At 72.6% G+C, this 54,893-nt stretch carries 54 protein-coding genes and 4 pseudogenes; 33 read left to right on the plus strand and 25 right to left on the minus strand.

What is annotated here, in order from left to right; translation table 11 throughout:
• Positions 1 to 80 precede the first annotated feature (80 nt).
• Positions 81 to 1,274: a serine/threonine protein kinase gene (locus ACFY3L_RS03900; protein WP_389318433.1), complete on the minus strand. Its 1,194-nt coding sequence runs from the start codon at positions 1,272 to 1,274 to the stop codon at positions 81 to 83.
• A gap of 330 nt (positions 1,275 to 1,604) precedes the next feature.
• Here ACFY3L_RS03900 and ACFY3L_RS03905 point away from each other — a divergent pair, with 330 nt between their 5' ends.
• From ACFY3L_RS03905 to ACFY3L_RS03915, 3 genes and pseudogenes are all read left to right on the plus strand, one after another.
• Complete coding sequence (locus ACFY3L_RS03905) at positions 1,605 to 2,132, plus strand: hypothetical protein (protein ID WP_389318435.1); 528 nt, start codon at positions 1,605 to 1,607, stop codon at positions 2,130 to 2,132.
• A gap of 299 nt (positions 2,133 to 2,431) precedes the next feature.
• A pseudogene (abc-f, locus tag ACFY3L_RS03910) lies at positions 2,432 to 4,018 on the plus strand (ribosomal protection-like ABC-F family protein); the annotation flags it as partial.
• A 533-nt stretch (positions 4,019 to 4,551) separates the two neighbouring features.
• On the plus strand, positions 4,552 to 5,289 hold the full coding sequence (locus tag ACFY3L_RS03915; RefSeq protein ID WP_389318437.1) for a VOC family protein: 738 nt from the start codon (positions 4,552 to 4,554) through the stop codon (positions 5,287 to 5,289).
• Between the two features lie 3 nt (positions 5,290 to 5,292).
• On the opposite strand, the gene ACFY3L_RS03920 is transcribed toward ACFY3L_RS03915, so the two are convergent.
• From ACFY3L_RS03920 to ACFY3L_RS03930, 3 genes are read right to left on the minus strand one after another with little or no spacing between them, the layout of a single operon-like run.
• The gene (locus ACFY3L_RS03920) at positions 5,293 to 5,619 is read right to left on the minus strand and encodes a hypothetical protein (RefSeq protein ID WP_389318439.1); all 327 of its coding nucleotides are present in this window, start codon (positions 5,617 to 5,619) and stop codon (positions 5,293 to 5,295) included.
• Entirely contained in the window at positions 5,616 to 6,026 is a 411-nt protein-coding gene (locus tag ACFY3L_RS03925; protein ID WP_389318441.1) for a hypothetical protein, read from the minus strand. The genes ACFY3L_RS03920 and ACFY3L_RS03925 overlap by 4 nt, the downstream gene beginning before the upstream one ends.
• Positions 6,004 to 6,201, minus strand: a complete 198-nt coding sequence (locus ACFY3L_RS03930) for a hypothetical protein (protein ID WP_389318443.1) — start codon at positions 6,199 to 6,201, stop codon at positions 6,004 to 6,006. Before ACFY3L_RS03930 ends, ACFY3L_RS03925 begins: the two co-directional genes overlap by 23 nt.
• A 90-nt stretch (positions 6,202 to 6,291) precedes the next feature.
• Here ACFY3L_RS03930 and ACFY3L_RS03935 point away from each other — a divergent pair, with 90 nt between their 5' ends.
• Positions 6,292 to 6,657 (plus strand): integrase, encoded by a 366-nt coding sequence (locus tag ACFY3L_RS03935; protein WP_389318445.1) that lies wholly within the window; start codon positions 6,292 to 6,294, stop codon positions 6,655 to 6,657.
• A 76-nt stretch (positions 6,658 to 6,733) separates the two neighbouring features.
• Entirely contained in the window at positions 6,734 to 7,123 is a 390-nt protein-coding gene (locus ACFY3L_RS03940) for a 4-oxalocrotonate tautomerase family protein (RefSeq protein ID WP_389318447.1), read from the plus strand.
• A gap of 49 nt (positions 7,124 to 7,172) precedes the next feature.
• Here ACFY3L_RS03940 and ACFY3L_RS03945 read toward each other — a convergent pair whose 3' ends face one another.
• Positions 7,173 to 7,568, minus strand: a complete 396-nt coding sequence (locus tag ACFY3L_RS03945; protein ID WP_389319146.1) for a RidA family protein — start codon at positions 7,566 to 7,568, stop codon at positions 7,173 to 7,175.
• 51 nt (positions 7,569 to 7,619) lie between these two features.
• Here ACFY3L_RS03945 and ACFY3L_RS03950 point away from each other — a divergent pair.
• Positions 7,620 to 8,000 (plus strand): annotated as a pseudogene (locus tag ACFY3L_RS03950) (Tn3 family transposase); the annotation flags it as partial.
• On the opposite strand, the gene ACFY3L_RS03955 reads toward ACFY3L_RS03950, so the two are convergent.
• Together ACFY3L_RS03955 and ACFY3L_RS03960 are read right to left on the minus strand one after the other, a co-directional pair.
• On the minus strand, positions 7,994 to 8,914 hold the full coding sequence (locus ACFY3L_RS03955) for an alpha/beta fold hydrolase (protein WP_389318449.1): 921 nt from the start codon (positions 8,912 to 8,914) through the stop codon (positions 7,994 to 7,996). The pseudogene ACFY3L_RS03950 and the gene ACFY3L_RS03955 sit on opposite strands and share 7 nt — an antisense overlap.
• Positions 8,915 to 9,067: 153 nt before the next feature.
• Positions 9,068 to 9,376 carry an ArsR family transcriptional regulator gene (locus ACFY3L_RS03960; protein WP_389318451.1) on the minus strand — a complete coding sequence of 103 codons (309 nt, stop codon included), beginning with the start codon at positions 9,374 to 9,376 and terminating at the stop codon, positions 9,068 to 9,070.
• On the opposite strand from ACFY3L_RS03960, the gene ACFY3L_RS03965 reads away from it, so the two are divergent.
• Both ACFY3L_RS03965 and rox read left to right on the plus strand, forming a co-directional pair.
• Positions 9,329 to 9,628, plus strand: a complete 300-nt coding sequence (locus tag ACFY3L_RS03965; RefSeq protein WP_389318453.1) for a nucleotide pyrophosphohydrolase — start codon at positions 9,329 to 9,331, stop codon at positions 9,626 to 9,628. The two genes, ACFY3L_RS03960 and ACFY3L_RS03965, sit on opposite strands and share 48 nt — an antisense overlap.
• A 174-nt stretch (positions 9,629 to 9,802) precedes the next feature.
• Positions 9,803 to 11,242 carry a rifampin monooxygenase gene (rox, locus tag ACFY3L_RS03970; RefSeq protein WP_389318455.1) on the plus strand — a complete coding sequence of 480 codons (1,440 nt, stop codon included), beginning with the start codon at positions 9,803 to 9,805 and terminating at the stop codon, positions 11,240 to 11,242.
• Here rox and ACFY3L_RS03975 read toward each other — a convergent pair.
• Positions 11,199 to 12,416: pseudogene (locus ACFY3L_RS03975) on the minus strand (RNA-guided endonuclease InsQ/TnpB family protein); the annotation flags it as partial. The gene rox and the pseudogene ACFY3L_RS03975 overlap by 44 nt on opposite strands.
• A 216-nt stretch (positions 12,417 to 12,632) precedes the next feature.
• Here ACFY3L_RS03975 and ACFY3L_RS03980 point away from each other — a divergent pair.
• Complete coding sequence (locus tag ACFY3L_RS03980) at positions 12,633 to 13,493, plus strand: sugar nucleotide-binding protein (protein ID WP_389318457.1); 861 nt, start codon at positions 12,633 to 12,635, stop codon at positions 13,491 to 13,493.
• A gap of 25 nt (positions 13,494 to 13,518) precedes the next feature.
• Here ACFY3L_RS03980 and ACFY3L_RS03985 read toward each other — a convergent pair whose 3' ends face one another.
• Together ACFY3L_RS03985 and ACFY3L_RS03990 are read right to left on the minus strand one after the other, a co-directional pair.
• Complete coding sequence (locus ACFY3L_RS03985; RefSeq protein ID WP_389318459.1) at positions 13,519 to 14,106, minus strand: GNAT family N-acetyltransferase; 588 nt, start codon at positions 14,104 to 14,106, stop codon at positions 13,519 to 13,521.
• Between the two features lie 59 nt (positions 14,107 to 14,165).
• Positions 14,166 to 14,540 carry a MerR family transcriptional regulator gene (locus tag ACFY3L_RS03990; protein WP_389318460.1) on the minus strand — a complete coding sequence of 125 codons (375 nt, stop codon included), beginning with the start codon at positions 14,538 to 14,540 and terminating at the stop codon, positions 14,166 to 14,168.
• A gap of 66 nt (positions 14,541 to 14,606) precedes the next feature.
• On the opposite strand from ACFY3L_RS03990, the gene ACFY3L_RS03995 reads away from it, so the two are divergent.
• On the plus strand, positions 14,607 to 15,275 hold the full coding sequence (locus ACFY3L_RS03995) for an SDR family oxidoreductase (protein ID WP_389318462.1): 669 nt from the start codon (positions 14,607 to 14,609) through the stop codon (positions 15,273 to 15,275).
• 111 nt (positions 15,276 to 15,386) lie between these two features.
• Here the strand turns inward: ACFY3L_RS03995 and ACFY3L_RS04000 are convergent, their stop codons facing one another.
• Together ACFY3L_RS04000 and ACFY3L_RS04005 are read right to left on the minus strand one after the other, a co-directional pair.
• The gene (locus ACFY3L_RS04000) at positions 15,387 to 16,562 is read right to left on the minus strand and encodes a tetratricopeptide repeat protein (RefSeq protein WP_389318464.1); all 1,176 of its coding nucleotides are present in this window, start codon (positions 16,560 to 16,562) and stop codon (positions 15,387 to 15,389) included.
• Between the two features lie 74 nt (positions 16,563 to 16,636).
• Positions 16,637 to 17,239, minus strand: coding sequence for a LysE/ArgO family amino acid transporter (locus ACFY3L_RS04005; protein ID WP_389318466.1), 603 nt, complete (start codon positions 17,237 to 17,239; stop codon positions 16,637 to 16,639).
• A 91-nt stretch (positions 17,240 to 17,330) separates the two neighbouring features.
• On the opposite strand from ACFY3L_RS04005, the gene ACFY3L_RS04010 reads away from it, so the two are divergent.
• Positions 17,331 to 17,753: a PPOX class F420-dependent oxidoreductase gene (locus tag ACFY3L_RS04010; protein ID WP_389318467.1), complete on the plus strand. Its 423-nt coding sequence runs from the start codon at positions 17,331 to 17,333 to the stop codon at positions 17,751 to 17,753.
• Positions 17,754 to 17,785: 32 nt separating this feature from the next.
• Here ACFY3L_RS04010 and ACFY3L_RS04015 read toward each other — a convergent pair whose 3' ends face one another.
• The gene (locus ACFY3L_RS04015) at positions 17,786 to 18,136 is read right to left on the minus strand and encodes a ketopantoate reductase family protein (protein ID WP_389318469.1); all 351 of its coding nucleotides are present in this window, start codon (positions 18,134 to 18,136) and stop codon (positions 17,786 to 17,788) included.
• A gap of 131 nt (positions 18,137 to 18,267) precedes the next feature.
• Positions 18,268 to 18,720, minus strand: a pseudogene (locus ACFY3L_RS04020) (ketopantoate reductase family protein); the annotation flags it as partial.
• A gap of 95 nt (positions 18,721 to 18,815) precedes the next feature.
• Between ACFY3L_RS04020 and ACFY3L_RS04025 the strand changes: the two are divergent.
• Entirely contained in the window at positions 18,816 to 19,337 is a 522-nt protein-coding gene (locus ACFY3L_RS04025; protein ID WP_389318471.1) for a Clp protease N-terminal domain-containing protein, read from the plus strand.
• A gap of 18 nt (positions 19,338 to 19,355) precedes the next feature.
• On the opposite strand, the gene ACFY3L_RS04030 is transcribed toward ACFY3L_RS04025, so the two are convergent.
• Positions 19,356 to 20,879 (minus strand): cation:proton antiporter, encoded by a 1,524-nt coding sequence (locus ACFY3L_RS04030; protein ID WP_389318473.1) that lies wholly within the window; start codon positions 20,877 to 20,879, stop codon positions 19,356 to 19,358.
• A gap of 58 nt (positions 20,880 to 20,937) precedes the next feature.
• On the opposite strand from ACFY3L_RS04030, the gene ACFY3L_RS04035 reads away from it, so the two are divergent.
• Positions 20,938 to 21,516: a TetR/AcrR family transcriptional regulator gene (locus tag ACFY3L_RS04035; RefSeq protein ID WP_389318475.1), complete on the plus strand. Its 579-nt coding sequence runs from the start codon at positions 20,938 to 20,940 to the stop codon at positions 21,514 to 21,516.
• Here ACFY3L_RS04035 and ACFY3L_RS04040 read toward each other — a convergent pair.
• Positions 21,499 to 22,446: a hypothetical protein gene (locus tag ACFY3L_RS04040; RefSeq protein WP_389318477.1), complete on the minus strand. Its 948-nt coding sequence runs from the start codon at positions 22,444 to 22,446 to the stop codon at positions 21,499 to 21,501. The genes ACFY3L_RS04035 and ACFY3L_RS04040 overlap by 18 nt on opposite strands.
• 78 nt (positions 22,447 to 22,524) lie before the next feature.
• Here ACFY3L_RS04040 and ACFY3L_RS04045 point away from each other — a divergent pair, with 78 nt between their 5' ends.
• The gene (locus tag ACFY3L_RS04045; RefSeq protein ID WP_389318478.1) at positions 22,525 to 23,415 is read left to right on the plus strand and encodes an aminoglycoside phosphotransferase family protein; all 891 of its coding nucleotides are present in this window, start codon (positions 22,525 to 22,527) and stop codon (positions 23,413 to 23,415) included.
• Positions 23,412 to 24,542 (plus strand): HEAT repeat domain-containing protein, encoded by a 1,131-nt coding sequence (locus tag ACFY3L_RS04050; protein WP_389318480.1) that lies wholly within the window; start codon positions 23,412 to 23,414, stop codon positions 24,540 to 24,542. Before ACFY3L_RS04045 ends, ACFY3L_RS04050 begins: the two co-directional genes overlap by 4 nt.
• A gap of 11 nt (positions 24,543 to 24,553) precedes the next feature.
• On the opposite strand, the gene ACFY3L_RS04055 is transcribed toward ACFY3L_RS04050, so the two are convergent.
• Positions 24,554 to 25,717, minus strand: coding sequence for a serine hydrolase domain-containing protein (locus tag ACFY3L_RS04055; protein ID WP_389318482.1), 1,164 nt, complete (start codon positions 25,715 to 25,717; stop codon positions 24,554 to 24,556).
• Between the two features lie 55 nt (positions 25,718 to 25,772).
• On the opposite strand from ACFY3L_RS04055, the gene ACFY3L_RS04060 reads away from it, so the two are divergent.
• Complete coding sequence (locus ACFY3L_RS04060; protein WP_389318484.1) at positions 25,773 to 26,873, plus strand: CaiB/BaiF CoA transferase family protein; 1,101 nt, start codon at positions 25,773 to 25,775, stop codon at positions 26,871 to 26,873.
• On the opposite strand, the gene ACFY3L_RS04065 is transcribed toward ACFY3L_RS04060, so the two are convergent.
• On the minus strand, positions 26,861 to 27,478 hold the full coding sequence (locus tag ACFY3L_RS04065; RefSeq protein ID WP_389318486.1) for a hypothetical protein: 618 nt from the start codon (positions 27,476 to 27,478) through the stop codon (positions 26,861 to 26,863). The genes ACFY3L_RS04060 and ACFY3L_RS04065 overlap by 13 nt on opposite strands.
• A gap of 72 nt (positions 27,479 to 27,550) precedes the next feature.
• Here ACFY3L_RS04065 and ACFY3L_RS04070 point away from each other — a divergent pair, with 72 nt between their 5' ends.
• The 5 genes from ACFY3L_RS04070 to ACFY3L_RS04090 all read left to right on the plus strand — a co-directional run bounded on the left by ACFY3L_RS04070 (position 27,551) and on the right by ACFY3L_RS04090 (position 35,942).
• Positions 27,551 to 28,762 carry an acetyl-CoA C-acetyltransferase gene (locus tag ACFY3L_RS04070; RefSeq protein ID WP_389318488.1) on the plus strand — a complete coding sequence of 404 codons (1,212 nt, stop codon included), beginning with the start codon at positions 27,551 to 27,553 and terminating at the stop codon, positions 28,760 to 28,762.
• Between the two features lie 14 nt (positions 28,763 to 28,776).
• Positions 28,777 to 30,879: a 3-hydroxyacyl-CoA dehydrogenase NAD-binding domain-containing protein gene (locus ACFY3L_RS04075; RefSeq protein WP_389318490.1), complete on the plus strand. Its 2,103-nt coding sequence runs from the start codon at positions 28,777 to 28,779 to the stop codon at positions 30,877 to 30,879.
• A gap of 115 nt (positions 30,880 to 30,994) precedes the next feature.
• Positions 30,995 to 33,853 carry a hypothetical protein gene (locus ACFY3L_RS04080; protein ID WP_389318492.1) on the plus strand — a complete coding sequence of 953 codons (2,859 nt, stop codon included), beginning with the start codon at positions 30,995 to 30,997 and terminating at the stop codon, positions 33,851 to 33,853.
• A 101-nt stretch (positions 33,854 to 33,954) separates the two neighbouring features.
• Positions 33,955 to 34,425 carry a MarR family winged helix-turn-helix transcriptional regulator gene (locus ACFY3L_RS04085; protein ID WP_389318494.1) on the plus strand — a complete coding sequence of 157 codons (471 nt, stop codon included), beginning with the start codon at positions 33,955 to 33,957 and terminating at the stop codon, positions 34,423 to 34,425.
• A gap of 47 nt (positions 34,426 to 34,472) precedes the next feature.
• Positions 34,473 to 35,942, plus strand: a complete 1,470-nt coding sequence (locus ACFY3L_RS04090; RefSeq protein ID WP_389318496.1) for an MFS transporter — start codon at positions 34,473 to 34,475, stop codon at positions 35,940 to 35,942.
• Between the two features lie 70 nt (positions 35,943 to 36,012).
• Here ACFY3L_RS04090 and ACFY3L_RS04095 read toward each other — a convergent pair whose 3' ends face one another.
• Positions 36,013 to 36,870 carry a phosphotransferase gene (locus tag ACFY3L_RS04095; protein WP_389318498.1) on the minus strand — a complete coding sequence of 286 codons (858 nt, stop codon included), beginning with the start codon at positions 36,868 to 36,870 and terminating at the stop codon, positions 36,013 to 36,015.
• Between the two features lie 21 nt (positions 36,871 to 36,891).
• Here ACFY3L_RS04095 and ACFY3L_RS04100 point away from each other — a divergent pair, with 21 nt between their 5' ends.
• The 3 genes from ACFY3L_RS04100 to ACFY3L_RS04110 all read left to right on the plus strand — a co-directional run bounded on the left by ACFY3L_RS04100 (position 36,892) and on the right by ACFY3L_RS04110 (position 41,255).
• Positions 36,892 to 37,782 (plus strand): ATP-binding cassette domain-containing protein, encoded by an 891-nt coding sequence (locus ACFY3L_RS04100; protein ID WP_389319148.1) that lies wholly within the window; start codon positions 36,892 to 36,894, stop codon positions 37,780 to 37,782.
• Entirely contained in the window at positions 37,779 to 38,537 is a 759-nt protein-coding gene (locus ACFY3L_RS04105; RefSeq protein WP_389318500.1) for an ABC transporter permease, read from the plus strand. The genes ACFY3L_RS04100 and ACFY3L_RS04105 overlap by 4 nt, the downstream gene beginning before the upstream one ends.
• Positions 38,538 to 38,918: 381 nt before the next feature.
• Entirely contained in the window at positions 38,919 to 41,255 is a 2,337-nt protein-coding gene (locus ACFY3L_RS04110) for a HelD family protein (RefSeq protein ID WP_389318502.1), read from the plus strand.
• 118 nt (positions 41,256 to 41,373) lie between these two features.
• Here ACFY3L_RS04110 and ACFY3L_RS04115 read toward each other — a convergent pair whose 3' ends face one another.
• Both ACFY3L_RS04115 and ACFY3L_RS04120 read right to left on the minus strand, forming a co-directional pair.
• Positions 41,374 to 42,045, minus strand: coding sequence for a class I SAM-dependent methyltransferase (locus ACFY3L_RS04115; RefSeq protein ID WP_389318504.1), 672 nt, complete (start codon positions 42,043 to 42,045; stop codon positions 41,374 to 41,376).
• Positions 42,046 to 42,087: 42 nt separating this feature from the next.
• Positions 42,088 to 42,786 (minus strand): TioE family transcriptional regulator, encoded by a 699-nt coding sequence (locus ACFY3L_RS04120; RefSeq protein WP_389319150.1) that lies wholly within the window; start codon positions 42,784 to 42,786, stop codon positions 42,088 to 42,090.
• Between the two features lie 59 nt (positions 42,787 to 42,845).
• Between ACFY3L_RS04120 and ACFY3L_RS04125 the strand changes: the two genes are divergently transcribed.
• Entirely contained in the window at positions 42,846 to 44,042 is a 1,197-nt protein-coding gene (locus ACFY3L_RS04125) for an erythromycin esterase family protein (RefSeq protein WP_389318506.1), read from the plus strand.
• 348 nt (positions 44,043 to 44,390) lie between these two features.
• Here the strand turns inward: ACFY3L_RS04125 and ACFY3L_RS04130 are convergent, their stop codons facing one another.
• From ACFY3L_RS04130 to coaD, 3 genes are all read right to left on the minus strand, one after another.
• Positions 44,391 to 45,206 (minus strand): transglutaminase domain-containing protein, encoded by an 816-nt coding sequence (locus tag ACFY3L_RS04130; protein WP_389318508.1) that lies wholly within the window; start codon positions 45,204 to 45,206, stop codon positions 44,391 to 44,393.
• A gap of 619 nt (positions 45,207 to 45,825) precedes the next feature.
• Positions 45,826 to 46,221 (minus strand): hypothetical protein, encoded by a 396-nt coding sequence (locus ACFY3L_RS04135; protein ID WP_389318510.1) that lies wholly within the window; start codon positions 46,219 to 46,221, stop codon positions 45,826 to 45,828.
• A 274-nt stretch (positions 46,222 to 46,495) separates the two neighbouring features.
• Positions 46,496 to 46,933: a pantetheine-phosphate adenylyltransferase gene (gene coaD, locus ACFY3L_RS04140; protein ID WP_389318512.1), complete on the minus strand. Its 438-nt coding sequence runs from the start codon at positions 46,931 to 46,933 to the stop codon at positions 46,496 to 46,498.
• 80 nt (positions 46,934 to 47,013) lie between these two features.
• Here coaD and ACFY3L_RS04145 point away from each other — a divergent pair, with 80 nt between their 5' ends.
• The 7 genes from ACFY3L_RS04145 to ACFY3L_RS04175 all read left to right on the plus strand — a co-directional run bounded on the left by ACFY3L_RS04145 (position 47,014) and on the right by ACFY3L_RS04175 (position 52,332).
• A complete protein-coding gene (locus tag ACFY3L_RS04145) occupies positions 47,014 to 47,268 on the plus strand; it encodes a DUF6000 family protein (protein WP_389318514.1) in 255 nt (84 codons plus the stop codon).
• The gene (locus ACFY3L_RS04150; RefSeq protein ID WP_389318516.1) at positions 47,255 to 47,446 is read left to right on the plus strand and encodes a DUF6000 family protein; all 192 of its coding nucleotides are present in this window, start codon (positions 47,255 to 47,257) and stop codon (positions 47,444 to 47,446) included. Before ACFY3L_RS04145 ends, ACFY3L_RS04150 begins: the two co-directional genes overlap by 14 nt.
• A 107-nt stretch (positions 47,447 to 47,553) precedes the next feature.
• On the plus strand, positions 47,554 to 47,814 hold the full coding sequence (locus ACFY3L_RS04155) for a hypothetical protein (protein WP_389318517.1): 261 nt from the start codon (positions 47,554 to 47,556) through the stop codon (positions 47,812 to 47,814).
• Positions 47,815 to 47,819: 5 nt separating this feature from the next.
• Positions 47,820 to 48,212: a hypothetical protein gene (locus ACFY3L_RS04160; RefSeq protein WP_389318519.1), complete on the plus strand. Its 393-nt coding sequence runs from the start codon at positions 47,820 to 47,822 to the stop codon at positions 48,210 to 48,212.
• A gap of 95 nt (positions 48,213 to 48,307) precedes the next feature.
• Entirely contained in the window at positions 48,308 to 49,150 is an 843-nt protein-coding gene (locus ACFY3L_RS04165; protein WP_389318521.1) for a hypothetical protein, read from the plus strand.
• A 575-nt stretch (positions 49,151 to 49,725) separates the two neighbouring features.
• Positions 49,726 to 51,276: a murein biosynthesis integral membrane protein MurJ gene (murJ, locus tag ACFY3L_RS04170; RefSeq protein ID WP_389319152.1), complete on the plus strand. Its 1,551-nt coding sequence runs from the start codon at positions 49,726 to 49,728 to the stop codon at positions 51,274 to 51,276.
• Positions 51,277 to 51,561: 285 nt separating this feature from the next.
• Positions 51,562 to 52,332: a lysophospholipid acyltransferase family protein gene (locus tag ACFY3L_RS04175; RefSeq protein ID WP_389319154.1), complete on the plus strand. Its 771-nt coding sequence runs from the start codon at positions 51,562 to 51,564 to the stop codon at positions 52,330 to 52,332.
• Here the strand turns inward: ACFY3L_RS04175 and ACFY3L_RS04180 are convergent.
• Positions 52,289 to 52,783 (minus strand): GNAT family N-acetyltransferase, encoded by a 495-nt coding sequence (locus ACFY3L_RS04180; RefSeq protein WP_389318523.1) that lies wholly within the window; start codon positions 52,781 to 52,783, stop codon positions 52,289 to 52,291. The genes ACFY3L_RS04175 and ACFY3L_RS04180 overlap by 44 nt on opposite strands.
• Before the next feature lie 116 nt (positions 52,784 to 52,899).
• Here ACFY3L_RS04180 and ACFY3L_RS04185 point away from each other — a divergent pair, with 116 nt between their 5' ends.
• Positions 52,900 to 54,846 carry a putative bifunctional diguanylate cyclase/phosphodiesterase gene (locus ACFY3L_RS04185; protein WP_389318525.1) on the plus strand — a complete coding sequence of 649 codons (1,947 nt, stop codon included), beginning with the start codon at positions 52,900 to 52,902 and terminating at the stop codon, positions 54,844 to 54,846.
• The last annotated feature ends 47 nt before the right edge of the window (positions 54,847 to 54,893 follow it).

The following is a 54,893-nucleotide window of genomic DNA, read 5'->3' on the forward strand; positions in this document are numbered from 1 at the left end:
ACGATTCCCACTGCGGGCGGGCAGATTACACGACCTTCCGGGTATGGCGGTAGTCCAGTCGCCGGGTCGGTACGGTTATTTTACGTTGGGTTTGCATGATCGACCAGTTTGGCGTCGCCGTGGCGCGTCTCACCACCCGGAATTTCGGCAGGTGACGCCTCTGGTTGACGGGAACCGGTCAGTTGCGCCAGCGCACCGGTGAGCGTCGCCAGCTGCGCCTGCACCTGCCGCTGGGCCTCGACCTCGCGTTCCACGGCCCGGGTGAGCTGCCCGCGGAGGTCTTCGGCGCGGTCCCTCGCCCGGTCCAGCTCACCCTCGAGCCGGCGGATTTCACCCTGCAGCCCGGCGGTCTCCTCCTGCAGCCGCTCCGCGCGTTCGTGCGCCGAGTCGAGGCGCCGCCGCAGCCGGGTCATCTCCTCCGCGCGGCTGTCCAGGGTCCGTTCGAGGGCCTCACGGTCCCGGGTGGCGGTCGCCGCGGCGGCGCGGGCCGTGTCACGTTCCCGGTACGCCTCCGCCCGCAACGCCGCCTCGGTCGCCGCCTCCCGGCGGGCGGCGTCACGTTCGACGGCCGCGACCCCGGCCGCGGCGTCGGCGTCCCGCGCGACCCGCTCCGCCGCCTCGACCTGCCGCTGCGCCGCCGCGGTGGCCTCCGCGACCTGCACCCTGGCCTCCTCGACCGCGGCCCGGGCCGCGGCGGCGGTATCTTCGGCGTCCTTCCTGGCGGCGGCGGCTTCCCGTCTGGCGTTGTCGGCGTCGGTACGGGCGGCGTCACGCTCGGCGTGTGCGGCGCTGACCGCGGCGTCGGCCTGCTCCTGGACGGTCTTCGCATGCTGTTCGGCGGTCGTCGCGGCCGCCTGGGCGTGCTGCGCGGCGGCGCGGGCGTCGTCGCGTTCGGCGTGCGCGGTCAGGACCGTCGCGGCGGCGTCGGCTCTGGCCTGCGCGATCTGCCGCTCCACACCGGCCGGGGACAGTTCGGCGTGCAGCGCCTCCACGAGCGTCTCCACGACCTGGTCGAGCCGTTCGGCGACCTCGAACGCCCGTGCGACCTGCCCGCTCAGGCCGGGTGAGGCGCGGTGCCGCAGCCGGGCGTTGCGGGCCGCCTTCTGGCACGCGTTGTCGTTGTCGCGGCAGTACCGGAACGGCCGCCCCACCGAGTTGCGCTGCGGCACCGGCCGCTGGCAGTGCGCGCAGGGCCGTTCTTCGGCGTCGGACGCCCACTCGTCCAGCGTGACGTTCACCGTGCCGCTGACCGTGCCGCTGACTGTTTCGGTCACCGGTTCCTGCACCGCTCTGCTCACGCGACCCTCCCCGGACTCACCGCGCTGCGCCCTCACACCGATGAGCGTAGGGGTTGCCCAGAACTCCGCGCCCCGCAACACGCCGAATTACCGTATTGCAGTTACCGATAATTCGATAATTACCCGCCACGGCCATACACCATAATCACCGTTATGTGCGCGACGGCGGGTCGGAGCGCGAGCGGCGGCCGTGGTCGCCGCGGTGCCCTGGGTGACGGCCGCGAGGAGTGTCTGAGGCGACGCGCGGCCGCAACCGCCCGGCCTCCCCGCCGCACGCATCGATGCCTTGACGGCTAGCATCCCGCCGTGGCCATCACCGACGCCGCCCTTGCGGCGGACCTCGCCCGAGCCGGACTCGAGTTCATGGAACGGGTGAACGGAGAGGTCAACCTGCCGCTGCCGTCCCCACCGCCGTACTACTCACCGGCCAGTTGCCGGGAGGAGCACGGAAGGTTCGACGCCAACCCCGACGAGATCGTCGGCGTCGACGACCCCGACCTGCCCGCCAAGGTCAACGCCGGATGGTGGCGCATGGCCACCGAGTACGACCTCATCGACGCCCAGCGCGAGTTCCTGCTCGCCGTCGACTACCGCGACCCGGAGTCCGTCGAACCGGAGACCGCCTGGGTCCGCGTCCGGCTGGCCGACGAGTGGGACCTCGCCGGCAGCGAAGTCACCGCCCTGGGCAGCTCCTTCGCGGGCCTGTACACCGAACGCTTCGTGCCCGAGTTCACCATGCTGTCCCTGGACCACCAGGCTCTGCTCAACACCACCGTGTGGGGCGACGGCACCGTCAGCACCATCGTCATCCGACCCGACCGGCTTCCTGCCTGACCCCGGGGACGCAGAAACAGCGACGCCCGTACAGCGGGTCGCTGGTACGCTCGTCGTCGTGGGTAGGCTGAGGCTCTAGTACGGGACACCGTCGAGGTTTCTCCGCGGTGGGTCCTATGCGCGCTCGCCAGCCACATCGCTGTCCGCGCGAGGTTCCCCGTACATCCATGTGCTCGAAGAGGCACGTGTCCCGCGACGGCAGGTCTGGTCACCTGCGCGTGTCGCGGGGAGGAGCTCCCGTGACCCACTCTCCTGATTCCCTGTCCCAGCCGCAGGCGCCGGCAGCGCGGCCGCACCGGGTGTGCGCCATCCGCGGCGGGACCGTCCGGTTCGCCGACCGGGTCGTCCTCGCCGAGATCGATCTCGTGGTCGGCCCGGCCGAGCGGATCGCGGTGATCGGCGACAACGGCGCCGGCAAGTCGACACTGCTGCGCGTCCTCGCCGGCACCGTGCGGCTGACCGCCGGTGAACAGGCAGTCGAACTGCCCGGCGGTGTCGCGTACGCCGAACAACAGCCCCGGTTCCGGCCTGCTGCGACCGTCGCGGACGCGCTCGACCTGCTCGCCGACGTCCGTGAGCTCGAGGCCGAGACACAGCGGGCCGCCGAACGGCTGGCACTCGCGGGCCCCGACGAGCGGGAAGCACTGCTCGCGCGGCTCAGCGCCGCCATCGACCGCTTCGAGGCCCGCGACGGGTACCAGCTCGACCAGAGGGTGGACGCGGGCCTCGACCGGCTCGGGCTCGGCGGCCTCGACCGGTCCCGGCCCGTGCACACGCTCTCCGGCGGCGAGCGGGCACGGCTCGCGCTCGCCGCCGCACTGGCGTCCGAAGCGGAGCTGCTGCTGCTCGACGAACCGACCAACGATCTCGACGACGCCGGCATCACGTGGCTGGAGGACCGCCTGGCCGCGCACCGCGGCGCACTGGTCGTCGTCACCCACGACCGCGCGCTGCTGGACCGTCTCGCGACCGGCATCGTGCACGTCGAGGACGGCGCGCTGCGCCGATACGGCGACGGCTACGCCGGATACCTCACCGCGCGGGCGAGCGAACGGCGCCGGCTGCTGGAGGAGTACGAGCAGTGGCGGCAGGACCTCACGCGCCAGCAGGCAATCGTCGCCGCCAACGCCTCCCGGCTCGACGCGATCCCACGAAAGCTGGAACGTAGGTCCTTCGGCCACGGCGCCTTCCGGGCACGCGCCCGGGACCACGGCGCGATGGGACGTGTCCGGATGGCGAAGGAACGGGTCACCCGGCTGCACGCCGACCCCGCCCCGCGCCCCGCCGACCCGCTCCGGTTCACACCCGCCTTCACCGAGCCGGCGGCCCCGTCCGCCGACGAGAACGCCGTCCTGATCCGGGCGGAAGGCGTCCGCCTCGGCGGCGACGGGCCGAGGCTGCGGCTGGACGCGCTCGACGTGTCGCCCGGGGACCGGCTGCTGATCTCCGGACCCAACGGCGCCGGGAAGACGACGCTGCTCAACGTCCTGGCGGGCGAGCTCACACCACAGCGGGGGACCGTCTGGCAACGACCCGGCATCCGCGTCGCCCGGCTACGGCAGGACATCACGACCGGCTCCCGGGCAACGCTCCTCGACGCCTTCGCCGCCGCCACCGGTACCTACCGGGACGACGCCGCCGACGACCTGCTGCGGCTCGGCCTGTTCCGCCCAGACGACCTGCACCGGCAGGTCGCGCAGCTGTCGGTCGGGCAGCGCCGCCGCCTCGAAGTCGCGCTCGCCGTCACCCGCCCCAGCGACGTGCTCCTGCTCGACGAGCCCACCAACCACCTGGCCCCCGAACTCCTCGAACAGCTGGAGGACGCACTGCGCGACTACACCGGCGCCGTGCTCACCGTCACCCACGACCGGCGGTGGCGCGAACGAGCAGGAGCGATTGCCACGACCCGGCAGGTCCACGTCGCAGCGGGCGGCCTCGTCGATCTGACCGGTCTGGCCGATTCCGCCGGAAACAATGAGATCGCGGACGCAGAGCCAGGCCACGTAGATCAGCGGTAGATCACCCGGCTGATAGCCGGGAGGGCGCGGGTTCGAGTCCCGCTTCCAAGTCCGTCAGCTGTCGGGGCAGGTCGTGTGCCGAACGAGGGCCGGTTCACGGCTTCCCCGGCATACGCGTTCGGGCGGTTGCGGCGCGCCGTCGACACCGCGGTCCACTCGGCCGACCCCCAGGTGCAGGCCCGCGCCCGGGTGAAGGCCGCCCAGTGGGAGGACGTGATCGCGGGGATCGCCTCCGGCCAACTGCGCATCGGGGCTGGCGCACGTCGTCGCCGGCGGCCGGTTCACCAGTCATGGCACCGTCGGTGGCCACAACGCCCGCCGATTCCTCGGCTGGACCGTCGGCCCCCCACTGGTCCATGCCCAGCCAGTAGTCCCCCGGGACTTGCAATAGGGTGGGCGACGTGGCGCTGCGACTCGTCCAGGTGAACCTGAAGGCGCGCGACGACGCGGCGCTCGGCCGGTTCTGGGCGGCGGCGCTCGGCTGGGTCGCCCGCGGCGGGAACGGCGCGACCAGCGCAGCACCCGAAGACTTCGACTGGACCGACCCCGACGCGCCCGTCAGCGTCGACGCCATCGCCGTCCCGGACCCCTCGACCGTGCGCTACCGCGCGCATCTCGAACTCGCCACCACCTCCGACGCCCATTACCTGCAACTGGTCGCACACCTGCAGGAAATCGGTGCGACGCCCGCCGGCGTGGGGCAGGAGGACGGGCGGCGGACGGTGCTGGCGGACCCGGAAGGCAACGTGTTCTGCGTCCTGCAGCCCCGGCAGCTGTACCAGGGCACCGGGCCGATCGGCGTGATCGTCGTCGACTGCGCCGACCCGCACGTCATGGCCCGCTTCTGGGGCGCGGCGATGGGCTGGACCGTGCACGAGGCGACCAGCGACCGTGCGCTGCTGCGCTCGGCGAAGGGCAGCGGGCCGTACCTGGAGTTCGCCCGCACACCCCACCTGCCAGGCGTCCGGCACCGGGCGCACCTCGACGTCGTGCCGTACCTCGGCGACACCCAGCAGGCAGAGGTGGCCCGCCTGCAGGCGCTGGGCGCTGCTCCCGCCGACGTCGGGCAGGGCGACGTCTCATGGACCGTCCTCACCGACCCGGAAGGCAACGAGTTCTGCGTCCTCGCCCCCGGGTGACGATCAGCGCCGGACGTAGTGGGTGAGGTACGCGAGCTGCTCCGGGTCGAGGTCACCGGCGCGGCGCTGCTCGTCGATCGCGGTGACGAGCCGCGCCTCGACGAGGAACCGGTAGGCGAACAGCTCCACGGTCGGCGCGCACCAGTACACGTCGTCGCGGCGCGGCACCACGGGGGTGCCGTCGGGCGGCCCGGTCACGTCGGTCCGGCAGGCGTGGAGCCCTTCGCGGTCCAGGAAGCGGTGCAGGTTCGCGCGGGTGATGGGCGCGACGAAGTCCGCCGGCAGCGACAGACCGTCCAAGGCCAGGGCCGCCGCGATCGGGTGGGTCACCGCGGTGCGGTAGTCGAGGGGATCGCCGGGTCGCCGAACCAGGAGAAGTTGCCGGTGAACGACGCCTCGTTCAGCAGCGGCAGCGTGTGCAGCGGGTACGCCTGAAAATGGGCGAAGGTCCGCTGCCGCCTGTCGTACGGCCGGTACGTGCCGAGGCCGAGCCCGGGCCAGAACGCCTCCAGGCGCACCGCGGCCGGCCCGGCACCGACCTGACGGAACCCGTCGTGCAGGTCACCAGCGGCATCGGCGGTGCGGGGGAGGACCCGCCCGGTCCGCTGCGGCGGCTCCGGTAACCGCAGGTCCGGGAGGCCGAGCTCGTCGGGCCGGCTGACGTGGCCCGGCACGTCCCGGGGGAGCGGCAGGGGAGTGATGTCGACGATGAAGTCACCGGCGTCGCGTCGGTCCACCGGCCACGGCGTCACGGTCGAACGCGCGGAACTGCCGGACGAACAGCCCCAGCGACTGCGCCTGGACGGTCATGTGCGCGACCGCTTGCCCGAGCGCCGGGTCGAACGCCGTCGGGCTCCACCGGGCGGCGAGCAGCGGATGCAACCCGGACGCGGTCAGGTCGTCGTCCTGCACCCGGACAGCCTGCCACAGCCCGTACCGGCGAAACCGCCGCCAACGCGATAACCGGCGGCGGCCTGCAGAGCCGGATGGGATCATGCGCGGATGAGGTCGAGGCTGCGGAAACTGCACATCGACGACCTGGAGTACACGTGGACGGCGCAGATCCGTGCCGCGCCCGGCCCGGACGGCCGCCAGCACCGGTGCATCCGCATCCGCGTGTGGGGCGCCGGCCGGACCAGCTGCGCGCTGCAGGCGGACCTGATCGTGCGCCGCCAACGTGCCACGGCCGAGGACGAGTACCCGTACCCGGGTGCGGCCGACGTCCGCGCGCTCATCGAGCACGGATTACGAGCAGGCTGGATCCCGCAATCCCGCGGCGGCACGTTCCAGGTCACGTCGGCGGCCGGCCTGGCACTGCCGGCGTTCGTCGTCACCGACCTGCTGTGGGCCGGCGAGCAGCGCCCATGACCCGGCCCGGCACTGGGCACACCTATGCTCTCCGGTCGTGCTGTCCGGCATCTGTCCCGACATCAAGGAGCCGCCGATGCCCCACGTGACGCTCTACGCCCTCGAAACCGACCTCGCCGGCCGGGAACCCGGCCTCATCACGGCACTCACCGACGCCGTCGTGTCCGTGTACGGCGAGTGGGCCCGGCGTTCGGTGGACGTCAGGCTCATCGGCATCCCCGCCGGACGCTGGGCCCGCGGCGGGGTGTCGATCGCCACCGCCGCGCCCTCGGTCACCTTCGGCATGCGTGAGGAGGTGTTCGCCCGGCCGGACGCGGACGGCGTCGTCGCGCGGCTGGTGTCGGCGTTCACCGACGCAGTCACCGCCGTGTTCGGCGACGACTGCCGGGACGAGGTGCTGGTCGAACTCGTCGGCCAGCCGACATCCCGGTCCGGACTCGGCGGGAACGTCATCAGCGGCGGTTAGCGCCCGTCCCAGCTACTCCTGCGCGGGCAGCCGGAACGGATCAGCCGCGTCAGGCGACGGCGGTGCCCTCCAGCTCGACGAGCTGGCCGGGGATCGCCAGCCGGGTCACGCCGAGCATCGTCGTGGCAGGCGCCACCTTCGCCGCCCCCAGCCGCGACGCGAGGACGCCGTAGTGCGGGAACAGCAGGTCGACGTCGGTGGTGTACACGTTGAGCCGGACCAGGTTCGCCAGGGACATGCCGGCCTCGGCCAGCACGGCCTCCAGGTTGCCGAGGCTCAACGCCAGCTGCGCGGCCATGTCACCGTCGTGCTGGGGCCGGCCGTCGGCGCTCATCGCGGTCTGCCCGGAGCAGTACAGGGTCCTGGTCTCGCCGGAGACGAGCTCACCCTGGTTGAATCCCAGGTCCAGCGACCACGCGACCGGGTTGACTGCCGTGCGTTGCAATGCCACATCTGCTCCATTCGGATCGGGTGGACGGGTGCGCCGTCCGTGGTGATGAGCCTGCCAACGAATCACGACATCCTGGTCGTGTCCCACGGCCAGTCCGAGGTCGGTTTCGGCATCACCCGGCTGCTCGGCTTCGACCTGCTCCCCAGGATCAAGCGGATCAACATGGTCCGGCTCTACCGGCCGGCCGCCGGCGAACCCGACGCCTATCCATGGCTTACGCCGGCGCTGTCGCGGCCGATCCGGTGGGACGTCATCGCCGAGCAGTACGACCAGATGATCAAATACGCGACCGCGATCCGGGCCGGCACCGCTTCCACGGAGGCGATCCTGCGCCGCTTCACCCGGACCAACGCGATCCACCCCACCTACCAGGCGATGATCGAGGTCGGCCGCGCCCAGCGCACCATCTTCGCCGCCCGCTACCTGCGTAAGTAGGTCGTGTGGCGGATGATCGAGCCGGCGATCCGCTCGGTGAGGTCCGGTGAGAAGAACGGGTGGTGGCCCATTCCCGGCACGACCTCCAGGCGGGCCGCCGGGATCTGCGCCGCGAGGGCTTCACCGTGGGCTTGAGGGAACAGCGGGTCATCGCTGCCATGCAAGACCAACGCGGGGGCGGTGATACGGGACAAGGAGGCTCGCCGGTCGTCGTCCCAGCGCCGACCGGCCAGATCGTGGTTCGAGGCGGCAGCGAGATTGTTGGCCCTGGCGTAGCAGTCTTCGACGAACCGCCGCGCGGCGGGCTCATCGAAGGGTAGGACATCGCCGTTGAGCGCTCGCCAGGTCTGTACGTCGGCGTCAATGCGCTGCTGTGCCGTCGTGCGAGGTGCTTTCGCGAAGGCCATGAGGTGGCTGAGGAATCGCGCCGTCGGGGGCGGAAGTTCGTCGGCCGCAGCCGGTTGGCCTGCCATCGCCTTGGCCCACGCCGGGCCCGGATTGTTCCCCATCGGAGAGGATGCCATTGCCGTCAGCGTGCGGACGCGGGCCGGCTGATGTACGGCGAGCCACTGCCCGATCGCCGCGCCCAACGACGTCCCGACGATATGCGCGGCCGTGACGCCGTAACCGTCCAGAACGGCGGCCGTGTCGCCTGCCATGTCGGCGAGCGCGTACGGATGCGTTGTGAAATCGACGGAGTCGGAACGGCCGGTGTCACGGTGATCGAACCGGATCACCTGCCGGCCGCTGTTCACGAGAGCTTCCACAAGCTCATCGGGCCAGCCGATGCCCTGCGTAGAGGTGCCCATGACCAACAGGACGGTGGGGTCATCAGGGCGACCGAATCGCTCGGTCCACAACCGAACGTGTCCGGAACGAACGAACTTCTCCTCGCCAGTAAGCATGCCGCGCACCATAGCGGTCACCGGATAGGCCGAAAGCCGCTACCCATTGTAGCTGAACAAGGTGCTCATGAGATAATGAAGAGGCAGCTGAGAGCGTGTCGAGCCTCCGCGCACCCGCAGCGGGTTCATCGGCGTATGCCCAGCACAAGCCCACTATGGCCGCCCGGAAGTGCTCGACAACTTCGCCAGGTGCCGGTAGATCGTGGGCCGCGTGACACCGAACTCTGCGGCAATCTGCTCGACGGTGTTTAGCCGGCGACCGTCAGAGCGTTCTACGAGGCGACCGGTTGGCGGTACGTCGCCACGACGGACGCGGACCGGGTCGCCGCCGACGGTGGACCCGTCATGCTGCGCCACTACGTCCTGGAACCGGAACCGCGGTCGTGAATGTAGTTTCCGGCAATGGACCTTTCGGTGTTGCAGGCACGTGCCGCTGAGATCGCCGCGATGTACGACGAGCACAACACCGCCGCCGGGCGGGGTGCGTGGACGACCGGGGACCTGGCGCTGGGGTTCGTCGGTGACGTCGGGGACCTCGCCAAGCTCGTCATGGCGGTCGACGGGCGGCGGGAGATCCCGGACGCCCGGGACCGGCTCGGGCATGAGCTGGCGGACTGCCTGTGGTCGGTGCTCGTGCTCGCCGAACGGTACGACGTCGACCTAGTCGCGGAGTTCGGGCGGATGACCGACGGGATCGAGCGGCACCTGACCTGACCATCGTCGGCGGGCCCGAACGATCCCCGGCGCGAAACCACAGAAGGCCGGTAAACGAAGAAAGGCAAGGAGAACACGCTCCCTGCCACTTCTAACGTATATCGCACCCCGGGTCTTGCGGCAAGACCCGGGGTGTGCAGCAGAATGCTCCATTCGTGGGGAATGGGGGATTTCATGCGTGACGTGATCATCGCCGGGGGCGGGCCGACGGGGCTGATGCTCGCCGCCGAGCTGCGGCTGCACGACGTCGACGTGGTGGTGCTGGAGAAGGAGCCGCAGCCGGCCGCGTACGTGAAAGCGCTCGGGCTGCACGTGCGCAGCATCGAACTGATGGACCAGCGGGGATTGCTGGAACGGTTTCTCGACAACGGGCGGCAGGTTCCGGTCGGCGGGTTCTTCGCCGGGATCACGAAGCCGGCGCCGGCGCTGGACACCGCCCACGGGTACGTCCTCGGCATCCCGCAGCCGGTCACCGAACGGCTCCTCGCCGAGCACGCCACAGCGCTCGGCGCCGACATCAGGCGCGGCTGTGAGGTCGCCGGGCTGGCGCAGGACGCGGACGGGGTCACCGCCGACCTCGCGGACGGCGCCCGGCTCAGGGCGCGGTACCTCGTCGGGTGCGACGGCGGGCGCAGCACCGTCCGCCGGGCGCTGGGGGTCGCGTTCCCGGGCGAGCCGAGCCGCGCCGACACGCTGCTGGGCGAGATGGAGGTGACCGCGCCGCCGGAGACGGTGCACAGGATCGTCGCGGAGGTCCGCAGGACGCAGCTGCGGTTCGGGCTCGGACGGTCCGGTGACAGTGGCCCGTACCGGGTCGTCGTGCCCGCCGACGGGGTCGCCGAGGACCGCAGCGTGCCGCCGACATTGGCGGATTTCCGGAAACAGTTGCAGGTATTCGCCGGCACCGACTTCGGGGTGCACTCGCCGCGGTGGCTGTCGAGGTTCGGCGACGGCACCCGGCACGCCGAGCAGTACCGCGCCGGGCGGGTGTTCCTCGCCGGTGACGCCGCGCACGTCCACCCGCCGCTCGGCGGGCAGGGACTCAACCTCGGCATCCAGGACGCGGTCAACCTCGGCTGGAAGCTCGCCGCGGCCGTCGCCGGATGGGCACCGGACGGGCTGCTCGACACGTACCACGCGGAACGGCACCCGGTCGCCGAGGACGTGCTGGACAACGTCCGGGCGCAGATGGAACTGCTGCGGACGGAGCCGGGCCCGCAGGCGGTGCGCCGGCTGCTGGCAGAATTGATGCAGTTCGAGGAGGTCAACCGGCACCTCATCGAGAAGATCACCGCGATCTCCATCCGGTACGACCTGGGCGGCGGCCACGACCTCGTCGGCCGGCGGCTGCGGGACGTCCCGCTCAAACAGGGCCGCCTGTACCAGCTGACGCACGCCGGCAGGGGACTGCTGCTCGACCAGACGGGCGGGCTGTCGACCGGCGGCTGGACGGACCGCGTCGACCACGTCGCCGACGTCAGCGACGCCCTCGACGTGCCGGCGGTGCTGCTGCGCCCCGACGGGTACGTCGCGTGGGCCGGCGACGACCAGGCGGACCTCGACACCCACCTCACCAGGTGGTTCGGGGCACCCACCCCGCGCGGCCCCGCATAAGATCCATGCCCTTGACAGTCCTCCCCGCCCTAAGGGCGGGGATTTCCTGGGTCGCCCCAGGGGGTTCCTGCTTCACCGGCGACTGCCTCGTCCGAGAGGATTCTCGTTGAGGTCTTACACCGCCTCCACAGGCGATCACGGAGAGCCCCTCCGCGAGGATGTTGCGGGCCGCGTTGACGTCGCGGTCGTGGGTCTGCCCGCACCGGCAGGTCCAGGACCGTACGTGCAGCGGCATATGTTCAGCGAGCGCACCACAGGTCGAGCACAGTTTGGACGACGGGAACCAGCGGTCCACCGTGACCAGGGTGCGGCCGTGCCATTGGGCCTTGTATTCGAGCATGGTGCGGAACTGTCGCCAGGCCGCGTCGGACACGGCCCGGGCCAGGCGGTGGTCTCGGATCATGTTGCGCACCGTCAGGTCCTCGATCACGATCGTTTGGTTTTCACGAACGAGCCGAGTGCTCAGTTTGTGCAAGTGGTCACGCCTGCGGTCGGTGATGCGGGCGTGGACGCGGGCGACCTTCAGCCGTGCCTTGGCCCGGTTCGCGGAGCCCTGCTCCTTGCGGGCGAGGTTGCGTTGGGCTCGGGCGAGCGCGGCCCGGTCGCGGCGCTCATGCTTCGGGTTGGTGATCTTCTCCCCGGTGGACAGGGTGAGCAGGCTGTTGAGCCCTGCGTCGACACCGACCGCACCCGTGGCCGGGACCGGCTCGACCCGGTCGTCGCACAGCAGCGACACGAACCAGCGGCCCGCGGTGTCCTGGGACACGGTCACCGTGGACGGCGAGGCTCCCTCAGGCAGCGGCCGGGACCACACGATGTCCAGGGGCTCAGTCATCTTCGCCAGGGTGAGCCGGCCGTCGCGGTACCGGAACGCGCTGGTCGTGTACTCCGCGGAGCGGCGCGACCGCTTCCTGGACTTGAACGTCGGATACCTGGCACGCTTGGCCCAGAAGTTCGTGAACGCCACCTGCAAGTGGCGCAGCGCCTGCTGCAACGGCACGCAGGAGACCTCGTTGAGGAACGCCAGCTCGTCGGTCTTCTTCCAGCCGGTCAGCATCGCGCTGGTGGCGTGGTAGTTGACCCGTTCCCGGCGCAGTGTCCACGCCTCGCTGCGGGCCTGCAACGCCAGGTTGTAGACCAGCCGGACACACCCGAACGTCCGAGCAAGCTCGGCGGCCTGCCCGGGGGGACGGGTAGAAGCGGTACTTGAACGCCCGCTTCACCGTCCTGGACACGGCCCACACGATAACAGCCTGGATGGTGAACCTCGCGGTGACACACAGGCAAACACCCATCCGCCCTGGCGGCGGATCGGCGTTCCCTGCCCTGCTCCGCAGGAGTTCCGTTTCCTCCCCGGCCCGAAGGCCGGAGTATCCACGGAAGGAATCCCATGACGGGGAGACTCCTGGTGACGGGCGCGACCGGTTCGCTCGGGCGGCGCGTGTACGAGCAGGCGACGGCCGGCGGATGGACCGTCACCGGCACCTGGTTCGCCAACCGTGGCCACGGCGGCGACGTGCGCCTCGACATCCGCGACCGGCCGGCGATCGACGCACTGCTGCGCGACACCCGCCCCGACGTCATCATCCACACGGCCGCAGGCAGGGACCGCGGCGACTGGGCGTCGATCGCCGACGGCGCCGCCCACGTCGCGGTCGCCGCCGCCAGGGCCGGCATCCGGCTCGTGCACATGTCCAGCGACGCCGTGTTCTCCGGCCGCGAGATCCACTACGACGAAACCGCATTACCGGACCCGACATACCGGTACGGCGCGGCGAAGGCCGCCGCCGAGACCGCGGTCGCCGCGATCCACCCGGACGCGGTGCTGGTCCGGACCTCGACGATCCTCGGCGACGGCCGCGGCGCGCACGAGGTCCTCACCCACGACCTGGCGTCCGGGCGGGTCCAGGGGGCGCTGTTCACCGACGAGATCAGGATGCCGGTCCACGTCGACGACCTCGCCGCCGCGGTGCTCGAGGTCGCCGCCGGCAGCCACCGCGGCGTGCTCAACATCGCCGGTCCGCAGCCGGTCAGCCGGCACGAGCTCGGTCTCCTCGTCGCCGCGCGGGACGGCCTGGACCCCGCGACGATCCCGGCCGCCCGCAGCCGGGACCTGTTCCCGAACCGGCCGCTGGACGTGCGCCTCACCAGCGCGCTCGCCGAGTCGATGCTGCGGGTCAGGCTGCGGCCGGCCGGCGAGTTCATGACCGCCGCCGCCGTCGCCGGCGACCGACCCGACTCGTCGTCGTGACAGGGCGCCGCCCGCGGACGCCGGCTCAGTGCGGTGCTTCGCCCGGCGCCTCGGCGACCCGCGCGTGCAGGTGCATGTCGTGCCAGCCGTCGGTGTGGCGGGCCTCGCCGCGTTTCGTGCCCTCCAGGGCGTAGCCGGCGCGGCCCGCCACCCGGCACGACGGCACGTTCGCCGTCGAGTGGCAGACCTCGACCCGGTGCAGGCCGAGCGTCCCGAACGACCACCCGGTCAGCGCCGCCAGGGCCCGCACCGCGACGCCCCTGCCCCTGGCGAACGGCAGCACCCAGTACGACACCTCCGCCAGCCCCTCGGCGAGGTCGATCGTGCGGAGACTGATCTGCCCGGCGACCCGGCCGCCGTCGGTGACGGCCCACCCGGCGCCGGTCTCCGCCCGCCAGCGCCCGGGCCAGCGGGCGATCCACTCGCGGGCCTCCGCGGTGGTCATCGACCGGCAGTGCCAGCGCTGGATGTCAGGGTCGGAGTAGGCTGCGACCACGGTCTCCACGTCCGAGGGCAGCCACGGCCGCAACCGCAGATCGTCGCCGTCCAGCACCGGCTGCACGGACGCGGCGAGGGTTCCGACCGGCAACGCCGGTGTCACAAGCGACGGCATGCCGCCGACGGTAATTGACGGCAATACAGAAATGGAAAACCGGTTGAGGTGCCGGGGCGTCAGGCGGTCGCTGGGGGAACGCAGCCGTCGGTGACGCTGGCCTCGGCGGCGGCGATCACCGCGTCGAGACGGTCCCGCGTGGCGGTGAGGCCGGCCACCTGCGCATCGATCCGGTCCCGCTCCTCCGCCAGCAGCCGCAGGGTTTCCGGGGTGGCGCGACCGGTGTACACGCACGGCAGCAGGTCCAGGATGCGGCGGCTGGACAGGCCCGCCGCGTACAGCTGCTGCACCAGCCTCACCCGGTCGACGGCGCCGTCCGGATAGTGGCGCTGGCCGGACGGGCTGCGGTCCGCGCCCAGCAGGCCCTGCTCCTCGTAGTAGCGCAGCGCCCGCACGCTGACACCCGCCCTCGTCGCGAGCTCCCCGATCCGCACCTGCGACCCTCCTCACGCTCAGCACACTTGCCTCTGACGTCAACGTTAGGTTTTAGCGTAGCCGGCATGGACATCAACGGATCGGTCGCGCTCGTCACGGGCGCCAACCGCGGCCTCGGCCGGCACTTCGCCCAGGAACTGCTCAACCGCGGCGCGACCGTGTACGCCACCGCACGCGACCCGCGCACCGTCGACCTCCCCGGCGTGCGGGTACTCCCGCTGGACATCACAGACCCCGGCAGCGTCACGGAAGCCGCCAGTGTGGCGAAGGACGTGACGCTGCTGGTGAACAACGCGGGGGTCGCGACGTACACCAACCTCCTCGACAGCCCGCTCGACGCCGTCCGCCTGGAGATGGAGACGCACTACTTCGGGACGCTGCAGGTGATCCGGGCGTTCGCACCGGTCCTCGCGGCCAACGGCGGCGGCGCGATCCTCAACGTCCTGTCGCTGCTGTCGTGGGCGAATTACGACGGCGCGAATTCCTACAGCGCCGCGAAGGCCGCCGAGTGGAGCCTGACCAACGGGGTGCGGATCGAGCTGGCGAAGCAGGGCACCCACGTCACCGGCGTGCACCTGGGCGCCGCCGACACCGACATGATGGCCGGGTGGGACGTGCCGAAGCTCGACCCCGCGTTCGTCGCCGCGACCGCCCTCGACGGCGTGGCCAAGGGCTGGACCGAGGTGCTGGTGGACGACGCGAGCCGCGCGGCGAAGGCCGCACTCACCGCCTGACGGCGCGAGGCACCGCCGTCACCTCGCGCGTGCGCAGGACCGCGACCGCTCCCGGATCGCGGCCAGCAGGCGCCCGACGTGAAGGCGTGACCCGCGCGGCGAAGGCCGCGTTCACCGCCTGAGGTCGTGGTAACGGTCCAGGACGTCGAGGGCGTCCTGGACCTGCCCGCGCCGCAGCAGCAGTTCCGCGAGCAGCGTCGCCGGCACCAGCCCGGCCGGGTTCGCCAGCACGGCGATCGCCTCGTCCTCACGGCCCTGCCCGGCGAGCAGCTCACCGAGCCGCGCCCGCACCGACGGCAGGTCGTGATCGGGGCCGGTCCGCAGGGCGGTGATCGCGTCCTGCACCCGGCCGTGCTCGACGAGCAGGTCCACCCGGAGCATGAGCAGGTCCACGTCGTGCGGCTCCTCCAGCAACACCAGCGCCGTGTCCGGTGCGATCCCGCCGAGGGCATGCAGCGCGCACTCGGGGTCGTCGCCGGTGGCGAGCTCGGTCAGGATCGCGACGGCCTCCTGCACGCGGCCGATGCGGCTGTACAGCAGTGCCAGCGGCACCCCGTCCAGCGGCTTGAGCACGTCGGCTGCGCCATCGATGTCACCCTGCCGCTCCAGCACCTCGGCCAGCCACATCGTGAGGCGGTTGTCCCGGTAGCCGCGGCGGGCCACGTCGGCCGCCCAGTCCCGCAGGACATCGGCCCGGCCGTGCCGGCGCAGCAGCCGCCCCGCCTGATCCAGCACATGCGGGGCGTGCGGCTGGAGCACCGCGACCGCCTCGTCCACCGCGCCGCGCCGCTCCAGCTCCGCCGCGACCACCCCCGCCACGAACGCCGAACCGCCGGCCAGGGGCGCCAGCACCGCGAACGCCTCGTCGCCGCGACCGGCCGCGGCCGCCACCCCGAACAGGGCCGCCGCCACCCCCACCTCGTCGACGCGCGGCACCAGCAGCGCGAACACCTCGTCGACGCGGCCCTGCGCGCCGAGCAGCACCGCGACCTCCCGCGCGACCCGGTGATCGTCCACCCAAGGGGTGAGCAGCGCCAGCGCGTCGCCGGTGCGCCCCCGCTCATGGAGTGCGGCGGCACGGGCCGACAGCACCGGCAACCATCCCGCGTCGGTGAACCGGTCCAGCGCGGCGTCGTCCGGGTCGTGCGCGGCGAGCGCCTGCGCGCAGCCCTCGTCGCCGGCGGCGGCACGGACGCGGAGAGTCCCGACATGCCCGAGCCCGGCGAGCCGCCGTGCGATACCGACGGGGACCCGCCGGTCACGGATGAACCGCGCATGCACGTCCATCCACGCAACATATCGGCACCGGCCACTGCCCCGTTGCCCCGCCGATGTACGCGCAGCCGCCCGCACGTCTGCGGTCAGGCGCCCACCAGCGAGACGGCCAGCGCGGCCATGACCACGGCGATCGCGGCGTCGACGACCCGCCACGCCGCCGGCCGGGCCAGCAGCGGCGCGAGCCGTCGGGCACCGAAGCCGAGCGCCGCGAACCACAGCAGGCTCGCGGCCGCCGCGCCCGCACCGAACGCCCACCGGTCCCGGTGCTGGTGGGCGACCGTGCCGAGCAGCACCACCGTGTCGAGGTACACGTGCGGGTTGAGGAACGTGAACGCCAGGCACGCCAGCAGCGTCGCCCGCAACGCCGCAGGCGGCCGGTCCAGCGGGGTCAGCGCGGCCGGCCGCAGCGCCCGGCGGGCGGCGAGGACCGCGTAGCCGAGCAGGAACGCGGCACCCGCCCACCGCACGACCGTCACGACGGCCGGCGCGCCGGTCACGACAGCGCCGAGACCGGCGATCCCGGCGCTCATCAGGGCCGCGTCGGCGGCCGCGCAGATCGCCACGACCGGGCCGACGTGCTCGCGGCGCAGTCCCTGCCGCAGCACGAACGCGTTCTGCGCGCCGATGGCGACGATCAGCCCGAGCGAGAAGCCGAACCCGGCCAGGACGGAGCCCAGGCCGGTCAACGGACGTGCGCGCCCCGCGACCGGGACGGCTCCCCGAGCATCATCAGCCCCCGCGTGGCACTCGACCGGTGTGAACGTCGAGAATTCTGACATGACGTACGACCCGCGCGACCTGCTCGCCACCAGCCGGCTCGGTGTCCTGGCCACCATCAAGGCCGACGGCCGCCCGCAACTGTCCCCGGTCATGCCGTTCTACGACCGCGCCGCTGGGGTCATCCTCGTGTCGATGACGCAGGGCCGGGCGAAGACCGCGAACCTGCGCCGCGACCCGCGGGCGACGCTCGAGGTCACCGGCCCCGACGGCAGGTCGTGGGCGACGGCGGAGGGCATCGCCACCCTCACCGGCCCCGGCACCGACCCGCACGGCCCCGAGGTCGAGGCCCTCGTCGACTACTACCGCCGCGCCGCGGGCGAACACCCCGACTGGGACGAGTACCGCGCTGTCATGGTCTCCGACCGTCGCGTCCTGATGTCGATGACCGTCGATCACGTGTACGGCGCCGACCTCGGCTGACGCTGTTACACCCCAGCCCTTGGCGGGCGACGTCACGGCCGTGTTCCGGCCCGCAGGGCGGCGACGAGACGGGCGGTGACCGGGGTCGCGACACCATGGCGGGCGGCGGCGCGCAGCACGGCGCCGCCGATCGCGTCGAGCTCCGTCGGCCGGCCCGCCTCCGCGTCGCGGAGCATCGAGGACTTCATGCCGGGCTGGAGCCGGTCGAACATCGCCCTGATCCCGGCAGGGTCGACGGGCGCTCCGGCGGCGGCCGCGACGGCGGCGACCTCGTCGATGACGGCGTGCAGGTCCGCGCGCCGGTTGGTGAGCACGGTGCCGGCCGGCGCGGCAGCGTGCGTGGTGAGCAGCGCGAGCGGGGCGAGGAACGCGAGCTTGCCCACAGCAGCGCCGTCTCGTCGTCGCGGACGGTCACGTCGAACCCGGCGTGCCGGAGCTCGGCGGCGAGCGCGTCGAGGCGGCCGCGGGGCGTCGCGTGCCCGGCGACGTCGATGCCGGAGAACGGGCTGGTGTGCGCGATCCGCCCGGGTGCGGTCCTGGTCGACTCGACCCGGATCGCGCCGGCGAGGACCTGCCCGGCCGGGTACCGCTGCCGCAGCACCGTCAGGTGCTCGACGCCGTTGAGCAGCGGCAGGATCAGGGCGTCGCCGAGGTCGCCGGCGGGCAGCGCGTCGAGGGCGGCGGTGAGCGCGGTGGCCTTGACGGCCAGCACGCACAGGTCGACCGGCCCGGCCAGCCGGGTGGCGGCGGTGGCGGGCACGTGGAACGACCCGAACTGCGCGCTGTCGACGGTGACACCACCGGCGTTGAGCGCGTCCGCGGTGCCGGGCGTCGCGACGTACCGCACGGGGTTGCCGGCCCGGGTGAGCACGGCGCCCAGCAGGCCGCCGACGCCGCCGGGCCCGACGACCGCGACCCTCCACCGTGCGCCGCCAACCGAGTCGTCATCCGGATTCGTGTCGATCACCCGCCCATCATCCGCCCACCGGCCGGCGCCGACATCAGCGGCGAGAGGCGGCTCACAGTCGCCGCTGGCCGTCCTGTACAACTCCGGTGGTGATCATGCGGTGGACGACGGACGCGCAGAAGGTGATCGGGCGTATGGCGTGCCTCGCGGCCGCCGCGGGCCGGCCAAACATCACGGCGCAGGACATGGCGACGGCCCTCGGCAAGCCTTTGGGCAACACCGCCGAGCTCTGGTCGCCCGTGCCCGAGACCCCGGAGTTCGTGCAGCCAGTGACGGTTGCGCCGTTCGACCGGGCGGCCAAGCGAGTCCTCGAGCGGTCAGTGCGCATTGCCCTGGACCGTGGGACGCAGCACCTCGGCACCGAGCACTTCGCCGCCGCCCTGGTCCACCACGGGCCACCGGACGTCGCGGCCTGGCTCGCCGCCCACGGCGTCACCCCGGACAGGGTCGACGCGCTCGTCGCCGGGCTGGCCGGCGGCACCGGCGTCGAACAGCTCGCCGAGGAGCCGTTGGGCAGGACATGGTCGCCGAACCCGGTCGTGACGTCCCTGCTGACCACCGCGGGTCTGATCGCCGCCGCGGTCGTCGTGTTCGTGCTCTGCATCTGGGGGCCGTGACACCCGCGCGTTGACCGGTCACCGGGTGTCGTGGGCGGCCTGGCGCAGGTCGACGTCGTGGATGAGGCGGCGGGCGGTGGCGTCGTCGAGCTCTTCCTTCCACACCGCGGCGGCGAGGGCTTCGCGTTGGGCGTCGAAGTCGGGGCCGGCGGCCTCGGTGATGGCGACGCCGCGGGCGTGCAGGTCCGCGTCGCGGGTGCGTTCGGCGGCGGTGTCGATGCGCAGCTGGCGGACCAGCAGCGGGATCGTCATGCCCTGGATGAGCAGCGTGCCGAGGGTGACGAGCAGCGCGATCGCCTGGATCTCGTCGCGGCCGGGGAACGGGGTGCCGTCGTGGAGGCGTTCGGGGACGGCGGCCGCGGCGGCGAGGGTGAGGATGCCGCGCATGCCGGTCCAGCCGACGATGAGCGCCTCCTTCGGGGTCGGTTCGCCGAGGACCTCGCGGGTGCGGCCGCGGCGGGCGCGCCACTGGCGGCGGCGTTCGAAGCGTTCCTGGGCGCGGGGATCCGTGGCGACGCGGTGCTCGACGCCGCGGCGGCGCAGGCCCCACCACGCGAAGGAGCCCTGGACCGCGGCGAGTCGGAACAGAATTACCGTTACCAGCAATACGGCAGCGGCGACGACGGTGCGCAGCAGGGTGTCGGACGAGGCGAGGCTGGAGACGACGAACCGCAGCTGGAGCCCGATGTACGCGAAGACGAACGTCTCCAGCAGAAAGTCCACGACGGGCCAGACGGTCGCCTCCTGCAGCCGCGCGCGGTAGGCACCGGGGTACTGGTGACGCTTGTCGAGGGCGGTGTTCACCGACACGGAGAACGCGGCGACGACGACGGCGAGGATGCCGGAGGCGTGGACCTGTTCGGCGAGCAGGAACGCGGTGAACGGCAGCAGCAGCGACACCGACGTCTCCAGGACCGGGTCGTGCAGGCGTTTGCGCAGCCACAGGGTCGCGACGGCGAGAGCCGCGCCGACGGCCATGCCGGTGGTCGCGTTGTACAGGAACAGCACGAACCCGTTGTGGAAGAGGGTGTGCCCGGCGCCGGTCGCGGCGACGGCGAGGCTGAACAGGGTCAGGGCGGTGGCGTCGTTGACGAGGCTTTCGCCGGTGAGGATGGCGGTGACGCGGCGGGGCAGGCCGACCGCCTCGCCGTGGCTGACGGTGGTGATGGTGTCCGGCGGGGCGAGGACGGCGCCGAGGACCATCGCGGCGGGCAGGCCGATCGCGGGGAGCAGCAGCGACCCGGCGTACCCGGCGACGCCGGTGGTGAGCACCACGAGCGTGACGCCGAGGGTGAAGATCGGCCGGAAGTTCGCGGAGAAACTGGAGGCGGACGCGCCGCGGGTCGCGGAGTAGAGCAGCGGCGGGACGACGACGGCGAGGATGAGCTCGCTGTCCAGCTGCAGCCGCGGTACGCCGGGGATGAACGACGCGGCGGCGGCGAGGATGACGACGACGAGGCCGGGTTGGGCGCCGCGGCGGTGCGCGACGGCCGAGACGGTGATTCCGCCGAAGATGATCAGGAGCAGCTGCACACCGTTCACAAAAGATCACCATAAGACACCCTTGACGGAGTGAGCACTCACTCCGCACCATGGTGGCATGACCGAACCCCGGAAACGCTCCTCGCCGATGACGCCTGACGACCGCCGCGCGATGATCGTCGCCGCCGCGCTGCCCCTCGTCGTCGAGCACGGCTCCAGCGTCACCACCGCCCAGATCGCCCGCGCCGCCGGCATCGGCGAGGGCACGATCTTCCGCGTGTTCGCCGACAAGGACGCGCTGCTCGCCGCCTGCATGGCCGAGGCGCTCCGGCACGACGACACCCTCGCCCACGTCCGCGCCATCGACCTCGACCAGCCCCTCGCCGACCGGCTCATCGAGGCGGTCGAGACGCTCCGGGCGTACATGAGCCGCATGGGTGCGGTCGCCGGCGCCGTCCGGCACCTCACCACCGGCCGGCTCGACCCGACCGCGGCCCCGGTCCGCGACCGCCGGCGCGACGCGATGACCGCGACCGTCGACGCCCTCGCGGTCCTGTTCGAACCCGAACAGGACCGGCTGCGTCGCGACCCCGAATACCTCGCCCGCATGTTCCAGCACCTCGTCATGGCCGGCGGCGACCCCGCCGACATCGTGGAGGTGTTCCTGCACGGCGCCCTGTCAGGCGACGCCGCGTGACGCCTTGGTGCTGCCGGCCCGCTCCACCAGCAGGAACAGCGCGACCACACTGATCAGGGCGCCGGCGACGCAGGTGAGGAACGTGGCGGTCGCGTAACCGGCGGACGTCTGCCCGTGCGCCGTCCACCGCTGCCCGGCGAGGATCGTCGGCATGCTCAGGAACCCGCCGGCGACCATCCCGCCGGCCCCGAGCCACGTCGCAACCAGCGGCACCGCGAACCGCCGCCGCGGCCCCCACCGGTGCACCATGACCAGCAGGCCGATCGCCGCGCACAGGAACTGCGCCGCCGTCACCGTGTCCTGCAGCCGCAGCCACGCGTCGCGGCCCGCCACCGAGCGGAGCCCGGCCGTCCCGCCGAACACCCACGACAACCGCAGGACCGCCAGCCCTGCCGCGATGACCGCCGCGACCGACGCCAGGGGCACTTGCGCCGCATGCGTCACCCCGCGTGGCGACTGCCCGACGACCGGCCTGAACCGGTCCCGCGCGTGCAGCAGCAACGCGATCGCCGAGGCGACGCCGAGGACGACGAAACTGCCGTACACGACGACGAACGTCCACGGCCGCAGCGTCGGGTCGCCGACCGGCGGGGGAGGCGGCTCCCACCAGCCGGCGGCCTTCAGCGCCCCGGCCGCCGGCCTCAGCACCACGAACGGCGCGAGCAGACCTGCCCCGACCCACATCGGCACCGCGACCGCCCACACCGGCACCCGCATCCCCCGGGGTCGGATCGCGGCGAGCGCCACCCCGATCCCGGCGACCGCGAGCCCGCCCGTGACGAGGTTGTCCACGGCCCACTCACCGCGGGTCAGGTTCCCGAGGTCCGTGACCCCGAACGTGCCACCGGCGACCCAGCTGCCCTTCAGCGCGACGTACACGCCGGCCGCCCCGACCGCCGTCCATCCCGCTACCGTCCGCCCCCGTTGCATGCCGACAGTCTCACCATCGGTGACTGTGACTTCCCTGAGGTCACCTGAGCGGCGTCTCAGCCGCTACTGTCAGCCCACATGACCCACGCCGCGATCGAGATCACCGCGGACCTGGTCCAGGCCCTGGTCCGCGACCAGCACCCGGACCTCGCCGGCCGTCCGGTCCGGCCCGGTGCCCGCGGCTGGGACAACCAGCTGTGGCGGCTCGGCGACGACCTCGCCGTCCGGCTGCCGTGGGCGACCGGGGACGCCGACGAGCTGCTGCGCAAGGAGTACGCGTGGCTGCCGTTGCTCGCCCCGCACCTGCCGCTGCCGGTCCCCGTCCCGCGGCGGCTCGGCGAGCCGTCGCCGCTGTTCCCGCGCCCATGGCTGATCACCACCTGGGTGCCGGGCACGCCGGCCGACCTGGCGCCCGCCACCGGTTCGGCGCTGGTGCTGGCCGAGTTCCTGACGGCGCTGCACCGGCCGGCGCCGCCGGACGCGCCCGCCGGCCGGGACCGCGGCGGCCCGCTCGCCGGACGCGCGTCCGGGTTCGCGAGGGGGCTCGCGTACGTCACCGAGCAGGGTCTTGTCGACAATCCGGATGCCGTACAGGCGGTGTGGGACGACGCTGCCGCGGCGCCGGACTGGACGGGCCCGCCGGTGTGGCTGCACGCCGACCTGCACCCGGCGAACGTCCTCACCGACGGCGGCGCGCTCTGCGGCGTCGTCGACTTCGGCGACCTGTGCGCCGGCGACCCCGCCTACGACCTCGCCGCCGCGTGGCTGCTGCTGCCCGACGGCGCCGCGGACCGCTGCCTCGACGCCTACCGGCCCGACACGGCCACCCTGCGCCGCGCCCGCGGCTGCGCTCTGTTGCGGGCGCTGTCCGGCATCATCATCGGCGACAACGGCGTCCACGGCCGCCCCGGCGGCAAACCCACCTGGGGGCCGCCCGCGCACGCCGCCCTGCGCCGCCTCACCGCATGAGCGACCTCATCCCCGCACTGATCGCCACCGACCCGGCCCACCGGCACCAGTGGCTCCTGGCCAACCGTCCCGCCGATTTCCAGCCGGTGTACTGGTGGCTGTCGCTGATCGAGTCGGCCGTCGCCGGGGTGCGGTTCGACGCCCTCGGACTGCCCCGGAACCGGCCACGCGCCGACGTCTCCCTGGCCGCGGCGGTCATCGGCTGGGCCCTCGAGGACGGCTACCCGGTCCAGTACGCCGTCCGGGAGCTCGTGCACCTCCGGTCCCTCGCGCCCGCCATCGCATTACCGGCAATCCTGCAACCGGACGAGGTGGCCCGGCGGGCGCTCGACGCCTTCCGGTTCAGCAGGGCCGACGCGGTCGCCGCCGCCGCGCGGCTGCGCGCCCTCCCGGTCACCGACGACGACTTCGATCAGCCGGGCGACTCCCCGCCGGAGCGGACGCGGCGGTTCGAGGAGCTCCGCGGTACCGACGAGTATCGCGACCATCAGCAGCTCATCGCCATCGAGCAGATGCTGGACACCCTGCGGCCAACCGCCGGCGACATCACCGACCCGGCCCTCGCCGCGGAGCTCGCCGCGTGGCTGGACATCCTGCCCGGCCTCGACCGCACCCCGGACGCCGTCCGCGTCGCCTGGGCGCAGCTCGACGACCTCGTCGCCCTGCTCGACGCCGGCCGGCCCACCGGCGACCTGGTGCAGCGGCTGCGGACCCCGGCGGCGGCGTACCTGCAGTGGAAGCTGCAGGAACTGCTCGCCCGGTACGCCGCCGCCGGTGACACCGCCGCCCGGGACCAGATCGCGCACGTCCTCGCCGCCTGCGGCCCGGCCGCCCTGCCGGCGCTGCTGCGGTCCCTCGTCCACGACCCCGAAACGCTCAGGCCCACCGTCCGCGACCTGTTCGAGCGGTCACCGGGCGAGGCGATGACCCAGCTCAAAGTCTGCCTGGCGGACGCCGATCCGGGACTGCGCCGGGTCGGGGTGTGGGGGTTGAGCGTCCTGAACCTCCGTCAGTCCGACGAGGTCGTCGACCTGCTCGTCGCGGCCACGACCGACACCGACGCGGCCGTCCGGCACCTCGCCGCCGAGGCCCTCCGCACCAGGCCGCCCGACCACGGCCCCCGGTGACAGCGGAGCGGTCAACCGTCGGTCGCGTCGTAGGCGGCGGCCCACAGCCCGGCCCAGCGCGGGAGCCGCTGGTCGCCGGAGTGGGCGCGCTGCATCATGAACACGGTCGTCGTGTCCTCGGCGGGGTCGGTGTACCAGGCGGTGCCGTAGTAGCCGGGCCAGCCGTAGCTGCCGGGCGACGGGCCCGGCCGGGTGCGGCGGGTGACGACCGCCATCCCGAAACCCCAGCCCATGGCGTCGAAGTACCCGGGCCAGAACCCGGAGACCGCCTTCTGGTGCGGCGTCAGGTGATCGGTCGTCATCAGCGCCACCGACGCCTCGGACAGCACCCGCTCGCCGTCGAGGGTGCCGCCGGCGCGCAGCATCGACGCGAACCTGAGGTAGTCGAGGGCGGTGGAGACGAGCCCGCCGCCGCCGCTCTCGAACACCTGCGGACGGCTCCACCGCCCGTCGGGGCCGTCCTCGACCACCGGCTGTCCGGAGGGCTCGTCGTCGCGCTCGTACGCGGTGGCGAGCCGGTCGAGGCTGCCGGGCGCGACGACGAAGCCGGTGTCGCGCATCCCGAGCGGGCCGCAGATCCGCTCCCGCAGCGCGTCGCCGAAGGACATGCCGGTCGCGCGGGCGATGAGCACACCGGTCACGTCGGCGGCCGTGTCGTACATCCACCGCTCACCCGGCTGGTGCGGCAGCGGCAGCGCGCCGAGCCGGCGCAGCCACGCGTCCGGAGGCAGCTCACCGACCGCGGCGAGGGCGTCGGCGATCGGCACCGTGCCCGGCTCGGCGGGGACCATGCCGGTGCCCAGCGTGTACGTGAGCAGGTGCCGCAGCGTGATCGGCCGGTCCGCCGCGACGACGTCGTCGAGGGGGCCGTCCGGGTCGGCGAGCACCGTCATGTCCGCCAGCTCCGGCAGCAGCGCGTCGACCGGGTCGTCGAGGCCGACGGTGCCGTCGTCGACGAGCGTCATCGCGCACGCCGCGACGACCGGTTTCGACGTGGACCCCATGCGGCAGATGGTGTCGGCGGCCATCGGCGTACCGGCGCCGGCACCCTCGAACGCGAGACTGCCCACGGCCTCGACGTGGACCTCGCCGCCGCGGGCGACCAGAGCCGCCATGCCCGGCACGAACCCGGCGTCGACCTCGTGCTGCAGGAGCGCGCGCAGTCTGGCGGTCACGCACCGCACGCTACACGCCGCCGAAGCGGCCGGGGTCGGGTGCAAGATACGTGCCATGAGTGGACCGTTGCGGGGCGTGCGGGTGGTCGAGCTGGCAGGGATCGGGCCGGGGCCGTTCGCGGGGATGATGCTGGCGGATCTCGGCGCGGACGTGGTGCGGGTCGATCGGGTCGGGCCGGGCTCGCCGATCGCGCCGCCGGCGGCGACCGACCTGCTCAACCGCGGCAAGCGGTCCGTCGCCGTCGACCTGAAGGACCCCGGCGGGGTCGCGACCGTGCTCGCGTTGGCGCAGCGGGCACATGTACTGGTGGAAGGGTGGCGGCCGGGGGTCGCGGAGCGGCTCGGCGTCGGCCCGGAGCAGGTCCACGCCGTGAACCCGGCGCTCGTGTACGGGCGGATGACCGGGTGGGGGCAGGACGGGCCGCGGGCCACCACCGCCGGGCACGACATCACCTACCTGGCGCTGTCGGGGACGCTGCACGCGATCGGCCGGGCCGGCGGGCCGCCGCAGGTGCCGGTGAACCTCCTCGGCGACTTCGGCGCGGGCGCCATGTACCTCGTCGTCGGTGTCCTCGCCGCGCTGCGGGACGCGGAGCGGACCGGCCGGGGGCAGGTCGTCGACGCGGCGATCACCGACGGCGCCGCGCACATCAGCACGATGCTGCACAGCATGCTGGCGGCCGGCCTGTGGCAGGACCGCCGCGGCGTCAACATGATCGACACGGGGGCGCCGTTCTACGACGTGTACGAGACCGCCGACGGCAAGCACGTCGCGGTGGGCGCGTTCGAGCCGCAGTTCTACGCGACGCTCATCGCCACCCTGGGCCTGACCGACCTGCCGGACCAGCTGGACGTCGCGCAGTGGCCGGTGCTGCGGGAGCGGCTCGCCGCGGCGTTCCTGACGAAGACCCGCGACGAGTGGTCGGCGTTGTTCCATGACGGTGACGGCTGCGTCACCCCCGTACTGTCGCTGCACGAGGCGCCGCAGGACCCGCACCTGCGGGCGCGGGGCACGTTCGCCGACCACTTCGGGGTCGTGCAGCCGGTGCCGCAGCCCCGCTTCTCCGCCACCCCCGCGACCCTCACCGGCCCGCCGCCGCTGCCGGGCCAGCACACCGCGGAGGTCCTGAAGGACTGGGGTGTTCAGGAGGAGTAGCCGGGCGCCCCGGTGCAGCGGTCGATGACCGGGGTCGCCGGCCGCAGCGTCGCCGCGTCGAACGAGACCCGCCACTCCTGCCCGTCGACGGTCTTCGCGACGATCTCGTCCCCGACGACGGTGGCGGAGGCGAACGTCCACGCGTCCAGCTCGTGCCCGGCGTACGGGTCGTTCACGAAGCAGGCGACGGTCGCGGTGCTGTCGCGGCTGAGCAGCCCGTCACGCGACCGCAGCCGCAGCTTCTGTTCCTGGCGCACGATCACGTTCTGCTGCCACGCGACCACCCGCACGTCCGGGCCCGACGCGACGACCGTGGGCGCGTGCGGCTCGTACTCCTCCCCGGACACGGCCACGAGCCCGGCGGCACCGACGAGGAGGCCGAGCAGACCGGTGCCGGCCTGGGTCACCAGCCGCCGGGTGCTCTCCGGCATGAGCCCGCGCACCGCGACGATCGCCACGACCGCGGCCAGGAACACCGTCAGGAACGGGTGCGCGAGCGGTGCGAACGCGGCGTACCTGGCGTTGGCGGCCACCGCCGCGGCGACCGTGACAACGACAGCCCCGGCGGCGACACCAAGCATGACGACAGCGGTCCTACGGCCCATGTGGACATTCTCGCAGGACGATGCGCGGCGGTGGGGTACCGTGCCGGTCCAGGGCAAGTTACTCTCGGGTAGGTGAGCACTGAGGCTTTCGTTTACGACGCTGTCCGCACCCCGCGCGGGCGCGGCAAACAGAACGGCTCGCTGCACGGGGTGAAGCCCGTGTCGCTGGTCGTCGGGCTGATCGACGAGCTGCGCCGCCGGTACCCCGGGCTCGACCCGGCCGACATCGACGACGTCGTCCTCGGCGTCGTCACCCCGATCGCGGACCAGGGGTCCGACATCGCCAAGACCGCCGCGATCGCCGCCGGCCTGCCGGACACGGTCGCCGGGGTGCAGCTCAACCGGTTCTGCGCGTCGGGGCTGGAAGCCGTGAACGTCGCCGCGCAGAAGGTCCGGTCCGGCTGGGAGGACCTCGTCCTCGCCGGCGGCGTCGAGTCGATGTCGCGGGTGCCGATGGGCTCCGACGGCGGCGCCTGGGCGATGGACCCGGAGACGAACTACGAGACGCGGTTCGTGCCGCAGGGCATCGGCGCCGACCTGATCGCCACGATCGAGGGCTTCAGCCGCGAGGACGTCGACGCGTACGCCCTGGAGTCGCAGACCCGCGCGGCGAAGGCGTGGGCCGGCGGATACTTCAGCCGGTCCGTCGTGCCCGTCCGGGACCGCAACGGCCTCGTCGTCCTCGACCGGGACGAGCACATGCGCGCCTCCACCCTCGAAGGGCTCGGGCAGCTGCCGCCGTCGTTCGCGACGATCGGTGAGATGGGCGGCTTCGACGCGGTGGCGCTGCAGCGGTACCACTGGGTCGAGCGGATCGAGCACGTGCACACCGCCGGCAACTCCTCCGGCATCGTCGACGGCGCGTCGCTCGTCATGGTCGGCAGCGAGGCCGCCGGGGCGCGGGCCGGGCTCACCCCGCGGGCGAGGATCGTCGCCGCCGCGGTCAGCGGCGCCGACCCGACCATCATGCTCACCGGCCCGGCACCCGCGACCCGCAAGGCCCTCGCGAAGGCCGGTCTGACCGCCGGCGACATCGACCTGGTGGAGATGAACGAGGCGTTCGCCGCGGTCGTGCTGCGCTTCGCCAAGGACATGGACTTCGACCTGGAGAAGGTCAACGTCAACGGTGGCGCCATCGCGATGGGTCACCCGCTCGGCGCGACCGGCGGCATGCTGCTCGGCACGCTCGTCGACGAGCTCGAACGCCGCAGCCTGCGGTACGGCCTGGCCACGCTGTGCATCGGCGGCGGCATGGGCATCGCCACCATCGTCGAGCGAATCTGAAGGGCACACGGCACATGACCGACACGATCCGCTGGGACCGTGAGGACGACGGCGTCGTGGTCCTCACCCTCGACGACCCGGCGCACTCCGCCAACACGATGAACGAGGCGTTCGTCGCCGACCTCGGCACCACCGTCGACCGGCTGACCGCCGAGAAGGACACCATCACCGGCGTCGTCGTCACCTCGGCGAAGAAGACGTTCTTCGCCGGCGGCGACCTGCAACGCCTCGGCAGCCTCGGCCCCGACCAGGCCGCCGACGTGTACGCCTCGTCCATGCACCTCAAGGGCCTCCTGCGCCGCCTCGAAACGCTCGGCCGGCCGGTCGTCGCCGCGATCAACGGCTCCGCGCTCGGCGGCGGCCTGGAGATCGCGCTCGCCTGCCACCACCGCATCGTCGCCGACGACGCCCGCGTCGAGATCGGGTTCCCCGAGGTGACGCTCGGGCTGCTGCCCGGCGCCGGCGGGGTCGTGCGCACCGTGCGGCTGCTCGGCATCGCGCAGGCGCTGCTCACCGTCCTGCTCCGCGGGCAGCGGCACCGGCCCTCCGCCGCCCTGGAACACGGCCTGGTGCACGAGGTCGCGCCCCGCGAGGAGCTCCTCGACCGGGCGAAGGCGTGGATTCTCGCGAACCCGGGCGCGGTCCAGCCGTACGACGTGAAGGGCTACCGCATCCCCGGCGGCACCCCGGCGCAGGCGTCGTTCGCGGCGAACCTGCCCGCGTTCCCGGCGACGCTGCGCAAGGAGCTCAAGGGCGCCCCGTACCCGGCGCCGCGCAACATCCTCGCCGCCGCCGTCGAAGGCGCCCAGGTCGACCTGGAGACGGCGTTCGCCATCGAGGGCCGCTACTTCACCGAGCTCGCCACCGGGCAGATCGCCAAGAACATGATCAAGGCGTTCTTCTTCGACATGCAGCAGGCGAACTCCCGCGGCACCTCCTCGGCGCCGTTCACCAAGGTCGCCGTGCTCGGCGCGGGGATGATGGGTGCGGCGATCGCGTACGTGTGCGCGAAGGCCGGCATGCAGGTGCTGCTGAAGGACGTCACCGTCGAGGCGGCCGCCCGCGGCAAGGAGTACGCGGTGCGCGTGCTGTCGAAGAAGCCGTTCCTGCCGGCCGAGGAGATCCTGGCCCGGATCACCCCGACCGCCGACGCCGCCGACCTGGCCGGGTGTGACCTGGTCATCGAGGCGGTGTTCGAGGACCCGGGCCTGAAGCACAAGGTGTTCGCCGAGATCCAGGACGTCGTAGCGCCGGACGCGCTGCTGTGCTCCAACACCTCGACGCTGCCGATCTCGGCCCTCGCCGAAGGGGTGACCCGCCGGGAGGACTTCGTCGGGCTGCACTTCTTCTCACCCGTGGACAAGATGCCGCTCGTCGAGGTCATCCGCGGGAGTGCCACCTCGTCTGCCGCTGTCGATCGGGCGCTGGGTGTGGTGCGGCAGCTGAAGAAGACGCCGATCGTCGTCAACGACAGCCGCGGGTTCTTCACCAGCCGCGTCATCGGCACGTTCACCGGTGAAGGGCTGCTCATGCTCGCCGAGGGCGTGCCCGCGCCGTCGATCGAGCAGGCGAGCCTGCAGGCCGGCTACCCGGCGGCGGTCCTCGCGCTGATGGACGAGCTGACCCTGACGCTGCCGCGGAAGATCCGGCTCGCGTACGGCGACGCGTGGACCCCGACGCCCGCCGACGCGCTCATCGACCGCATGATCGACGAGTTCGGCCGGCCGGGCCGCTCCGGCGGGGCCGGCTTCTACGAGTACGTCGACGGCAAACGCGACCGGCTCTGGCCGGGCCTGCAGGAGCATTTCCGGATTGCCGAAACCGATATTCCGTTCATCGACATGCAGGAGCGGATGCTGTTCGCGGAGGCGCTCGAGTCGGTGAAGTGCCTCGACGAGGGCGTCCTCACCAGCGTCGCGGACGCCAATGTCGGCTCGATCCTCGGGATCGGCTTCCCGGGCTGGACCGGCGGTGTCCTGCAATACATCAACCAGTATTCGGGTGGGCTGCCCGGGTTCGTCGCCCGCAGCCGTGAGCTCGCCACCCGCTACGGCGCCCGCTTCGAACCGCCGGCGCTGCTGCTGCGCAAGGCGGAGGAGGGTTCGCAGTTCGTCTGACGGCGGTCAGGAGCAGTCCTCCTGATTCTCCGTAGCAAGTTGGTCGCTCTACGTTACGGTCTTCGGTTGCGGGCGGCGGGTCTGTCGCCGCCCTCCAACCGGGGGTGAGACCGCGATGGCGGCGTTCGGGGTGCTGCTGCGACAAGGACCGACGCGGACCCTGTCGGCGTTGGCGGCGTCGGTACTGACAGCGATCGGCGGGACGCTCGCGGCGCCGGGACTCGCGTCCGCCGCGGAGCTCGCGCAGCAGCACATCACCTGGACGGAAACGGCGGACACGCCGCTGGCCACCGGCACCGTCTCGGTCGCCGCGGTCGTCTCGTCCGGGCTGCCCGTGTCGTACACCAGCACCAGCGGCGACGTGTGCACCGCCGACGGCGACGTCGTCACCCTGCACCGGCAGGGGCGCTGCACGATCCGCGCCACCCAGGCCGGCAACGCCTCCTTCGCGGCGGCGGAACCCTCGAGCTCGTCCTTCGCCGTCCTCGGCCGCGCCCAGAAGATCACGTGGACCCCGACGCCGGACGCCTCGATCACCACCGGGACGGTCCGCGTGTCGGCGACCGCATCGTCCGGGCTCGCCGTCACCTTTCGCACCGCGACGCCCCGCACGTGCAAGGTCAAGGGCGGCACCGTCACCCTCGTCGCCGGCGGCACCTGCACCGTCCGCGCCACCCAGCCCGGCGACGACGAGTACGCCCCCGCACCCGGCGCCGACGACTCGTTCGTCATCGGAAAACTGGCGCAGACAATCCGGTTTTCCGGCCCGGCCGACACGGCGATGACGACCGGCACCGTGCCCGTCGACGCTGCGGCCACGTCCGGGCTCACCGTGACCGTCACCAGCCGCAGCCGCAAGGTGTGCGCCGTGTCGGCCCGCCGCGTGACGCTCGTCGGCGCCGGCACCTGCGTGCTGCGCGCCACGCAGCCCGGCAACGGCAGGTACGCGCCCGCGCCACGGATCGAGCGGCGGTTCACCGTCGGCCGCGGCGGGCAGACGATCGAGTTCCCCTCGCCGGGGCCGGTGCCGCTACCGGCCGGCACGGTGACGGTCACGCCGTCCGTGTCGTCGGGTCTGCCGGCCACCGTCACCAGCGCCAACCCGGCCGTGTGCACCGTCACCGGCGCGTCTTCGGCGGGGACGGCGGTCGCACTGGTCGCGGTCGGCACGTGCGTGCTGCGGGCGGACCGGGCCGGCACCTCGGACTGGTCCGCGGCCGCGACCGCCGAGGTCAGCTTCCCCGTCGTCAGGGGCAGCCAGACGATCACGTTCCCGCCGCAGCCCCCGGCCGCGGCCGGCGCGACCGTCACGCTGTCGGCGACCGCGTCGTCGGGGCTGCCCGTCACCTACACCGCGTCGAACCCGGACGTCTGCACCGTCGCCGGCACCACCGTGACCCTCTGGGTCGCCGGTTCGTGCACGATTCACGCCACCCAGCCGGGCGACGGCCGCTGGAGCCCGGCACCCGCGGCCGACGCGACGTTCGCCGTCACCCGCGACGCGCAGACGATCACGTTCTCCGCGCCGCCCACCACGCCAGTCACCGACGAGACCGTCCGTGTGTCCGCGACCGCCACGTCCCGATTGCCGGTTGCCATTACCAGCAATACCCCGACGGTGTGCACCGTCGACGGCGCCGTCGTCACGCTCCGCACCCCTGGCAGGTGCACGGTGACGGCGACCCAGCGCGGCGACGCGACCCATGCCGCCGCGCCGCCGGTGACCCACACGTTCACCGTCGCCCGCGGCACGCAGCGCATCACGTTCCCGCGGATGGCCGCCCGGTCCGTGCTCGACGGACCGCTGACGGTGGCGCCGTCCGCGTCGTCGTACCTGCCGGTGTCGGTGTCCAGCGGCACCCCCGACGTCTGCATCGTGACGGGCACCGTCGCTGGAGCCGTGGCAGACAACGCGGGCGGCGCGGGCAGCGCGGCCGGCGCCGTGACGGGGAACGCGCCAGGGGACGTGGCCGGCGCCGTAACAGGCGACTCGGGCGATGCGACCGGCGCGGCGGTGGGCGATTCGGGCAGTGCGACCGGCGCCGTGACGGGCGACTCGGGCAGTGCGACCGAGGCGGTGGGCGATTCGGGCAAGACCGCAGGTGCGGTGGCGGGCACCGGCGCCGGGATCGTGGTCACGCCGCTCGCCGCCGGCGTGTGCACGCTGCACGCCACGCAGCCGGGTAACGCCGAATGGGCCCAGGCGCGTCGTGTCACGCGGACCGTGCGGTTCACGCCGGTGCCGCAGACCGTCACCTTCGCCGTGCCGCCGCCGGTCGCGGTGTCCGACGGGCCGGTCGGCCTCGCTGCGGCCGCCTCGTCGGGGCTGCCCGTCACGTACAGCAGCGGAAGCCCAGACACGTGCTCGGTGGGCGGCGCGACGGTGACGCCGCTCGCAGCCGGTGGATGTGTGCTCGTCGCGCACCAGCGCGGTGACCGGCGGTTCGCGCCCGCGCCGGACGTGACCGCGACGCTCAGCGTCCTGCACGACCCTGCGCCCGTCACCGTCCCGGCCGCCGCGCCACCGGCCGATGCCGCCGCCGGCCGGATTGCCGGCGCCGGCAATCCCGCTGCCGGTGAGGCGGTCACGCTCAGCGGCGGCGGCTACAGGCCCGGCACCGCGGTCGAGGTCGTCGTGTACTCGGCGCCGCGGCCGCTCGGCACCGCGTACGCCGACGCCGCCGGGACGTTCACGCTGCTGGTCGTCGTGCCGGCCGACCTGCACCGGGGCGGGCACACCTTCGTCGCCGCCGGTCTGGCCGCCGACAACACGCCGCGCTACCTGACCGCCCCGGTCGCCGTCCACCCTGCCGCGGCGACGCTCCCGGTGACCGGTGGGCCGGTCGGTGCCATTGCCGCGCTCGGCAGCTGGGCCGTCCTCATCGGCACCGTCCTGGCGCTGCTCGGCCGGCGCGGGCTGTGGCAGTACCGGTGGCTGTACCGCTTCCTGTACCGCGCCCGCCACGCCGTCTGACCGCCCGGACCGCTTCGAGCGGACCCGGAGCGGACCCGGAGGGTCGCAGACGGTTTGCTGACAGATCATCCGCCGGCAGTCGCATTGGTACGCTCGGACGCATGACCGCTCCGTTGAGGGTCGAGCCCGACCTGTCGTTCCTGCTCGACCACACCAGTCATGTGCTGCGCACGCAGATGGCGGCCGCGCTCGCGGAGATCGGGCTGACGCCACGGATGCACTGTGTCCTCGTGCATGCGCTCGGCGTGGAGCGGACCCAGATCCAGCTCGCCGAGATCGGTGGTATGGACAAGACGACGATGGTCGTGACCGTCGACGCGCTGGAGAAGGCCGGTTACGCGGAGCGCCGGCAGTCCAGCACCGACCGGCGGGCGCGGATCATCGCGGTGACGCCCGCCGGGGCGGAAATCGCGGCGCGCAGCCAGGAGATCGCCGACGGTGTGCATGCTGCGGCCCTGGGCTCGCTGCCCGGGGACGAGCGGGATGTGCTGGTGAGGGCGTTGACGCGGCTCACCCAGGGGCATTTCGCGACGCCGTCGGAGGCGCCGGGCGTGCGACGGGCACGACAGTAGGTCTCTTGCGTATAGTTCCGTAGCAGACGATCTGCTACGGTCGGACCATGGACACCAACCGTGGGGCGGCGCTCGCCGTCCTCGCCACCGGCATGCTCATGACCATCCTGGACGGCAGCATCGTCACCGTCGCGATGCCCGTCATGCAGGCCGACCTCGGCTTCACCCCGTCCGGGCTGACGTGGGTCGTCAACGCCTACCTGATCGCGTTCGGCAGCCTGCTGCTGCTGTCCGGGCGCCTCGGCGACCTGCTCGGCCGGCGCCGGATGCTCATCGCGGGCACGGTCGTCTTCGTCGCCGCGTCCGTCCTCGCCGGGCTCGCCACCTCACCGGCGGCGCTCGTCGCGGCCCGGTTCCTGCAGGGTGCCGGCAGCGCGATGGCCAGCGCCGTCAGTCTCGGCATCGTCGTCACGCTGTACCCGGCGCCGGCCGAACGCGCGAAGGCGTTCGGGGTGTTCGCGTTCACCGGCGCGGCGGGCGCCTCCATCGGCCAGGTCCTCGGCGGCGTCCTCACCGACCTGCTGAGCTGGCACTGGATCTTCCTGATCAACGTGCCGATCGGCGCGGCCGTGCTCGCCGGCATGCGGTTCGTCCCCGCCGACCGCGGTCTCGGCCTGCGCGCCGGCGCGGACGTGCTCGGCGCGTTCCTGGTCACCGCCGGGCTGATGGCGGGCATCGCGGCGGTGGTCCAGCCCGCCTGGCGCTGGGTGACCGCGGCCGCGGCGGTCCTGCTGCTCGCCGGGTTCGTCGCCCGGCAGGCCACCGCCCGCACCCCGCTGATGCCGCTGCGCGTGCTGCGCAACCGCCAGGTCGCCGGCGCCAACATCCTGCAGATCCTGATGATCGGCGCGATGTTCTCCTTCCAGATTCTCGTCGCCCTGTACATGCAGCGCGTCCTGCACTACACCGCCCTGCAGACGGGCCTGGCGATGCTGCCCGCGGCACTGTCGGTCGCCGTGGTGTCGCTGGCCGTGTCGACGCGGGTGATCGCACGCGTCGGTGAGCGGGGCACGCTGATCGCGGGGCTGAGCATGCTGGCGCTCGCGCTGGGGTGGCTGACGCGACTGCCGGCCGACGCCCGGTTCGCGCCGGACCTGCTGCCGGTGATGCTGCTGATCGCGGGTGGCGGATTGGCATTGCCGGCAATCACCGGCCTGGGCATGTCAGGCGCCCGCCCCGACGACGCGGGCCTGGCGTCCGGGCTGTTCAACACGACCCAGCAGCTCGGAATGGCCCTCGGCGTCGCCGCACTCTCGACGGCGGCGGCGTCCCGGACCGCCGGGCGACTCGCGGCGGGCGCGTCGGAGGCAGCCGCGCTGACGGCCGGGTACCGGCTCGCGTTCACGATCGGGGCGGCCCTGCTGCTGGTGTCGATCGCCGTGGCCGCCTTCGTGCTGCGCTCACCCGCGCCCCGCCCGCAGCCGGCACAGGTGAGGTCGCAAGCGTCGGAGGCATCGGAGGCATCGGGGGCGGAGGCCGGTTCGACGCCGGCCGCGGCCGTGCCAGGGCGCGGCTGACCTGGGTCGTGGCCCGCTCCGGGTCTGGGTGGGTGGCCCGCCGGTGGCGAGCGAGGGCGCGGCGTCGCCCTCAGCGGTGGGCCCAGGGGTCGGTTTCGGCGACGGCGAGCCAGGCATCGACCTCGGCGGCAGTGTGGTGGCGGATCGACCAGTCGACCTGGCGGAGGGACATGTGCGCCCAGCAGGCGGCCAGGACCTCCGCGGGTGCGAGCGCGAGCGCCGCGTCACGGACCGGTGGCGTCAGGTGCGGGGCCTGGCGGGACAGCACGAACAGCAGCGTGACCAGGTCGAACGCGCGGTTGCCGCGGCCGGCGCCGTCCCAGTCGACCACGCCGGTCACGACCACGCCGGCGTCGCCCGCAGGCAGTGGGAGTGCGTCGCTCGTGCCGGCAACCGTCGCGGCGGTGGGGGAGACCAGGACGTTGCCCGGGTGGAAGTCGAAGTGGACGAGGTCGTCGCCGGGCAGCACGTCCATCGGGACGGCGCGGACCCTGGCGAGGAGCTCGGCGGACCGGGCAGAGTGTCCGGCCAGCGAGCCGTGCTGGCAGAACCCGGGTCCGTCGCGGTGCAGGTACAGCTGCCGCGGCGGCAATCCGGAATCGCGCAGGAGTCCGGCGCAGCGGGCGCTCACCGCCAGCATCGCGTCGACGACGGCGCTGTCGGTGACGGCCGGTGACGCGCCCGGCAGGAACTCTTGGACGACGACCGTGACCCCGGCGACGCCGGCGACGCGCTCGTAGCGGGGTGCCGGGACGCCGGCGGCGCGGGCGATCGGGACCAGCCGGGCGGAGGCGGCGTTGCCGCTGGTCAGGACGGCTCGGCGGCCGTCGGGCAGTAGGACGTAGCCGGCGCCGACCTCGCCGCCGGGGCACGGTCCGAGGTACGTGAGGCCGAGCGCGGCGGCGCACGCGGGAACGTCGAGTCGCAACTTCCCCCCAAACTCTATACACTGTATAACGTGATTGACGTGCGAGACGTTCGCAAACACTACGGCGGGAAGGCGGCCCTCGACGGGGTCGACCTGACCGTCGAGGCAGGGACCGTCCACGGGCTCCTCGGCCCGAACGGTGCCGGCAAGACCACCCTCGTCCGAATCCTCGCCACCCTGGTCCGCCTCGACCGGGGGACCGCCACCGTCGCCGGGCACGACGTCGCCAGGCACCCCGAGCGGGTGCGGGCATCCATCGGGCTCGTCGGGCAGCACGCCGCCGTCGACGAGCTGCTCGGCGCCCGGCAGAACCTGGTCATGTTCGGCCGGCTCAGCCACCTCGGCAGTACAGCGGCGAAACGGCGCGCGGACGAGCTGCTGGAGCAGTTCGGGCTCGCCGACACCGGCGGCAAGCCCGTCGCGCGGTTCTCCGGCGGGATGCGGCGCCGGCTCGACCTCGCCGCCGGGATGATCCTCACCCCGAAGGTGCTGTTCCTGGACGAGCCGACCACCGGCCTCGACCCGCACGGCCGCGCCGAGGTGTGGGCCGCGGTCCGCCGGCTCGTCGCCGGCGGCACGACCGTGCTGCTCACCACCCAGCACCTGGACGAGGCGGACCAGCTCGCCGACCGGATCTGCGTCATCGACCACGGCCGGGTGATCGCCGACGGCACGCCCGCCTCACTGAAGGGCACCGACCGGCTCGAGGTCGTCACCGCCGGGGACCCCGCACCCGCCGCGGACCGGCTCGGCGTCCTCGGCCCGGTCACCGTCGACGGGCAGCGGGTCAGCGTGCCCGTCCACGACCGGGTCGCCGCGCTCGCACTCGCCGCCGGCATCCCCGGTGTCGAGGACATCACCCTGCGCCGCCCCACCCTCGACGAGGCCTTCCTGAAACTGGTGACCACATGAGATGGGCGCTGCACGACGGCTGGGTCATGACCCAGCGGGAACTGGCGCACCTCGCCCGGCAGCCCGCACAGATCGTGGTCATGCTGCTGTTTCCCGTATTGCTGGTACTGATGTTCGGGTTCGTCCTCGGCGGTGGGATGAGCGTCGCCGGCGGCGGCGACTACCGCGAGTACCTGCTGCCCGGCATGTTCGCGATGACGATGCTGTTCGGGGTCGAGTCGACGTTCGCGGCGATCGCGACCGACACCGGCCGCGGCGTCATCGACCGGTTCCGGTCCCTGCCGATGGCGGCGTCGGCGCAGGTCACCGGCCGAGCCCTCGCCGACCTGCTCACCTCCGCGCTCGGGCTGCTGGTCATGCTCGGCTGCGGGCTCGCCGTCGGCTGGCGCTGGCACGACGGGCTCGCCGGGGCGCTGACCGCGGTCGGGCTGCTGCTGTGGCTGCGGTTCGCGGTCCTGTGGGTCGGCGTGTACCTGGGCCTGCTCAGCGGTGACCCGCAACTGCTCGTCGCGGTGCAGATCCTGGTGTGGCCGGTCGCGTTCCTGTCCAGCGCGCTCGCCTCGCCGCAGGACATGCCGGACTGGCTCGGCGCGCTGTCACACTGGAACCCGCTGTCCGCCACCGCGGACGCGACCCGCGCCCTCTTCGGCAACCCCGGCGGCGGCGACACCTGGCCCGCCGTGCTCTGGCCGGCGGTGCTCACCGCCGTGTTCGTGCCGCTGTCGATCAGGCAGTATCGTCGCCTGTCGCGTTGACACACCACCAAGCGCGCCAAGCACCCACCACGCACCCGACCACGCACCCACCAAGCACCACCGAACGCCGACGGGCACTGCGAAGCGCTCCGAAGCACCCGGCGGTTCATCCGCCTGAGTGGCCACGGACCTGCCGTATCGCCGGTTACCGGATTGCTGGTAGCCGGCAATACGGAAAATCAGTAACCGAGTGAAGCGGCAGGCATCACAGGCGGCGCGCGGGCGGGCGCCGCCGCCGGAACGCAGGCGCTACAGTAGAGCGTTCGGGCAACAAAAAGGCGCCCTCAGGCGCCTGACTGATGGAAATGTTAGCCGACTGGAGACGGGTTGTCAAACGCATCCGACGCATCCGAGCTCGCGATTGAGCAAGCGCATCTCACGATGCTGTACGGGCACCTCGACACGCTGCGGGAGGACGCGTCCACGCAGCTGCAACGGGCGCTGCTGCAGACCGGCGGCACGCCGGCGGACCGCTCCCACCGCGACTCAGCGACCGCGCTGTACACCGACCGCCTCGCCCAGTACACCGCCGTGGAGAACGGCCTGTGCTTCGGCCGCCTCGACTTCGACCGCAGCGACGCCACCGGCGCCACTGACGGCGCGACTGACACAGCCGCGAAGAACACCGAGGTCCGCTACATCGGCCGGATCGGCATCTTCGACGAGGACAACGACTACGAGCCGCTGCTCATCGACTGGCGGGCACCGGCGTCACGCCCCTTCTACCTGGCCACCGCCGCCGCACCAGAAGGCGTCCGGCGGCGCCGCCACATCCGCACCGAACGGCGCACCGTCACCGGCGTCGACGACGAGGTCCTCGACCTCGACGAGGCGCACCACACCGGCCGCGGCGCACACGACGGCGTGGCGGGGGAGGCGGCGCTGCTGTCGGCGCTGAACGCGTCCCGTACCGGCCGGATGAAAGACATCGTCGAGACGATCCAGGCCGAGCAGGACCACGTCATCCGCTCGGACCTCAACGGGGTCCTGGTCGTGCAGGGCGGCCCCGGCACCGGCAAGACCGCCGTGGCATTGCACCGCGCCGCGTACCTGCTGTACACGCACCGGCAGATGTTGTCGTCGCGGGTCGTGCTGATCGTCGGACCGAACCCGACGTTCCTGCGGTACATCAGCCAGGTCCTGCCGTCGCTCGCCGAGACCGGCGTGCTGCTCGGCACGATGGGTGACCTGTTCCCCGGCGTCGTCGCGCACGGCGACGAGCCGGCGACGATCGCGGAGATCAAGGGCCGCGCCGCGATGGTCGACGTGCTCGCCGCCGCGGTCCAGGACCGGCAACGGGTCCCGGACGAGCCGATCACGATCCGCCTCGACATCCTCGACGGCGCGCCGGTGCTGCTCGAACCGGAGGTCATCGCCGACGCCCGCGACCGGGCACGCCGCTCCGGCAAACTGCACAACCTGGCCCGGCCCGTGTTCGACACCGAGATCATCCACGCGTTGTCGCTGCTGGTCGCCGACACGATCGGCATCGACCCGTACGCCGACGACCCTCTCGGCGGCGACGACGCCCCCGGCGACCCGCAGATCCTCGAAGAGGCCGACCTCGCCGAGATCCGCCGGGAGCTGCGCGGCGAGGCCGAGGTCCTCGGCGCCCTGGACTGGCTGTGGCCGATCCTCACCCCCCAGCAACTGGTTGCCGGATTGTTCGCATCAGAAACCCGGTTGACCGCCGCCGGCGCGCCGCTCGAGCTGCGGCGCAGCGCCAGAGCGGCGTGGACCCCCGCCGACGTGCCGCTGCTCGACGAGGCCGCGGAACTGCTCGGCGAGGACGAGACGATCCGCGAGATCATCGCCGAACGGCAGCGCAAACGGCAGATCGCCTACGCCGAAGGCGCCCTGGAGATCGCGTTCGGGTCCCGGTCCATCGACGTCGAGGACGAGGACGACCCGGAGCTGCTGTCCGTCACCGACCTGCTCGAGGCCGACCGGCTCGCCGAGCGGCAGGACGAGGGCTCCGCGCTCACCCCCGCCGAACGTGCCGCCGCGGACCGCAAGTGGGCGTTCGGGCACGTCATCGTCGACGAGGCGCAGGAGCTGTCACCGATGGCGTGGCGGCTGCTGATGCGCCGCTGCCCGTCCCGGTCGATGACGGTCGTCGGTGACGTCGCCCAGACCGGCGACCTCGGCGGCGCCGCGTCGTGGGCGTCCGCCCTCGACCCGTACGTGCCGGGCCGGTGGCGGCTGCGGGAGCTCACCGTCAACTACCGCACCCCGACGGAGATCATGGCGGTCGCCGCGGGAGTCCTGGCCGGCATCGACCCCGACCTGGAGCCACCCAGGTCGGTGCGCGCCGCCGGCGTCGACCCGTGGGTCCGCGGTGTCCCACCGGCCCGCCTGCCCGACGCCCTGGCCGAGGCCGCGACCACGGAAGCGGTCGAAGCCGGCGACGGCCGGCTCGGCATCATCCTGCCCGCCGGGACGTTCGCGGACCTGGTCCCGGCGGTGCTGAAGGTCCTGCCCGACGCCGCGGTCGGCGACGAACCCGAGCTTGCCGCGAAGGTCGTCGTCCTTACCGTCAAACAGGCGAAAGGCCTGGAGTTCGACGGGGTCATCGTCGTCGACCCCGACCGGATCGTGGAGGAGTCCCCGCGCGGCGCCAACGACCTGTACGTCGCGCTGACCCGCGCGACCCAGCGGCTCGGCGTCCTGCACCCGGGCGTCCTGCCCGAGTCGATGCTCGCGGTGGTCGGCATCTGACCGGGGAAGCCTGACCGGGGAAGCCTGACCGGGAAAGCATGACCGGGGAAGATTTGCGGTGGGAGCGTGTTGGGTCGGACTCCAGCACGCTCACCGAACCGGTGCCGGCTCCGGGTGCCTAGTCCGGTGCCGACCTGTCCGTGAGCGTAGCAACCCCCCGGATGAACCCGTCGCCGGTGGGGTCCACCTGTGCAGTCCACCCCAGTTTCGCCAGGTCGGCAGCGAGCCCGGCGGCGTCATGGAAGAGTTTGACGACCTCGTGCTCGCTGCCGTCCCGCAGCCGGCGCAGCACCGTGTCCCTGCCGCCGGGCGCCACCCGCTCCGTGACCCGCTCCGCGGTGCCCGTGTCCACGAACACGACCCGCCCGCCGGGCCGGACCGCGTCGGCGACCGCCGACCAGAACCCGGCGAACCGCCGCGGCGGCACGTGCGACAGCCAGAACGCGAAGAACACCGTGTCGTACCGGCGCGACGGCCGCCAACGAAACAGGTCCGCCTGCTCGAACGTGGCCGTGAGGCCCTCCCTGGCCAGCCGCCGCCGCGCGAGGTCGAGCATCTCCGGTGCCCCGTCGACCGCCGTCAGCCGCGCCGCACGCCCGGCCAGCCGCACCGTCCACTGACCGGTGCCGCACGCCAGCTCCAGGACGTCACCACCGACCGGCAGCTCGTCGACGAGACCCGTCAGCGAGCTGAACGACCGCTGCCCGTACACCTCGTCGTACTCCGGCGCCCGCGCCCGGTAATACGCCAACTGCCCGTCCAGCAGCGGCTCCAGCCCGTCCCGCTCCACCACTCGCTCCCGCCTCGCCTCGTCCTGAATTCATGCCGCGGTTCATGCCGCTCTGAGCCGCAGGTACGCGTCCAACGCCGCCGCCCCCGCCAGCATCGCCCGGCTCCGGCCCGTCAGCCTGCCCCGCCAGTCACCGAGCATCGCCTCCAGCGACTCCACGCTGCCGGCCGACCGTACCTGCGCGATCACCGGCGCGACCTGCCGCAACAGGTACCCGCCCCGCCGCAGCTGGTGCGCCAGCAGCGCGTCACGCACATCCGCCGCGCTGTACACGCGAAAACCCGTCTTCGGGTCCCGGCCCGGCTGCACGACACCGGCCCGCTCCCACTTGCGCAACGTCGCCGGCCGCACCCCGATCCGCCGCGACAACGGCCCCACGAACGTGTCACCGCGCCCCTGCGGCACGGGCCGCAGGTCCTGCAGCGCCGCCTCGACCGCCTGCACCGTCCGCCGGTCCTCCAGCAGCTGCGCGTGCCCCTCGTCGACGATCCGCAACGCGTCCTCGACCGCACCCCGGTGCACCGCCCGCAGGATCTCCGTCGCCGCCTGATGCCCGTGCCCCGGCACCAGCGCCACGAACGCGTCCAACGCCGCCGCGTGCAGCGCCGTGTACCTGCGGTACCCGCTGCCGGTCCGCTCCGCGTCGGGCAGGATCCCGGCGGCCTCATAGTTGCGGATCGCCTGCGTCGACAACCCATGCGCCCGCGCCAGATCGACCGGCCTTTGAAACTTTTCCGGCACGCCCACCGCCCAGACCGCGTCGAAGATTCAACCGTCGATGCAACGATACCGTTGACGCAATGACCTACCCCGTCACCGCCGCCTCCGTCGACCACCTCCTGCCGGCACCGCCGCGGATCCTCGCCCTCGGCGAACCCACCCACGGCGAGGACGTCCTCCTCGAGGTCCGCAACGACCTGTTCCGCGACCTCGCCACCACAACGCCGTTCCGGACGATCGCCCTGGAGACCGACTGCCTGAAAGCCCTCGCCGTCGACGACTACGTCACCACCGGCACCGGCACCCTCGACGACGCCATGACCCACGGCTTCAGCCACGGCTGGGGCGCCGCCACCCCGAACCGTGACCTCGTGCGCTGGATGCGCGCCCACAACGCCGACCTGCCGCCGTCGCAGCACCTGCACTTCGCCGGCATCGACGGCCCCCTGGAGCTCACCACCGGCCCCGCCGCCCCGCACCAGGCGGTCACCGCCCTCCATTCGGCGTTGGCGTCGTCGGTACCGGCAGCGCTCCTGCCACCCGCCGACCACCTCGACGAGGTGCTCGGCCCCGAGGACCGCTGGACGGACCCGGCCGCGATGCTCGACCCGTCCCGGTCCATCGGCCAGACCCCCGACGCCGCCAGGCTCCGCCTGCTCTGCGACGACCTGGTCGCCCTCCTGGACGCCCACGCCCCTGCGTTCCCGTCCCGCACCTGCCTGGACCGGGCCCGCCTGTACGCGCGCACCGCCACCGGCCTGCTGCGCTACCACCACTGGATGGCCGACCGGACCCCCGCCCGCATGCCCCGCCTCGTCGGCCTCCGCGCCGCGATGATGGCCGCGAACCTCCTCGCCCTCACCGACCGCGGCCCCGTCCTCGTCCACGCCCACAACCTCCACCTGCAACGCCACCAACCGGCGATGCGCCTCGGCGACCAGCACCTGACGTGGTCGAGCACCGGCGCGATCGCCGCCACCCACCTCGGCTCCGGGTACGCGTTCCTCACCACCGCCCTCGGCACCATCCACCACCACGGCGTCCACACCCCACCCACCGACACCATCGAAGGGCATCTCTACAGCATGCCATCGGACCGGTGCCTGGCCGACCCGCGCGCCCTGGCCGCCACCTTCGGCGACACGACGCCGGCCGCCCGCGTGTCGCCGTGGTTCGGCTACTTCCCGCTCGACCCTGCCCACCTGACCGGCGAGTCCGCCCCCGACGGCATCGTCTTCATCAAGGACTCACCGCCGGCGGCCGGCCCGGGGGAGTGACCCGCCGGGGGAGCGGGTCAGCGCCACCGACCTGCCCCGCGCCGCCGGCTTCCCCGGAACGCATGTGTGTCCGCCGCACCGTCGCCGAGGCGGGGGAGAGCCCTCCAGAACACCCGGCCAGACGTACCTCGGCCAGAACCCGGAGACCGTCTTCTGGTGCGGCGCCCGTCGTTGCCCCTCCGTAGCGCTGTCGTCGCTCGCAGCGCTGTCGTCGCTGCGGAGGGGCAACGACCCACGCTCGTAACGGACCTCGGAAACCCGACCTCGGTCACGCACCCTCACGCGCGTCGCCGACGTATCCGCGGCCGACCTCCGCGGATGCTCAGTTGGTGCTGGACACCGCCTCGTCTACCGGATGAGCGCCTCCGGGACTCGCAGGTCCTCATGTGCGTACAACGCGACGACCGCAGCCGGATCGTCCATACGGGTCACGTCGGCGATGCGGTCCATGAGGTCGTCGTAGTCGGCGCCGGTCTCACCCTTGTACGCGGCCTCCATCCGGCCCCACTCGTCCCACGGCAGCAGCTCGACCTTGTTGAGCGCGGCCAGGTCCCGCACCGCGTTGCCCTGGATCTCCGCCGGCCCGAAGTTCGCCGTGCCGCCCACACCGAACTTCCTCGCGTCGACACGACCCTCCCGCCACGCCGTCCACGCCTCACCGCCGGTCAGGAACACCCCTTCGCCGAGGTCCTCGGGGTGCGGCAGCACGGTCCCGCCGACGATCTCCGGGTCGGTGCGGACCCACCGCCCGTCCCGGTGGTGCTCGACGACCCAGTGGTCCAGGCCGAGACCCTCCTGGAAGTACGTCGCGAACCCGCACCTGGCCCGCGCCGGAATCCCGCGCAACCGCAGCAGCGCCACCGTCAGCACCGCGAAGTGCCGGCAGGTGCCGACCACCCGCCGCTCGGCGGGTCGTGGCACGTGCACCGGGTCACTGTCCATGCGCAGTAACGCGTGGACGATCCGGTCGGCGTGCCGGAGCTGGTTGTCGTCGAACCGTTCGCCGGGCAGCTCGAGGTCGCCGGTCTCGTTGGGGTGCACGATCAGCGTGTGCGCGAGCCGACAGATCCCGTCGGCGTCGCCGGGCACCCCGGCGAGCGCTTCGCCGGGCACTGTCGACAGGTCGGTGAGTGGTCCCGGTCCGCTGTAGTCGATCCCCGTCATGCCCAGGACCCTACCGCCGGGGTACGACAGAACTCAGGTTGACATAATGTCGATTATCGAACGTTTATCGTGCCAGGGCCGTCATCACGTCCTGGCCGATCGGCGCAGCGCGGGCCAGCTCCGTAACGCCGCCGAGGACGTCCTCATCAGCTGGGCGGCACGTCAACATGTCCTGCATGGCCGCTGGACCGAACGCCCGTTCCGCAACGTGCTGTGCCTGTCGGTCAACGACGCCGTCCTGCACGGCCCGCCCGCCACCCCCGCTGGTGCAATTTCCCGAGCTGGTCGTGCTGCTGGAACTCCTGCTCACACCACCCTGGAGCGACCTGACCGTCGGCGACCTCTCCGCCCGAAGGCCGTTCGCCCGCGAGGCGGGCCGGCGCCTCCGCTTGCCAATGCGCAACCCCAAACACAGCCGATCGGCTCCACGGTCCCCCCTCGGCGAGCTGCTCCAGCTGCACCGCAGCCCGCACCTTACGCAGGAGGGACACGACTCGATCCCGGTCGTCGGCTGGGAGACGCCCGACGGCGGCAGGACCATGCCGCGATCGATGCGTCTCATCTCACCCGGTGAATGACGGCAGCTATTGCCGCTACGGCGGAGCGGCTACGTCCGTGATCAAAGGTTGTAGGGGTACAGAGCGATGTTTTCGCGCTGGATGAACAGCTCGACCCATGTGCCTGCGACCTCGGCGGGGACTGGAACGGCGAGGTCCAGCAAGATCACCGTGCCAGCCAAATCCAGAACCGCCGCGCCATCGACGGTGACGTCCAGCCGGCCACGAACGATCACGCAGTGACCTCCTTGTCGCAGCTCCGCAGCAGCCTCGCTGGTCGGCTTGGCATTCTTGCCCCAGACGATTTCCTCGTCGATCTCCCACTCGACATGGTGCTGCCCCGCGGCGGCGTTCGGATCGCCGCACCAGCGAACCGCCGTCCGCCCGAAGGGCGTACTGACCTGGGCCAGAATAGGACTCCATGGGAACTTGGCGATCTTCTCCACCTCGACGAGCATGGCATTGATAATGCCCGGCGGGGCGCTGAGGTGGGCGCGGGCATCCGCGCATGCAACGCGCGGCCCGACCTTACGGGCCGTACCCTGCGTGACCAGCGAATTTGGACGTCGACCGCGCCGGGTGGCGTCCCCCTCGTTGCGACTTGCCTCAGATTGATTGGCAAACCGGACTCCAGCCTTGCCAATCAATCTGAGGCACCGCAGGTCAGCCGGAATCGACTACCTCAGTTTGGTTGGCAACGGACAGCAGAGCGTTCCTGTCGGACGGCCGCGGTCAAGCCGCGGCCGCGCGGATCGCGGTCGAGGAGATCATCGCCAGTTCGGGCCGAGTCGGCATGAAGAGGGTCGTGATGCCCAGCGTCTTGTTCATGGCTGCCAGCTGAGACTCGTGCACCGCGTCGCCGGCGTTCCGTACGCCGCGGATCATCACTCTTGCTCCGTTCTGCTGACAGTAGGCAACGGTCAGCCCGTTCCAGGCTGCGACCGTCACGTTTTCCCAGTCCGCCGGCAGAGCGGCACGGATGTCCAGCGCGCGTTCCGCACCGGTCTTGATGGGCTGCTTCTCGCCGTTGACCGCAACCAGAACCGTTACGTGTTCGAACAAGCGCCGCGCCCGATCGACAAGATCCCGATGACCAAGAGTGAAGGGGTCGAACGTACCGGGATAGACAGCCCGCGAGCTTCGCGGATCGCCGGCAGCATCGGGAAACATCAACGCATGCTACCTGCGCTTCAGTAGCCTCCTGGCAGACCATGAACAGGGTGGCTCAACATCACTGAGAACGGACTTCCATGCGCTACCCGCAGCCCAGCGACCCGGAACTCATGACCGCGATCCGCCGGTACGTCAGCCCCGGCCGCCGCTACCTCAAACTGCTGCACGGCAACTGCCTCGGCCTCGACACCGGCGAACGGGACCGGTTCGCCGCGGAACTCGCGGCGGACGCGCGCACCATCACCGACCACGAGCTCGGTGTGCTGCTCGACAGCGAGTGGCGGGCCCGGATGACCGCTCTGGGTGATGGGTGCGCTGATGCACCTCGATGACCGGCGTGGCACGGACCGGGCCGCGGCGTTCACCGTCCCTGGAGGCCTGTGGGAGCGCTCCGCCATGCAGCGGTTCGACCCGGCTCTGCGCAAGGCGCAGGTGGTGCGGGTGTGCGCGTTCGCAGCCGCGGCCATTGCAGGGGCTGCGGAAGGTGGAGACAAGCATCACGGAACGTGAACCGATACCGGACGGACGTGTCGGAAAGACGCAGGTGGACATGGATGTCCCCCGCGCGAGTGACGCGACGCTAGGTGATCGGCGTATGCGGCCGGTACCGTGTGTGTATGCGTGAAGTGCGCAAGGAGCGGGTCACGGTGACGATGCCCGCCGATGAGGCCGCTGCCGTGCGGCGGTTCGTGGACGCGGGTGGCGCGGAGTCGGTGTCGGCGTATGTCGCCGAGGCGGTCCGGGGCCGGCTGGCGCGGGACCGGGCGCTCATGGCGCTGAACGAGTTGTATGCGCGGCGTGGGGTGCGCATGGACCCGGAGCACCACGCGTGGGCGCGTGAGGTGCTGGGGGTGGCACCCGCCGGGCCGGTGTCGTGACCGCGGTGGGCGGCCGCATCCTGGACAGTTCGGCGATCCTGGGGTTCGTGGCCGGCACGCCGTACAGTTCGGCGATCGTGTGGCATGCGGTGGATCAGGGGGTCGTGCTGGCGGTGCCGGCGGCGGCGCTCGCGGAGGCGTGGGCGCAGACCTCCCCCAAGGACTATGACGTGCTCAAGGTGCTGCTGAGCCTGCCGGTGGTGGTCGTGGACGACCTGACCGCCGCGGACGCGGTGGACAGCGGGGCGCTGCTCTCCGGTGAGGGCGGTCCCGCTCTGGTCGCGGCCGCGCATGTGGTACGCCGTGCGCAGGCCCGCCCGGGTTGGGCGATCGTCACGGACCGGCCGGAGGTGCTGCGGACCCTGGACCCGTATGCGGAGATCGACGAGTTGCCCTGATCGCATGATCCATGTCGTACGGTGTGTCGCGTTCGAAAATGTCGTACCTGACTGATAGAACGTTCCCGTACACATGTTCGACTGAGGAGGGTGCGATGGTAGCCGCGCGGACCGCGGCCGGGGGCTTGTCGACGGTGGAGCTGGAGCAGATCCGGGACACCCTCGCGGCCGGCCGGAAGCCGAAGGTGGTGTTCACGGAGGCTGCCGGCCAGATCGCCGGGCAGCTCGGGCAGGTCGTGCAGCTGACCGACCCGGAACTGTCAGAGGAGTGGGTGGTGGTCCGGTTCGGCCGTGACGAACTGCCCTTCTCCCCCGCTGACCTGAAGATGGCTCCGAAGGCGGCGCCGGCGCGTCGCACCCCGATCGTTCCCGCCCCTCGTGAGGAGACCCCCGTGGCCGCGCCCGCCGTCGAGCAGCCCACCGACTCCGCCCTGCCCGGCGCCGACGCCCAGGCCGACGCGGCGCCCGCGAGCGCGGGGTCCGGCCCGTCGGCTGCCGGGGCCGGCAGCGCCGGCGACAGCGTCAAGGACACCAAGGACACTGCGGCGAAGGACACCGGTAAGGACGCGAAGGACGGCGGCAAGGACAGCGGGCCGGTGGAGAAGTCGTCGGGGGTGCCTGCGCCGCGGGCGACTCCGGCGAAGAAGGCCGCCGCGAAGCCGAAGGCGCCGGCCGGGCTGACGGTGACGCTGGCGTATGCGGACGGCGAGTGGACCGTCGCCGCCAACCAGGGCACGAAGTCCCTCGCGAAGCCGTATGTCATCAAGGCCAGCGAGGCGCTGAAGATGGTCGGCATGCTCGACGTCCCCGGCGTCCACGAGGCGGTCGAGGAGATCGTGTCCGCCGCCCGCGCCGAGGCCGAGTCGCAGGCGGAGCGGCTGCGGGCGGAGCTGGCGGAGATAGAGGCTCGCCTGGCCGAGCTCCGCGAGGCCGAGTGACGACAAGACCGATGTGACACGACGGATCCGCTCCCAGTTGTCGCTGTGGTGGGAGCGGATCCCGGCGCCGGGCTCAGCCGTCGCGCGTGTCGGTGCCCGGCGCAGCCCACGGATGCCGAGACCGGCGCTGGATGCCTGGTCCGGCATCGACCTGCCCGCGTGTGGCGGAACGGCTGCCGGGTGGCCTCGATGGTCGCGTGGAGGCGGAGCTGGGGCACGCCGCTGTTGAGGTCTCCCCCGCCGCACGCCAGGACGCCGTGCCCGGGGACGAGTCACCGTGAGAGCGCCGGTGTGACGCCCGGCTCGGCGGCCGCTCGCCGCCGCGGGTCGCCGCGTCGGTCGTGGGCTCTCCGGCAGGGTTGCGGCGACGGGAAACGCGGCGCGAGCCCGGCGGACCGACAGACACCGTCGAGTCACACCCCCCACCGACCGGCCCCGTCCGCTGGTGAGCGCGGCGCATGGTGAGAGGAGCCTGGCCGCGCGACCTTCAACAGGCGCAGCCGGGACAGGTGCGGCGGTGCGCTATGAAGAGCGGTATGGCGCACGGGGGTTCGGTCGGGCGGGCGGGGCGTGGGATGGCGGTGGCGACGTTGGTGTCGCGGGTCGCCGGGTTCGTGCGGCTGGTGGTGCTGGCGTCCGCGCTGGGGCTGGGCAGCCGGCTGCTGGACGGGTACAACGTGGCGAACACGCTGCCGAACGCCGTCTACGAGCTGGTGGTCGGGGGTGCGATGGCCAGCGTGGTCGTGCCGTTGCTCGCGAGGGCGGCGGTCACGGAGCCTGACGACGGGGTCGTCTACGCGCAGCGGCTGCTGACGTTGCTGATGTACGTGCTGGCGGCGGTGACGGTGGTGGCGATGGTGTCGGCGCCGTGGCTGGTGCGGGCGTACACGCCGGGGTTCACCGGTGAGGAGCGTGCGCTGGCGGTCGTGTTCAGCCGGTTCTTCCTGCCGCAGATCCTGTTCTACGGCGTCAGCGCGGCGGCCGGTGCGGTGCTCAACATCCGGGGGCGGTTCGCCGCGGCGATGTGGGCGCCGTTGGTGAACAGCGTGATCGTGATCGCGGTCAGCGTCGTGTACCTGGTGGTCGGGGGCGGCACGAGCATCGACGCGTTGACCGGGCCGCAACTGCTGGTGCTGGCGGTCGGTACGACCGGCGGGGTGGCCGGTCAGATGGCGCTGGTGGTGTGGGCGCTGGCGCGCAGCGGGTTCGTGCCGCGGCCGCGGTTCGATCCGCGGGGCATCGGCATCCGGCGGATCGGGCGGCTCGGTGGCTGGGTGCTCGTGTCCGTCGTGGCGGCGCAGGTGCTGATCGTGGCGGCGACGCGGGTCGCGTCGCTCGGCGGGCCGGGTGGGGTCAGCGCGTACCAGAACGCGTTCGCGGTGTTCCAGATGCCGTTCGCGGTGGTGGCGGTGTCGGTGATGACGGCGATCCTGCCCAGGCTCAGCCGTCACGCGGTGCGGCGGGACCACGCGCGGATCACCGAGGACCTGTCCCGGGCGGTGCGGCTCGCTGTGGTGGCGCTCGCTCCGGTCGCGGCGGCGATGCTGGTGCTCGGCCCGCAGATCGCGACGCTGCTGTTCTCGCACGGGCGCAGCGCACCGCCGGCGGTCGCGCTGCTGGGTGCGGTGGTGGCGGCGTTCGGGGTGGCGCTGGTGCCGTTCACCGGGTACATGATCCTGCAGCGGGGCTTCTACGCGCTGCAGGACACCAGGACCCCGGCGCTGATCACCGCCGGGGTGACGGTCGTCGGGGTCGGTGGCTGCTTCGCGGCGGCGCGGGTGCTGCCGCGGGCGGACATCGTCGTCGGGGTGCCGCTCGCGTATGCGGTGGCGTACACGGCGGGTCTCGTCGCGGCGGCCGCGGTCCTGCGGCGCCGGTTGGGGCGCATCGACGGCCGGCGCCTCGTCAGCACGCATGTGCGGGTGGGGGTCGCGGCCGGGCTGGCCGGTGGTTGCGCCGCGGTGGCGGTGGTCGTGTGCCCGCCGCTGGTCGCGTCGGGGTACGGTGCGGCGCTGGTCACGTCCGCCGCGGCCGGTGTCGTCGGTGTCGCCGTGTATGTCGTGGCCGGCCGTATGCTGCGCCTCACGGAGTTGCGGCAGCTCCTGCGCACCGTCCGGGCGGGTTGACCGGCCGCTCTGAGGGTTGCCGATTCCTGGATTGCCGGTCATCGCCTGCCGCCCGGTGCCGGCGGCCCGGGCGGAAAGGGCCGGCGGCGGGATTTGCGTGGTGGCGGGGCGGCGCTACCGTTCCATGGTCCGGTTCGCAGTTGACGGTGGCAGGAAATGACAGACGTGGAGCAGGGCACGGCGGACCGCACGGTGGATCTCGCGGCGGGTCGGGGTGTGCCGGCCGGTGAGGTGAGCGTCTCCCCCGCTGTTGCCGTGCCGGTCGCCGACCTGGAAGTGCGACCGGTGGACGCCGCTGGGCGGGTGTGGCGGGCGCCGTGGCTGTGGCGGTTCCTGCTGGTCCTGGCCCGGGAGGTGGTCCGGCCGGTCGCGCGGCTGCGGGTGACCGGGGACGTGCCGGCCGAGCTGCGCAACGGGCCGGTGGTGTTCGCGGTGAACCACATCGGGCCGTTCGATCCGGTGGCGATGAGCGCGGCGTGCCGGGTGGTGCGGTTGGCGCCGCGGTTGATGGCGACGGGTGGGTTGTTCCGGGCGCCGGTGGTGGGGTCGATGATGCGGGCGGCCGGGCACATCCGGATCAACCGGCGGCAGGCGGACGTCGGCAACGCCGTCGAGGTGGTCGCGGACGCGCTCGCGGTGGGGTCGCATGTGCTCGGGTACCCGGAGGGGCGGATCACGCTCGACCCGGGGATGTGGCCGGAGCGTGGGAAGACGGGGATGGCGCGGATCGCGTTGCGGACCGGGGTGCCGGTGGTGCCGGTCGCGCAGTGGGGTGCGCACGAGGTGGCGGCGTGGGGCGGGTTCGGGCCGACGGTGCGGACGTTGGGCCGGTCGCTGCTGCGCCGGCCGGTGGTGCGGGTGCATTTCGGTGCTCCGGTCGACCTGTCCGACCTGGATCCGGGGGTGTCGGGGTCGGCGCAGCGGGCCACGGACCGGATCATCGACGCGATCACCGCGGAGCTCGTCAAGCTGCGGGTCGACGAGCCGCGCCTGCCGCGGTACGTGGACCCGGTCAGGCCGTTGTCGACGCAGCGCCGGCACCGCCCGGCCCGGTGACGGCCGGCGGGACGGTGGCTGGTCGCAGCATGTAGACGTCGACCGGGTCCGAGGCGGTGACGGTGAACCCGTGCCGCTCGTACAGGCGGCGGGCGGCGCTGCCCTGCAGGACGTTGAGCCGCACGGGCAGCCGGCCGGTGTCGGCGCGGTCCAGTTGGGTGCGCAGCACCGCGCTGCCGATCCCGTGGCCGTGCAGGTCGGGCCGTAGGTAGAAGTGTTCCAGCCAGAGCTCCCCGTCGGCGGGGCGCAGCGCGACGCAGCCCGCGACGGCGCCGGCGACGTCGATGACCGTCGTGTGCTGGGGTGCGAACGCGGTGAGGAGCCGCTCCCGGACCCGGACCGGGTCGTACCGGCCGAGCCTGGTCAGGTCGGGGCGCAGGACGACGGCGCGGAGCTCGGCGATCGCGGTGGCGTCGCCGGGGCGGGCGGGGCGGAGCGTCCAGGGGGTCACGGCGGGCAGTATCGCAACCGGAACGCTCCTGTGAACCGCTCCCCCGCTCCCCTGCCCCGCCGACGTGGACACGACAGCCCAGATCGGCGGGGCGGCACGGCGGCAGGGGGCAGCGGATGCAGGCGTCGGCGCGTACCCGCGGGCGGTGGCGGCTCGCGATCGGTGGGGTGATCGTGGTGCTGTTGTCGGTGGCCGGGCTGTGTGTGGTGGGGGTGGGCAGGACCCGGCACGCGGCGGAGACGGTCGCCCGGTCGACGGCGTTGTCCGACGCGTACGCGCGGGCGAACAAGGCGATCGCCGAAGAGGAGTCCCTGGAGCGCACGTACCGGCTGGACCGTGGCGACGCGGTGCGGGCGCGGCACGCGATCGCGGGGGCGGCGTTGCACGCGGCGTTGAAGGATGTGGAGGCGCGGGGCGGGCCGACGGACCGGGACCTGGCGCTGCGGTTGCGGCACGTCCACGACGAGTACGGGTATGCGGTGCTGCAGGTGTTCGCCGCGGTCGACAACGGGGACATGGCCGAGGCGGCCAGGATCAACAACACCGACGTGGACCGGATCTTCTACCAGTTGAGCGCGGAGATCCAGGCGGCCGCGGACCTGCACGCGAGCCGCGCGGAGGCGGCGATCGCGGAGCTGCGCCGGGTGGAGGCGCTGGTGTTCGGTGCGCTGCTGACCGCTGTCGGGGTGGGTGCGGTGCTGCTGATCGGTCTGGGGCTGCTGGTGGTGCGGTACCAGAACGCGATGATGGCGCAAGCGGACCGGCATGAGCACGCGGCCAGGCATGACGCGTTGACGGGGTTGCCGAACCGGACCCTGTACACGGAGCGGCTCGAGGCGGCGATGCGGGCCCGGGACGCGGTGCTGTCGGTGATGCTGCTGGACCTGGACCGGTTCAAGGAGGTCAACGACACGCTCGGCCACCAGTACGGTGATGAGCTGCTGGTGCAGGTGGCGGCGCGGTTGACGGGTGAGGTGCGGGCCGGGGACACGGTCGCGAGGTTGTCCGGGGACGAGTTCGCGGTGCTGCTGCCGGGTGCCGACGTCGACCGGGCCCGGGCGCTGGCCGGCAGGTTGCAGGAGCGGCTGCATCAGAGTTTCGCGTTGCGGGACGTGACGGTGGACGTGGAGGCGTCGATCGGGATCGCGGTGCGGCAGCCGGGTGCGGGCGCCGCGGCGGCGGCCGACGAGCTGCTGCGGGCCGCGGACGTCGCCATGTACGCGGCGAAGGACACGAAGAACGGTGCTGTCGTGTACGAGCCGGCGACGACGGCGGCGCCGCCGAGCCGGCTGCTGCTGCTCGGTGACCTGCGCCGGGCGCTCGCCGAGGCGGACGAGCTGGTGCTGTATTACCAGCCGAAGGTGGCGCTCGCGTCCGGGGAGCTGTGCGGGGTGGAGGCGCTCGTCAGGTGGCATCACCCGACCCGGGGGTTGGTCGCGCCGGGTGAGTTCGTGCCGATGGCGGAGAACACGGGCCTGATCAACCTGTTGACGACGCATGTGCTGGGCCGGGCGGTGGCGCAGGCGTCGGCGTGGCGGGCGGCGGGGTGGGCGGTGCCGGTGGCGGTGAACCTGTCGCCGCGGTGCCTGACGGACCCGACGTTGCGGGACCGGGTCGAGGGGCTGCTCACCGAGCACCGGTTGCCGGCGCGGCTGCTGCGGCTGGAGGTGACGGAGAGCGCGGTGATGGCGAACCCGGCCCTGGCGACGGCGACGCTGCGGGGGCTGCACCGGCTCGGGGTGCGGTTGTCGATCGACGACTACGGCACCGGTTACTCGTCGATGGCGTACCTGAAGCAGCTGCCGGTCGACGAGCTGAAGATCGACCGGTCGTTCGTGGTGAACCTGTCCGGTGTGGACGACGACGACGCGGTCCTGGTCCGGTCCGCGGTGGACCTGGGGCACAACCTGGGGATGACGGTGGTCGCGGAGGGTGTGGAGCACGCGGGTCAGGTGGAGGCGCTGCGCCGGCTCGGGTGTGACATCGCGCAGGGGTACCACTACGCGCGTCCGGAGCCGGCCGACCATCTGCGGCCGTGGCTGCAGCCGGCCCCGGCCCGCTGAACGACAAAGGCACCGAACGACAAACGGCAGCGAACGGCGAAGGCCCG

The sequence above is a fragment of the Dactylosporangium sp. NPDC000521 genome (assembly GCF_042898305.1).
GTDB lineage: Bacteria > Actinomycetota > Actinomycetes > Mycobacteriales > Micromonosporaceae > Dactylosporangium.

What these genes read in the sequence shown, in the direction of transcription:
- ACFY3L_RS03935 (WP_389318445.1), top strand. Translation starts at nt 6,292, where the DNA reads ATGAGGTCGAGGCTGCGGAAACTGCACATCGACGACCTGGAGTACACG.
- ACFY3L_RS03940 (WP_389318447.1), top strand. Translation starts at nt 6,734, where the DNA reads ATGCCCCACGTGACGCTCTACGCCCTCGAAACCGACCTCGCCGGCCGG.
- ACFY3L_RS03955 (WP_389318449.1), bottom strand. Translation starts at nt 8,914, where the DNA reads ATGCTTACTGGCGAGGAGAAGTTCGTTCGTTCCGGACACGTTCGGTTG.
- rox (WP_389318455.1), top strand. Translation starts at nt 9,803, where the DNA reads ATGCGTGACGTGATCATCGCCGGGGGCGGGCCGACGGGGCTGATGCTC.
- ACFY3L_RS03980 (WP_389318457.1), top strand. Translation starts at nt 12,633, where the DNA reads ATGACGGGGAGACTCCTGGTGACGGGCGCGACCGGTTCGCTCGGGCGG.
- ACFY3L_RS03985 (WP_389318459.1), bottom strand. Translation starts at nt 14,106, where the DNA reads ATGCCGTCGCTTGTGACACCGGCGTTGCCGGTCGGAACCCTCGCCGCG.
- ACFY3L_RS03995 (WP_389318462.1), top strand. Translation starts at nt 14,607, where the DNA reads ATGGACATCAACGGATCGGTCGCGCTCGTCACGGGCGCCAACCGCGGC.
- ACFY3L_RS04000 (WP_389318464.1), bottom strand. Translation starts at nt 16,562, where the DNA reads ATGGACGTGCATGCGCGGTTCATCCGTGACCGGCGGGTCCCCGTCGGT.
- ACFY3L_RS04010 (WP_389318467.1), top strand. Translation starts at nt 17,331, where the DNA reads ATGACGTACGACCCGCGCGACCTGCTCGCCACCAGCCGGCTCGGTGTC.
- ACFY3L_RS04025 (WP_389318471.1), top strand. Translation starts at nt 18,816, where the DNA reads ATGCGGTGGACGACGGACGCGCAGAAGGTGATCGGGCGTATGGCGTGC.
- ACFY3L_RS04035 (WP_389318475.1), top strand. Translation starts at nt 20,938, where the DNA reads ATGACCGAACCCCGGAAACGCTCCTCGCCGATGACGCCTGACGACCGC.
- ACFY3L_RS04040 (WP_389318477.1), bottom strand. Translation starts at nt 22,446, where the DNA reads ATGCAACGGGGGCGGACGGTAGCGGGATGGACGGCGGTCGGGGCGGCC.
- ACFY3L_RS04045 (WP_389318478.1), top strand. Translation starts at nt 22,525, where the DNA reads ATGACCCACGCCGCGATCGAGATCACCGCGGACCTGGTCCAGGCCCTG.
- ACFY3L_RS04050 (WP_389318480.1), top strand. Translation starts at nt 23,412, where the DNA reads ATGAGCGACCTCATCCCCGCACTGATCGCCACCGACCCGGCCCACCGG.
- ACFY3L_RS04060 (WP_389318484.1), top strand. Translation starts at nt 25,773, where the DNA reads ATGAGTGGACCGTTGCGGGGCGTGCGGGTGGTCGAGCTGGCAGGGATC.
- ACFY3L_RS04065 (WP_389318486.1), bottom strand. Translation starts at nt 27,478, where the DNA reads ATGGGCCGTAGGACCGCTGTCGTCATGCTTGGTGTCGCCGCCGGGGCT.
- ACFY3L_RS04075 (WP_389318490.1), top strand. Translation starts at nt 28,777, where the DNA reads ATGACCGACACGATCCGCTGGGACCGTGAGGACGACGGCGTCGTGGTC.
- ACFY3L_RS04080 (WP_389318492.1), top strand. Translation starts at nt 30,995, where the DNA reads ATGGCGGCGTTCGGGGTGCTGCTGCGACAAGGACCGACGCGGACCCTG.
- ACFY3L_RS04085 (WP_389318494.1), top strand. Translation starts at nt 33,955, where the DNA reads ATGACCGCTCCGTTGAGGGTCGAGCCCGACCTGTCGTTCCTGCTCGAC.
- ACFY3L_RS04090 (WP_389318496.1), top strand. Translation starts at nt 34,473, where the DNA reads ATGGACACCAACCGTGGGGCGGCGCTCGCCGTCCTCGCCACCGGCATG.
- ACFY3L_RS04105 (WP_389318500.1), top strand. Translation starts at nt 37,779, where the DNA reads ATGAGATGGGCGCTGCACGACGGCTGGGTCATGACCCAGCGGGAACTG.
- ACFY3L_RS04110 (WP_389318502.1), top strand. Translation starts at nt 38,919, where the DNA reads ATGCTGTACGGGCACCTCGACACGCTGCGGGAGGACGCGTCCACGCAG.
- ACFY3L_RS04125 (WP_389318506.1), top strand. Translation starts at nt 42,846, where the DNA reads ATGACCTACCCCGTCACCGCCGCCTCCGTCGACCACCTCCTGCCGGCA.
- ACFY3L_RS04130 (WP_389318508.1), bottom strand. Translation starts at nt 45,206, where the DNA reads ATGACGGGGATCGACTACAGCGGACCGGGACCACTCACCGACCTGTCG.
- ACFY3L_RS04135 (WP_389318510.1), bottom strand. Translation starts at nt 46,221, where the DNA reads ATGCTCGTCGAGGTGGAGAAGATCGCCAAGTTCCCATGGAGTCCTATT.
- coaD (WP_389318512.1), bottom strand. Translation starts at nt 46,933, where the DNA reads ATGTTTCCCGATGCTGCCGGCGATCCGCGAAGCTCGCGGGCTGTCTAT.
- ACFY3L_RS04145 (WP_389318514.1), top strand. Translation starts at nt 47,014, where the DNA reads ATGCGCTACCCGCAGCCCAGCGACCCGGAACTCATGACCGCGATCCGC.
- ACFY3L_RS04150 (WP_389318516.1), top strand. Translation starts at nt 47,255, where the DNA reads ATGCACCTCGATGACCGGCGTGGCACGGACCGGGCCGCGGCGTTCACC.
- ACFY3L_RS04155 (WP_389318517.1), top strand. Translation starts at nt 47,554, where the DNA reads ATGCGTGAAGTGCGCAAGGAGCGGGTCACGGTGACGATGCCCGCCGAT.
- ACFY3L_RS04165 (WP_389318521.1), top strand. Translation starts at nt 48,308, where the DNA reads ATGGTAGCCGCGCGGACCGCGGCCGGGGGCTTGTCGACGGTGGAGCTG.
- murJ (WP_389319152.1), top strand. Translation starts at nt 49,726, where the DNA reads ATGGCGGTGGCGACGTTGGTGTCGCGGGTCGCCGGGTTCGTGCGGCTG.
- ACFY3L_RS04185 (WP_389318525.1), top strand. Translation starts at nt 52,900, where the DNA reads ATGCAGGCGTCGGCGCGTACCCGCGGGCGGTGGCGGCTCGCGATCGGT.